At 53.0% G+C, this 57,671-nt stretch carries 41 protein-coding genes and 1 rRNA gene (1 of these 42 running past the window's edge); 18 read left to right on the top strand and 24 right to left on the bottom strand.

The features are described 5' to 3' along the window. Positions 1 to 106 precede the first annotated feature (106 nt). A 5S ribosomal RNA gene (rrf, locus tag L1D43_RS18705) occupies positions 107 to 222 on the top strand. A 585-nt stretch (positions 223 to 807) separates the two neighbouring features. On the opposite strand, the gene mutT is transcribed toward rrf, so the two are convergent. From mutT to nadC, 9 genes are all read right to left on the bottom strand, one after another. Beyond that, entirely contained in the window at positions 808 to 1,197 is a 390-nt protein-coding gene (gene mutT, locus L1D43_RS18710) for an 8-oxo-dGTP diphosphatase MutT (RefSeq protein ID WP_239853966.1), read from the bottom strand. After that, on the bottom strand, positions 1,198 to 1,410 hold the full coding sequence (yacG, locus tag L1D43_RS18715) for a DNA gyrase inhibitor YacG (RefSeq protein WP_239853968.1): 213 nt from the start codon (positions 1,408 to 1,410) through the stop codon (positions 1,198 to 1,200). It lies immediately after the preceding gene. A gap of 48 nt (positions 1,411 to 1,458) precedes the next feature. Continuing rightward, positions 1,459 to 2,193, bottom strand: coding sequence for a cell division protein ZapD (gene zapD, locus L1D43_RS18720; protein WP_239853970.1), 735 nt, complete (start codon positions 2,191 to 2,193; stop codon positions 1,459 to 1,461). Between the two features lie 8 nt (positions 2,194 to 2,201). Beyond that, positions 2,202 to 2,807 (bottom strand): dephospho-CoA kinase, encoded by a 606-nt coding sequence (coaE, locus tag L1D43_RS18725; protein ID WP_239853973.1) that lies wholly within the window; start codon positions 2,805 to 2,807, stop codon positions 2,202 to 2,204. A 20-nt stretch (positions 2,808 to 2,827) separates the two neighbouring features. Next, positions 2,828 to 3,739 carry an A24 family peptidase gene (locus L1D43_RS18730; RefSeq protein WP_239853975.1) on the bottom strand — a complete coding sequence of 304 codons (912 nt, stop codon included), beginning with the start codon at positions 3,737 to 3,739 and terminating at the stop codon, positions 2,828 to 2,830. 36 nt (positions 3,740 to 3,775) lie between these two features. Then, positions 3,776 to 5,041: a type II secretion system F family protein gene (locus tag L1D43_RS18735; protein ID WP_239853977.1), complete on the bottom strand. Its 1,266-nt coding sequence runs from the start codon at positions 5,039 to 5,041 to the stop codon at positions 3,776 to 3,778. A gap of 27 nt (positions 5,042 to 5,068) precedes the next feature. Then, positions 5,069 to 6,778, bottom strand: coding sequence for a type IV-A pilus assembly ATPase PilB (gene pilB / locus L1D43_RS18740; protein WP_239853979.1), 1,710 nt, complete (start codon positions 6,776 to 6,778; stop codon positions 5,069 to 5,071). Positions 6,779 to 6,841: 63 nt separating this feature from the next. Further along, positions 6,842 to 7,303, bottom strand: a complete 462-nt coding sequence (locus L1D43_RS18745; RefSeq protein ID WP_239853982.1) for a prepilin-type N-terminal cleavage/methylation domain-containing protein — start codon at positions 7,301 to 7,303, stop codon at positions 6,842 to 6,844. Positions 7,304 to 8,215: 912 nt separating this feature from the next. Beyond that, positions 8,216 to 9,097, bottom strand: a complete 882-nt coding sequence (gene nadC, locus L1D43_RS18750) for a carboxylating nicotinate-nucleotide diphosphorylase (RefSeq protein ID WP_239853983.1) — start codon at positions 9,095 to 9,097, stop codon at positions 8,216 to 8,218. Between the two features lie 285 nt (positions 9,098 to 9,382). On the opposite strand from nadC, the gene ampD reads away from it, so the two are divergent. From ampD to L1D43_RS18800, 9 genes are all read left to right on the top strand, one after another. Beyond that, positions 9,383 to 9,928, top strand: coding sequence for a 1,6-anhydro-N-acetylmuramyl-L-alanine amidase AmpD (gene ampD, locus L1D43_RS18755; RefSeq protein WP_239854048.1), 546 nt, complete (start codon positions 9,383 to 9,385; stop codon positions 9,926 to 9,928). 63 nt (positions 9,929 to 9,991) lie between these two features. Then, positions 9,992 to 10,843 (top strand): beta-lactamase regulator AmpE, encoded by an 852-nt coding sequence (gene ampE, locus L1D43_RS18760; protein WP_239853984.1) that lies wholly within the window; start codon positions 9,992 to 9,994, stop codon positions 10,841 to 10,843. A gap of 238 nt (positions 10,844 to 11,081) precedes the next feature. Continuing rightward, positions 11,082 to 11,834: a pyruvate dehydrogenase complex transcriptional repressor PdhR gene (gene pdhR / locus L1D43_RS18765; protein ID WP_011867228.1), complete on the top strand. Its 753-nt coding sequence runs from the start codon at positions 11,082 to 11,084 to the stop codon at positions 11,832 to 11,834. A 70-nt stretch (positions 11,835 to 11,904) separates the two neighbouring features. After that, on the top strand, positions 11,905 to 14,571 hold the full coding sequence (aceE, locus tag L1D43_RS18770; protein WP_011867227.1) for a pyruvate dehydrogenase (acetyl-transferring), homodimeric type: 2,667 nt from the start codon (positions 11,905 to 11,907) through the stop codon (positions 14,569 to 14,571). Positions 14,572 to 14,582: 11 nt separating this feature from the next. After that, a complete protein-coding gene (aceF, locus tag L1D43_RS18775) occupies positions 14,583 to 16,529 on the top strand; it encodes a pyruvate dehydrogenase complex dihydrolipoyllysine-residue acetyltransferase (RefSeq protein ID WP_239853985.1) in 1,947 nt (648 codons plus the stop codon). Between the two features lie 153 nt (positions 16,530 to 16,682). Next, on the top strand, positions 16,683 to 18,110 hold the full coding sequence (gene lpdA / locus L1D43_RS18780) for a dihydrolipoyl dehydrogenase (RefSeq protein ID WP_041509825.1): 1,428 nt from the start codon (positions 16,683 to 16,685) through the stop codon (positions 18,108 to 18,110). A gap of 142 nt (positions 18,111 to 18,252) precedes the next feature. Then, on the top strand, positions 18,253 to 22,707 hold the full coding sequence (locus tag L1D43_RS18785; protein WP_239853986.1) for an EAL domain-containing protein: 4,455 nt from the start codon (positions 18,253 to 18,255) through the stop codon (positions 22,705 to 22,707). Between the two features lie 360 nt (positions 22,708 to 23,067). Next, entirely contained in the window at positions 23,068 to 25,281 is a 2,214-nt protein-coding gene (locus L1D43_RS18795) for a patatin-like phospholipase family protein (RefSeq protein ID WP_239853987.1), read from the top strand. Between the two features lie 132 nt (positions 25,282 to 25,413). Beyond that, on the top strand, positions 25,414 to 27,468 hold the full coding sequence (locus tag L1D43_RS18800) for a M13-type metalloendopeptidase (protein ID WP_239853988.1): 2,055 nt from the start codon (positions 25,414 to 25,416) through the stop codon (positions 27,466 to 27,468). Positions 27,469 to 27,712: 244 nt separating this feature from the next. Here L1D43_RS18800 and hxpB read toward each other — a convergent pair whose 3' ends face one another. Continuing rightward, entirely contained in the window at positions 27,713 to 28,372 is a 660-nt protein-coding gene (gene hxpB, locus L1D43_RS18805) for a hexitol phosphatase HxpB (protein ID WP_239853989.1), read from the bottom strand. Between the two features lie 413 nt (positions 28,373 to 28,785). On the opposite strand from hxpB, the gene acnB reads away from it, so the two are divergent. Beyond that, on the top strand, positions 28,786 to 31,383 hold the full coding sequence (acnB, locus tag L1D43_RS18810) for a bifunctional aconitate hydratase 2/2-methylisocitrate dehydratase (protein ID WP_239853990.1): 2,598 nt from the start codon (positions 28,786 to 28,788) through the stop codon (positions 31,381 to 31,383). A gap of 97 nt (positions 31,384 to 31,480) precedes the next feature. On the opposite strand, the gene rsd is transcribed toward acnB, so the two are convergent. Continuing rightward, positions 31,481 to 31,948 (bottom strand): sigma D regulator, encoded by a 468-nt coding sequence (gene rsd / locus L1D43_RS18815; protein ID WP_239853992.1) that lies wholly within the window; start codon positions 31,946 to 31,948, stop codon positions 31,481 to 31,483. 477 nt (positions 31,949 to 32,425) lie between these two features. Between rsd and hemE the strand changes: the two genes are divergently transcribed. Continuing rightward, positions 32,426 to 33,490 (top strand): uroporphyrinogen decarboxylase, encoded by a 1,065-nt coding sequence (gene hemE, locus L1D43_RS18820; protein ID WP_144202521.1) that lies wholly within the window; start codon positions 32,426 to 32,428, stop codon positions 33,488 to 33,490. Between the two features lie 245 nt (positions 33,491 to 33,735). Here hemE and L1D43_RS18825 read toward each other — a convergent pair whose 3' ends face one another. From L1D43_RS18825 to L1D43_RS18840, 4 genes are all read right to left on the bottom strand, one after another. Next, a complete protein-coding gene (locus L1D43_RS18825) occupies positions 33,736 to 35,205 on the bottom strand; it encodes a HAMP domain-containing sensor histidine kinase (protein ID WP_239853994.1) in 1,470 nt (489 codons plus the stop codon). 2 nt (positions 35,206 to 35,207) lie between these two features. Continuing rightward, positions 35,208 to 35,936 (bottom strand): response regulator transcription factor, encoded by a 729-nt coding sequence (locus L1D43_RS18830; RefSeq protein ID WP_239853996.1) that lies wholly within the window; start codon positions 35,934 to 35,936, stop codon positions 35,208 to 35,210. A gap of 97 nt (positions 35,937 to 36,033) precedes the next feature. Then, on the bottom strand, positions 36,034 to 36,762 hold the full coding sequence (locus tag L1D43_RS18835; protein ID WP_239853998.1) for a spondin domain-containing protein: 729 nt from the start codon (positions 36,760 to 36,762) through the stop codon (positions 36,034 to 36,036). A 9-nt stretch (positions 36,763 to 36,771) separates the two neighbouring features. Next, on the bottom strand, positions 36,772 to 37,473 hold the full coding sequence (locus tag L1D43_RS18840) for a spondin domain-containing protein (RefSeq protein ID WP_239854000.1): 702 nt from the start codon (positions 37,471 to 37,473) through the stop codon (positions 36,772 to 36,774). Positions 37,474 to 37,793: 320 nt separating this feature from the next. Here L1D43_RS18840 and L1D43_RS18845 point away from each other — a divergent pair, with 320 nt between their 5' ends. Further along, positions 37,794 to 40,367, top strand: a complete 2,574-nt coding sequence (locus L1D43_RS18845) for an EAL domain-containing protein (protein ID WP_239854002.1) — start codon at positions 37,794 to 37,796, stop codon at positions 40,365 to 40,367. A 102-nt stretch (positions 40,368 to 40,469) separates the two neighbouring features. After that, entirely contained in the window at positions 40,470 to 41,276 is an 807-nt protein-coding gene (locus L1D43_RS18850) for an SDR family oxidoreductase (protein WP_239854003.1), read from the top strand. Positions 41,277 to 41,387: 111 nt separating this feature from the next. On the opposite strand, the gene L1D43_RS18855 is transcribed toward L1D43_RS18850, so the two are convergent. From L1D43_RS18855 to purH, 3 genes are all read right to left on the bottom strand, one after another. Then, positions 41,388 to 44,390: a hypothetical protein gene (locus L1D43_RS18855; protein WP_239854006.1), complete on the bottom strand. Its 3,003-nt coding sequence runs from the start codon at positions 44,388 to 44,390 to the stop codon at positions 41,388 to 41,390. Positions 44,391 to 44,678: 288 nt separating this feature from the next. Beyond that, complete coding sequence (purD, locus tag L1D43_RS18860; RefSeq protein ID WP_239854007.1) at positions 44,679 to 45,980, bottom strand: phosphoribosylamine--glycine ligase; 1,302 nt, start codon at positions 45,978 to 45,980, stop codon at positions 44,679 to 44,681. A 51-nt stretch (positions 45,981 to 46,031) separates the two neighbouring features. Further along, a complete protein-coding gene (purH, locus tag L1D43_RS18865) occupies positions 46,032 to 47,645 on the bottom strand; it encodes a bifunctional phosphoribosylaminoimidazolecarboxamide formyltransferase/IMP cyclohydrolase (RefSeq protein ID WP_239854008.1) in 1,614 nt (537 codons plus the stop codon). A gap of 300 nt (positions 47,646 to 47,945) precedes the next feature. On the opposite strand from purH, the gene zntR reads away from it, so the two are divergent. After that, positions 47,946 to 48,422: a Zn(2+)-responsive transcriptional regulator gene (gene zntR, locus L1D43_RS18870; protein ID WP_239854009.1), complete on the top strand. Its 477-nt coding sequence runs from the start codon at positions 47,946 to 47,948 to the stop codon at positions 48,420 to 48,422. A gap of 3 nt (positions 48,423 to 48,425) precedes the next feature. Then, on the top strand, positions 48,426 to 49,850 hold the full coding sequence (locus L1D43_RS18875; RefSeq protein ID WP_239854010.1) for an SO_0444 family Cu/Zn efflux transporter: 1,425 nt from the start codon (positions 48,426 to 48,428) through the stop codon (positions 49,848 to 49,850). Between the two features lie 75 nt (positions 49,851 to 49,925). Here L1D43_RS18875 and L1D43_RS18880 read toward each other — a convergent pair whose 3' ends face one another. The 3 genes from L1D43_RS18880 to L1D43_RS18890 all read right to left on the bottom strand — a co-directional run bounded on the left by L1D43_RS18880 (position 49,926) and on the right by L1D43_RS18890 (position 53,069). After that, entirely contained in the window at positions 49,926 to 50,960 is a 1,035-nt protein-coding gene (locus L1D43_RS18880; RefSeq protein ID WP_239854011.1) for a DUF4382 domain-containing protein, read from the bottom strand. 339 nt (positions 50,961 to 51,299) lie between these two features. After that, the gene (locus L1D43_RS18885) at positions 51,300 to 52,025 is read right to left on the bottom strand and encodes a YebC/PmpR family DNA-binding transcriptional regulator (protein WP_239854012.1); all 726 of its coding nucleotides are present in this window, start codon (positions 52,023 to 52,025) and stop codon (positions 51,300 to 51,302) included. 108 nt (positions 52,026 to 52,133) lie between these two features. Then, on the bottom strand, positions 52,134 to 53,069 hold the full coding sequence (locus L1D43_RS18890) for a LysR family transcriptional regulator (protein ID WP_239854013.1): 936 nt from the start codon (positions 53,067 to 53,069) through the stop codon (positions 52,134 to 52,136). 110 nt (positions 53,070 to 53,179) lie between these two features. On the opposite strand from L1D43_RS18890, the gene L1D43_RS18895 reads away from it, so the two are divergent. Both L1D43_RS18895 and L1D43_RS18900 read left to right on the top strand, forming a co-directional pair. Continuing rightward, positions 53,180 to 54,256: an HlyD family secretion protein gene (locus L1D43_RS18895; RefSeq protein ID WP_239854014.1), complete on the top strand. Its 1,077-nt coding sequence runs from the start codon at positions 53,180 to 53,182 to the stop codon at positions 54,254 to 54,256. Next, positions 54,253 to 55,893, top strand: coding sequence for a DHA2 family efflux MFS transporter permease subunit (locus L1D43_RS18900; protein ID WP_239854015.1), 1,641 nt, complete (start codon positions 54,253 to 54,255; stop codon positions 55,891 to 55,893). Before L1D43_RS18895 ends, L1D43_RS18900 begins: the two co-directional genes overlap by 4 nt. 24 nt (positions 55,894 to 55,917) lie before the next feature. Here L1D43_RS18900 and L1D43_RS18905 read toward each other — a convergent pair whose 3' ends face one another. The 3 genes in view from L1D43_RS18905 to L1D43_RS18915 are tightly spaced (each overlapping or abutting the next) and all read right to left on the bottom strand, a layout consistent with a single transcriptional unit that may run on beyond the window. Beyond that, positions 55,918 to 56,424 carry a nitrous oxide reductase accessory protein NosL gene (locus L1D43_RS18905; RefSeq protein WP_239854016.1) on the bottom strand — a complete coding sequence of 169 codons (507 nt, stop codon included), beginning with the start codon at positions 56,422 to 56,424 and terminating at the stop codon, positions 55,918 to 55,920. Next, a complete protein-coding gene (locus tag L1D43_RS18910; RefSeq protein WP_239854017.1) occupies positions 56,424 to 57,242 on the bottom strand; it encodes an ABC transporter permease subunit in 819 nt (272 codons plus the stop codon). The genes L1D43_RS18905 and L1D43_RS18910 overlap by 1 nt, the downstream gene beginning before the upstream one ends. Next, a protein-coding gene (locus tag L1D43_RS18915) for an ABC transporter ATP-binding protein (protein ID WP_239854018.1) crosses the window boundary here: on the bottom strand, positions 57,239 to 57,671 show its 3' portion. 521 nt of this gene lie beyond the right edge of the window; 433 of the gene's 954 nt are visible here — the last part of the coding sequence; its start codon lies beyond the right edge, outside the window; its stop codon occupies positions 57,239 to 57,241. The genes L1D43_RS18910 and L1D43_RS18915 overlap by 4 nt, the downstream gene beginning before the upstream one ends.

Consider the following 57,671-nt stretch of genomic DNA (forward strand, 5'->3'; position numbering starts at 1 on the left):
GGCTGACAAAGCCGTAACGAAGCGAAGCGCGGAGTGTACTAGAGTACATGAGCACTGCAGCGAGGAAACAATGCCGTCAGACGAAGAATTAACCAGTAAGAATTTGTCTGGAAACCATAGCATTGTGGCCCCACCTGATCCCATCCCGAACTCAGAAGTGAAACGCAATCGCGCCGATGGTAGTGTGGGGTCTCCCCATGTGAGAGTAGGTCATTTCCAGGCGCCTAATAAACGAGAAATCCCCAGCACGCCGTGCTGGGGATTTTTTCGTTTAACAGTCTTTAAAATATCGACTCGAACATGGGAAATATAAAGAGCCCGAACGCAGTGAGGTGCATTTCTATGTGGAGTAGGGCGAATATCGCGATAGCGATGTGCTTATGAGCGCGAAGCTTTAGCGTAGCTGGCCATGACAGGCGCCTAATAAAACTCTACATGCCGTCCAAATCTGTTGCTGTTAATTATTCCATTTATAAACGGCATTATCGCTACAGACTCACTAATCTGTCATTTAGCCGCTTCGCGCTACAGTCATCCATCAAGCTTCGCTTGATAAGTGGATGTCTTACGCCCCCAAGTGAGATCTGATTGATTGCTGAACTCAATTTAAGCAACCCGAATAGTAAGATTTTTATCAGTCGATAATGTAAATACTTAAGTCTTAAGTCCTAAGGCAGTGATAGGTTGTTCATATCGTTATCAAACATATCTAGTCGATAAGATTTATGTTCGGGAGTTGGGGGAGTGAAAGCGATGGTTATTGGAGGGAGGGAAAGCCCATATTAATTTTCGGGCTTTCAAACTGGCTTATAAAGAAAGTAACTTTTCTACTATGGGGGCGTTTGCAGCTGGAAAGTCATAGCTCTTGAGCTCGTCGAGTCTAGCCCATTTGATCTCTTGCCCTTCAAGCCCCTGAGCTTCTCCTGAGAAAGCGTTTACTGTGTGTATATCAAGATATACTTGTTTGTCCGGATAATCGTGTGAGATCACCATTAGAGGGCTCGTGGAGGTAACCTCTATGGCGACTTCTTCTTTTAACTCTCTTATTAATGCTTCTGATGTCGTTTCACTGGACTCGACTTTTCCGCCTGGAAATTCCCATTTCCCACCTTGGTGCAGATGCACTGGGCGTTTGGCGAGTAAGATCTGACTTTCTTCATTGAATACTATGCCTACCGCGACATGTACACGCTTCATTTAGTGATCCTTAAAAAAGTCTGTTTCTTCATAGCCTAGTGAATCTAGGAGCTCTGGATCAAATTCAGGCTTTACAGGGATGGCATGTTTCTCCGAGGCCCAATCACCCAAGTCGATGAGTTTGCATCTTTCACTGCAGAAGGGTTTAAATTGAGACTCTTTAGACCAAAGCACCTCTTTCTGGCAGGTTGGGCACTTAACTGTGGTTGGCATAATCATTCCCATAGGCCGATTTGTAACAGTCGGCTATGGTAAACCACTTTAGGTACAGGTTGCCAACATAAAGTCTATCGATTTGTCAGAGTGTTTCTGCTGATCAAACAATACGAAATGGATGGCGTAACGATTCCGGTTACCGCTGATAGTTGGATAGCACCCCTGGGCAGGATCGATTTTGACTCGGATAAGCGAGAGGGCTTGGGTGCTAGAGCCTTGATAAAAGCCGGCTACTGCGGTTGCTGGGTTGTACACTGTCGTCTTACGGGTAAGCTCAAGTAACAATTTGATCGGCGTTAACAGACATTCAAAATGTTCCGTCCAAGCCTTATATTCTTGTTGCCTCGTATCCCAGGGTTTAGCTAACCAGTAATGTAGCTGCGGAAGATCGAAGTTGCAGCAAGCACCTGGCATGCCGAATCGTTGACGCAGGGCAGAGAGAAACCTGTCTTGCTTAAGTTTTTGACCTGGCCTTTCACAGCGAACGAGCTTAACTCTCGCCTCTTGCATCTGCTCGATATAACTTTCTACTTGCTGCTCATCTATGTGGGGTAGGTGCTGCCATTTTTTGAGATTTATAAGCTGCTTGTCGATGTCTTTTATAATTTCACTGCGATAATCACAACGCTCGGTGAGTTCACACAGGGAAAATAATGGATAAAAACAGCGGTGTTGATGATCTTGATCTAAATTATTTTGAACTTGATTAGCGAGGTACTCGAGCCTAAGGTAGCTTCGAGTCTTCTCGTTTAACGGTTGTTCGTAGATCAATTCATTCATGACGATTGTTAAGTCTGGGCGGCTAATTTTATATATTTATTATGTAAAGCAGCGACCTTGTCTCTTAATGCCGATATGTCACCTTGATTGTCGATAACATCATCTGCTTTAGATAGCTTTTCGTCTCTGCTTGCCTGGCTAGCGATTATGTTTTTTACTTGCTGCGCATCGACTGCGTCCCTCTCCGTGGTTCGCTTTACTTGTAACTCTGGCGAAATATCAACCACTAAAGTGCAATTGACTAACCTATCTAAACCATTCTCAAATAGCAAGGGGACAACTAAAATTGCGTAGGCTGAGGTCGCATTTTGCAATTGTGTTAACATTTCGGTCCTAATCAACGGGTGAAGAAGACTATTCAACCATTGTCTTTCTACAGGGTCTTTAAAAATCTTATCCCTTAAAACGGATCGATTAAGTTCTCCATTTTTAAGGAGGACGCTTGGACCAAAATGCTTAGCGATTTCTGTTAGTCCTTTGGTTCCTTTGGCAACAACTTCTCTGCTGACAACATCTGCGTCAACAAGATCAACTCCTAGTTCAGCAAACAAGTTGGCGACAGTCGTCTTGCCGCTTCCTATACCGCCTGTGAGGCCTACAACAAATTTTGACATGATGTTTTATGAATAGATGGTTATAAGGTGGATAAATACCAGTTTACTATTTTTTCGCCCCAAATCATGGCGATCCAGCCAGCTAGAGCGATATAAGGGCCAAATGGTATTGGGTTACCCGAATTGATCTTCTTATTGACGATGAGCAGTAGGCCGACGAGAGCGCCAACAATCGAAGAGAGTAGAATGATAAGAGGTAGTAATTGCCAACCGAACCAGGCACCAAAAACGGCGAGCAGCTTAAAGTCGCCATAGCCCATGCCTTCCTTGCCGGTTAGTAGTTTGAACCCCCAGAAGACGCTCCAAAGGCCCATATAACCCGCTGAAGCGCCAATGACCGCATCGGTAATAGAAACGAAGGTACTGTCTAAGTTAATCAGCAGGCCTAGCCATAGCAGTGGAAGTGTGATCTGGTCAGGCAACAGCATCTCATCGAGATCTATCCCGGTTAAAGCTATCAGGCTGAAGGTTAGCAAGGTGGCAAGGACAAATTGCGAGGTCGGGCCAAAATGGTAAGCGAGGTAGGCCACTGCAAATCCTGTTAAGGCTTCTATGATGGGGTACCTTACAGAAATACTTGTCTTACAATGAGCGCACTTACCTCCTAACATCAACCACCCAATTATGGGGAGGTTGTGCCAAGGTTTTATATCGGTTTTACAATTAGGGCAAGATGAGCTTGGAACGATAAGATTGTATTTTTCCGGAAAATCATCGATTGGCTGGGCTAGCTTATCTTTAATTTCCGTAACGGTAGCCTTGTGGTATTCGTCGAGATATTGGTTGCATTCCTCTTGCCATTCTCTTTTCATCATCACCGGAAGGCGATGAATAACAACATTTAAAAAGCTGCCAATCACGGCAGCAAAGACAAAAGAAATTGCGGCAAACAGCAAAGGATACTGAGCCATTAATTGGATAAATTCAGTCATTGAAAAAGCTTAGTGTTATTATTAAAAGGTGTTCGATTAGCCAACCACTTTGCCCATCTGGAAGATAGGTAGATACATACCAACGATCAGCCCGCCTACTAGAGTACCAATTACAACCATCATGATAGGTTCTATGAGGCTAGATAATCCATCAACAGCATCATCCACTTGCATCTCGTAAATGTTGGCTACCTTATTGAGCATTTCATCGAGACCGCCGGATTCTTCGCCAATCATCACCATTTGTATCAGCATGTCAGGGAACAAGCCTGTTGTTCTCATAGCCACGTTCATCTGCATGCCAGACATGACTTCGGTACGTACTTTAGTGAGGGCGCTGCGGTAGACATAATTTCCAGAAGCGCCAGCAGCTGATTCTAAACCATCGATAAGCGGAACACCTGCGGCAAAGGTGGTAGCGAGAGTGCGAGCAAAGCGAGCCATCGCTGCCTTATGCAAAATGCTGCCAACTATCGGAATCCTAAGGATAAATTCATCAACTCGATCTCGAAAAGATTGAGATTGTAGATGTGCCCTCCTAAATCCCCAAATGGTTAATACTATCCCTATTACGAAGATGTACCATGAAGATTGGAGCCAGCGAGAAATTGCAATGATCATTTGCGTGAAGGCCGGAAGTTCTGCACCAAATCCGTTAAATATCTCTTCAAATTGAGGAACAACGAATAGCAATAATAATGTTGTAACGGCAATTGCTACTACAATTACCGCTGCTGGGTAGAACATAGCCTTTTTGATTTTTGATTTTAGTGCCTCAGCTTTTTCTCTGTAGGTTGCAATTCTGTCAAATACGGCATCGAGAGAACCCGAGTGTTCACCTGCGGCAACTAGATCGACGTAAAGATCATCAAAATATTGTCTGTGTGGTCTTAAAGCATCGGATAATGGGATACCGGCTTGTACGTCGTTGACTATCGTGCCTAACAGTTCTCGCATTCTAGGCTTTTCATGGCCGCGACCAAGCATTTCGAGGGTTGTCACAATGGGGACGCCTGCCGCTAACATGGTGGCTATTTGGCGAGTGATCATGGCGATATCCATCGCCTTGATCTTTGGGTCTCTCTTGAACAGAGATTCGGCTTTTTTCTTAACAACCTTAGGGTTAACGCCCTGAGATTTTAATTGTGCCTTAATCTCTGCTGATGAGGTGCCTCTTAATTCTCCCGAGGTTTTTTTGCCGTCACGATTGGTGCCTTTCCATTCGAAGGTGACTACTTTAGGTTGAGCCTTGGCTGCCTTTTGCTTTTTAGTTGTGGTTTTTGTGAGTGATGCGCTAGCCATGGATAATCCTTAATGAGTATCTATTTATTAGAAACTAGTGACGCGGTTTATTTCGGCAATACTGGTCACTCCGGCAATCACTTTTCGAAGGCCAGAGTCTCGAAGATCACGCATGCCTTGTTCTTTCGCCTGATTGGCTATTTGTAGTGAGTTGCCTCCTTCCATGATAGTACGGGCAATCTCATCTGACATCTTCATCACTTCATAAATACCGACACGTCCCTTGTATCCGCCAGAACAAAGATCGCAACCTACGGGCTTATAAACGGTAAATCCTTCATCAATTTGGGCCTGGGTAAAGCCTAAATTGAACAACTCGTGTTCAGGTACCGCTTCAGGTTGTCGACACTCAGTGCAAAGTCTTCTTGCAAGACGCTGGGCAATAATCAGGTTTACCGAACTGGCTATGTTATACCCAGGAACCCCCATGTTGATGAGACGCGTCAGGGTTTCAGCGGCAGAGTTAGTGTGCAGGGTAGATAGCACCAAGTGACCTGTCTGCGCTGCCTTAATGGCAATTTCAGCTGTTTCTAGGTCGCGGATTTCACCTACCATAACCACATCTGGGTCTTGGCGCAGGAATGAACGTAACGCCGAAGCAAAGGTTAAACCTGCTTTTAAGTTAATATGAACCTGGTTAACGCCTTCTAGGTTAATTTCAACAGGGTCTTCTGCGGTTGATATGTTGCGTTCTTCTGTATTGAGGATATTCAGGCCAGTATACAGGGAGACTGTTTTTCCCGAGCCTGTTGGGCCGGTAACTAAAATCATACCTTGGGGTTTAGCTAGCATCTCTTCGTATAGGGCACGCTGATCATCTTCATAACCGAGCTTTTCGATACCTAGTTGGGCCGAAGAGGAGTCCAAGATACGCATCACGATCTTTTCGCCCCAGATGGTGGGCAGGGTACTGACTCGAAAATCGATAGATTTAGTGCGAGACAGCTTCATCTTGATGCGGCCATCTTGAGGGACACGGCGCTCGGCGATATCCAGCTTAGACATCACTTTAAGACGTGCGGATATGCGGCCGGCTAAGTTAACCGGAGGCTCAGAGACTTCATGTAGGATGCCATCGATACGAAATCGAATGCGGTAACGCTTCTCATATGGCTCAAAATGTAAGTCCGACGCGCCTTTACGTATGGCATCAGTTAGAATTTTGTTGATATAGATGACAATAGGGGCATCGTCACTGGCGTCACCAGCCTGCTCTTCTTGGCGCTTGTCAGTATCGGTTATCTCAATACCGGAGAGTGAGTCTTCATCTATACCATCTAAGTCTAGTGCCGAGATATCTTCTTCAAGCACTTTTTCAAGCGCAGCTGTTAACTTGTCATCTTCAACTAGGATCGCTTCTGCATGAAGCCCTGCACTAAATTGAAAATCCTCTAAAGCTGCGATATTGGTCGGATCAGACGTGCCAATATAGAGGCGGTTGCCGCGCTTAAACAGGGGCAAGCACTTATGTTTTTCGATCAGCTTTTTGTTAAGGAAGTCTTCGGGAATGCTGGATATATCGAATTCATTGAGATCGAGTAAAGGGGTGCCGTACTCCTCATAGCAGAGCTCGGCGATTTCTCTCGCGGATATCAGTTTTTCTTGAACTATAGTGGAGACAAGAGACTGTTTTGATTGACGTGACTTAGCAATTGCTGACGCTACTTGCTCTTCGCCTAATATTTGTTTGCGAATGAATAGAGTTGATAATCCGAGATGGAGACCTGTTGTTGGCATGTGGGAACCAAATAAAGTGCATCGCCTTAATATTTAAGGCGATGCAGAATGCTAAAGTTTAGCCTATGGAGCTGTAGTTTGCATTGATGCAGGAATGTTTGCGCCATCAATACACTGAGCTTGGGTAGCTCCAGTAGCGCCAGATGTTAAGGTTGCAGCATAAGTGACTACGCCAAGATTGCTTACAGTTGCAGTAACAGTACAAGCGCCTTCATTGAAAGCAACAGTTCCGCCAGCGCCTTCATCCCAACCTCCAGCCCCAGCAGTAGTTGGAGAAATCGTTACTTCTGTATATGTACCAGCATCTGTTACAAGAGAAGGACAGCCAACTCCGGATTGTACGCACGCAACAGCTTTTGACGTAATAGAGCTAACTCCTTTCATTGCCGCGCCACCGTGGGCTGCACCAACGTAGTCTCTATAGGCTGGCAGTGCAATTGCGGCGAGAATACCGATGATTGCAACAACGATCATTAATTCAATCAGGGTGAAACCCTTGGCATTAGTCTTTTTGAAACCTTTCATTTTTACTCTCTCCGTTTGACAGAACTCTGATTCGACTCATCCTAATGCTGACTATAGCAGGATGGCAGCACAACTATTCTAGTGTTAGCCTTATAGTAATAGTTAAACTTGTACAAGTAACCAATGCTAAAGCCATTACCTTAGAATGCGGTGCTGAGACCACTATTTCAGCTTGCTCCTGCGTAGCTTTTGACGTCGTCCCTGGTCAAATCGTTATTGCTATCAACTAGTATTTTATGAATTCCTAAAATGAATTCAGTAAGCAGGCAATTTTTACCATGCTTTACCTCTACATTCTTGGCTTTCACTCTAAGTTTGATTAATCTTCATTCGGCAAACTGCACCATTTGGCAATTTAGTCAGTAGAAATCATATCTTTATCGTCAGCATCTTAACCTTTTCCAGCAGGCTTTTAAGCTGTGACTCGTTTAATGCTTGCCCGTATCGCGCTCTCGCAAACACAGAGATTGTTAACGGTATGTTTCATTAAACTTGTCGCTAGTCTAGAAAATCTTCAATTAACGATAATTAATTCTTTCGACTTACTAAGTCGGTTTACCTTCATGGTAAGCTGGCCGAAAGGGCCATCTCGCCTACAGCCAAAGTTAGTACAAAGTTAACAAAAAGGGAACCGTAAATCGCATCAAAGTACTAATTTGATGGTGAATTTGTCTAATAAAAAATTTTTTTGTAAAAAAAGTTATAGCGTAATTATGACTTTGGCTGAAAAATTGGCGATCGTACTAGGAGTGTCAATTTTATAGCGGCTAGAAAGCCGTTTTAGTCCTGGTTGATTTACGTACAATCTTTAGTGTTGGAGCGATTTGTTGTACAAATGTTGCTCAGTCTGATTAGGTTCCTGTACCAGACTGAGCATTTTAAGTCATCGCGAAAATGTCTTATTAAGGAAAATCAATCTTTCAGCCTAAGCGACAAGTCCAACGCCTTGACGTGTTTGGTCAGGGCACCGACCGAGATGTAGTCTATTCCTGTCTTGGCGAAGTCTGAGATGGTATCTAGGGTCACGTTGCCCGATACCTCGAGTTTTACCCGCTGGTTTTCGCTATAGCTATTATTAAGCTCTACCGCTTCTATCATCATGGTGACGTCAAAGTTGTCGAGCATGACAATATCGGCACCGGCATCGAGCGCCTGTTTGAGCTCATCAATACTTTCTACTTCGACTTCCACTAACTTGTCGCTGGCAAGCCTACGGGCGGCTTTGATGGCTGATGCGATCGAGCCACTGGCCATGATGTGATTTTCCTTAATAAGGAAAGCATCAAAAAGACCAATACGATGGTTTTTTCCGCCGCCACAGGTAACGGCATATTTTTGTGCTGTGCGCAGACCCGGTATGGTCTTGCGGGTGTCTAACAGTTTGCAGTGAGTGCCTGCCAGTCTATCGACATAGAGTTTCGTCAAGGTCGCCACGCCGGAGAGTGTCTGGATAAAGTTCATCGCGGTGCGCTCGCCGGTCAGGATGGCGCGAGCAGAACCCGACATTTCGCATAAAACCTGATTCGGCAACACAAGGTCACCATCGTCCACATGCCAATGCAGAGCGACTTCACCGCCTAACTGGTTGAAGACCTGTTCAGCCCATGCTTTACCGCAAAAGACGCCTTCTTCGCGGGTGATCAGTGTGGCCTGCGCATACTTGTCGCCAGGAATAAGCTGAGCAGTGATGTCCAGACTCAATTTTTCTAGTGGAGTTAGATTCGAGTCAGCCTGAAAACCTAAATCTTCTTCTAGTGCGACTTTGACGGCTAATCTAATGTCATTTTCCAGCATCTTTCTATCCTCATGGCGGCTCGCCGCACTCCCTGAGCGCATCACTTGTGGCTCGAATGGGTTATCTCTGTTGATTCAATGGCTGCGAGCACTTAGCTATATGCCGTTAATAGTAACAAATCCCAGATTGAAAAAGCAGGGATATTTAGCGCTACGCGGTGAAGATAGACGCAATTTGTGCCGATTTGTAATCGTTGGTCTCGTGTGACTGGCGGCTATCATCCGAATTGGGTTAAAGTGCTAACGGCTTGATATTGTTTGGAGGTAGATTGGCCTGTGGCTAACATGACGTTGCAAAAAGGGTGGATTCAAGAGTGTCGACAGTGTGTCTCGCCACATTTTAATGCCCGTCCAGATGGAGAGGTGAGCCTCTTGGTGATCCATAATATCAGCCTGCCTGCTGGCCGGTTTGGCTTGCCCTATATTGACCAGCTTTTTCAAGGTTGTTTGGATACTCAAGCCGATGAGAGTTTTTGTGAGCTCGAAGGCTTAGAGGTGTCGGCGCATTTTTTGATCCGGCGAGACGGCGAGTTGGTGCAGTATGTCAGCTGTGATGATCGCGCCTGGCATGCTGGCGTCTCTGAGTTTGCCGGGCGTACCGGTTGTAATGACTTTGCCATAGGTATAGAGCTTGAAGGCACTGATAGCCAGGCCTATACCGATGCTCAGTATGATCGGCTCACGCAATTAACCTTGGTCTTGTTTGACGCATATCCTATGCTCAATAGAAATCTTATCGTCGGGCATAGCGACATAGCACCAGGACGGAAGACTGATCCCGGTGAGAGTTTCGACTGGGACAGATATCGCGCGAGTTTGGATGAAGCGTAACTTACCTAAAAGCTTGGTTTACCATTAAACACAACAATTAGATGGAAGGGAGAGGGGAGTAAGATGGCACTGTTTTCTTTATTGCTGGCGATCATGATAGAACGTCTCAAGCTATTACCCCAGGCCTGGCAGCTAGAAACCCTATTAGCCTTATATGCCAAGAGTTTCTTTGGCCGTAAGCAGCTCACCAATGATCTTATGATGGCGATCGCGCTGATTCTCCCTGCGATAGCCGTGCAGGTGCTGGCTTGGTTCGTGGCCGGCATGTTTTGGGGGCTGTTGAGCCTCGGGCTCTGGGTCGGGGTGTCGATTCTCTGTTTCAGTCATCTCAAACAGCGTCAGGTCTTCAAACAGTATATACAGGCGGCTTGTCGTGGCGACGCACAGGCTTGTTACCATTTTGCCGATGAGCTTGACCCTTATGTGTCGCTCGATGCCGTATCAGAGCAAGATCTCGGTGAGAAAGTCGGTCAGACGGTTGCCTGGCTCAATTATCGTTTCTATGGCGCCGTGGCGTTATATCTTATCTTCTTCGGACCTGCCGGGGCCGTACTCTACTGTACCGTGCGTTATTTCTCGGACGATGCCAAGAGCCGGGGAATCGATCTTCCTTTAGTGGACACTGCCTTATTGTTGCTGGATTGGCTGCCGAGCCGATTGATCGCGCTAGGCTATGTGCTCAGTGGGCACTTTTCGCTGGCATTTGCTCGCTGGCGACAACAGGCGCTGTGCTGGCGTTGCCCGGCGCGAGATGTCATATCTGAGGTCGCTTTAGCGGCAGAGACCATTGAATTTAATTCACCTACACCAATTTGCGTCCAATCTACCATCTCTTTGCTACAGTTGAGTAAGCGTAACTTTATCTTACTCGTGATCGGCCTCTCTTTGCTGACGATCTTTGGGGTGGTAGTGTAGCTGCCGGGCGAGGCGGACGCTTGTATTGCGGCTTGTTCGCCTCGTTATTGCTGTTCAAGGCGAGCCCTAAGCTCTTGGGGCAATGGTCAGACCCCTTTATCTTAAATATAAGCTATTCTCACAAATCGTGAGTTTACATGAAGCAGATCACGAACTGGACATCTGAAATGTGATTTGATAAAGTGCGCTCAGTCAATTAAATTGGTAAGACCAATTTACAATAGGAGCTGAGGGCCATATGGCTTATAGCAAAATCAACCAGCCAAAAATTTCTGATGTGATCATGAATCAGCTGGAGCAGATGATCCTAGAGGGGAGTCTGCAACCGGGTCAGAAGTTACCACCAGAGCGTGAATTGGCACTGCAATTCGAAGTCTCTCGACCATCTCTTCGTGAAGCAATTCAAAAGTTAGAAGCAAAAGGCTTGCTGCTGCGTCGTCAAGGCGGTGGAACCTATGTCAAAGAGCAACTTTGGCAGAGTCTTGCTGATCCTATTGTGGAGCTGATGCACAGCGATTCCGAGAGTCAGTACGATCTTCTCGAGTTTCGTCACGCCACTGAAGGCATGATGGCTTACTTTGCGGCACTTCGGGGTACCGATGCCGACATGCAAAACATCAAAGAAAAAATCCAAGCGGTAGAAGCTGCGTCTGACATCGAGGCGAAGGCAGAGGCGATCGTGTGTTTTTATCGCGCCATTGCCGAGGCCTCACACAACGTGGCTATGCTGCACTTAGTACTGAGTTTATCTCCCGTGCTGCATAAGAATGTGGCGCAAAACCTAGAGTTGCTAAAGCGCAGAGCTGATGCCTCTAAAATGGCGAACGAGCATAGGCAAGATCTTCTTGCCGCCATCGTGCGTCGTGACCCTGAAGCAGCAAGAGAAGCCTCAAACGAGCATCTAAGCTACATTGAGGAAGTGATGTTGTCTGTGAGGGAAGAAGATAGCCGGTTGCAGCGTAGTCTGCGCCGTTTGAAGAGTGGCGCGTAGGCAGTCTGTCTAACCGCCACTTTTTATTATTCAATTCATACAATTAATGTATATAGGGAAGGACTGCGAAATGTCTGAACATATGCTGCAAGATTTAGATCCGTTAGAGACTCAAGAGTGGGTCGATTCATTACAAGCCGTATTAGAGCAAGAAGGTCCGGAACGTGCTCATTTTCTTCTTGAGAAGCTAATCGACAAGGCTCGTCGCAACGGTACTCATCTGCCTTATAAGGCAACCACCGCCTATCTGAACACGATTCCAGCGGGTCAGGAACCTCATATGCCTGGTAACCAGGAGATGGAACGTCGCATTCGCGCCATCATTCGTTGGAACGCCCTGGCCATGGTATTGCGCGGTTCGAAGAAAGATCTTGAGCTGGGTGGCCACATTTCCAGTTTCGCCTCTAGTGCAACCATTTACGATGTTTGCTTCAACCACTTCTTCCGTGCACCAAACGAGAAGGATGGCGGTGATCTGGTTTACTTCCAAGGACACATCGCACCAGGTATCTATGCGCGCTCTTTCCTCGAAGGTCGCCTGACCGAAGATCAACTGGCTAACTTCCGTCAGGAAGTGGACGGCAAGGGTCTATCATCTTACCCACACCCTAAGTTGATGCCTGACTACTGGCAGTTCCCAACGGTTTCTATGGGTCTGGGTCCAATTCAGGCGATTTATCAGGCTCGTTTCCTGAAATACCTGACCGACCGTGGTCTGAAAGATTGTTCTGAGCAAACCGTATACTGCTTCCTGGGTGATGGTGAGTGTGACGAGCCAGAAACGCTAGGTGCTATCGGTCTGGCCGCTCGTGAAGAGCTGGACAACCTGGTCTTCATCGTTAACTGTAACCTGCAACGTCTAGATGGTCCTGTACGTGGTAACGGCAAGATCATTCAAGAGCTTGAAGGCGAATTCCGCGGCGCAGGCTGGGAAGTGGCTAAGGTGATCTGGGGTCGTTACTGGGATCCGCTATTGGCTCGCGACACCAGCGGTAAGCTGCTGCAGCTGATGGAAGAGACCGTCGACGGCGAATACCAAAACTGTAAGGCTAAAGGTGGCGCTTATACCCGTGAGCACTTCTTCGGTAAGTACCCTGAAACTGCCGAGATGGTTGCTAACATGTCTGACGATGACATCTGGCGCCTCAACCGTGGTGGTCACGATCCTGTGAAGATCTATGCCGCGCTGCAACACGCTAAGAACACCAAGGGCCGTCCAACCGTAATCCTGGCGAAAACTGTTAAAGGTTATGGTCTTGGTGATGCAGGTGAAGGTAAGAACATCGCGCACAACGTTAAGAAGATGGATATCAGCGCCGTACGTTACTTCCGCGATCGCTTCAATATCCCTATCCCTGACGACAAGCTAGAAGAGATCCCTTTCTATCACCCAGGTCCAGATTCGGAAGAGGTGAAGTACCTTCAGGAACGTCGCGCCGCGCTGCACGGTTCTATGCCGGCTCGCCGTCAGAAGTTCAGTGAAGACCTCGAAGTGCCTTCACTGAAGATTTTCGACTCTATACTCAAGGGCTCTAACGGTCGTGAGATCTCAAGCACCATGGCGTTCGTCCGTATTCTGACTGCGCTGCTGAAAGATAAGAAGATAGGTAAGAACATTGTCCCTATCATCCCGGATGAGGCGCGTACCTTCGGTATGGAAGGTCTGTTCCGTCAGGTGGGTATCTATGCTCACGAAGGACAAAAGTACGTACCACAAGACTCGGATCAGGTGGCTTACTACCGCGAAGACAAGTCAGGCCAGGTACTTCAAGAGGGTATCAACGAGCTTGGCGCCATGTCTTCTTGGGTGTCTGCGGCGACCAGCTACTCGGTTAACGATACGCCAATGATTCCGTTTTACATCTACTACTCTATGTTCGGTTTCCAACGTATCGGCGACATGGCATGGGCGGCAGGTGATATGCGTGCTCGCGGCTTCATGGTTGGTGGTACGTCAGGTCGTACTACCCTGAACGGCGAAGGTCTGCAGCATCAGGACGGTCACAGCCACGTATTGGCTAACACTATTCCTAACTGTATCTCTTACGACCCGACCTATGGTTATGAGATCGCGGTTATCGTTCAAGACGGTATCCGTCGCATGTATGGCGAAAACCAGGAAGATATCTTCTACTACCTGACCACGATGAACGAAAACTATGTTCAGCCTGAGATGCCAGAGGGTGCCGAGGAAGGTATCGTCAAGGGTATCTACAAGCTGGAATCAGTGTCTGGTAGCGGCAAGGGTAAGGTACAGCTAATGGGCTGTGGCACCATCCTTGAACAAGTTCGTAAGGCGGCGCAGGCGCTGGCGAAAGACTTCGGTATCTCGTCAGACGTATTCAGCGTGACCAGCTTCAACGAGCTGACTCGCGACGGTCAGGCGGCAGAGCGTTACAACATGCTGCACCCAACCGAGACACCTAAGCAGGCTTATATAAGCCAGGTGCTGTCTAGCGATTCACCAGCCGTTGTTGCCACCGACTATATGAAGATATATGGCGAGCAGCTACGCGCCTATGTTCCTACCGACTACAAGGTGCTGGGTACCGACGGTTTCGGCCGCAGTGACAGCCGCGAGAACCTGCGTCACCACTTCGAAGTGGATGCCAAGTTCATCGTGATCGCCGCACTGAAGTCGCTGGTTGACCGCAACGAGTTGCCAGTTGAAGTACTCTCGCAAGCAATTGCCGAGTACGGCATCGATGTTGACAAGATCAACCCACAGTTCGCGTAAGGGGATAGAGCATGGCTGAATTAAAAGAAGTTTTAGTCCCCGATATCGGTGGGGATGAAGTACAGGTTATCGAGATCTGTGCTGCGGTGGGCGATACCCTCGCCGCCGAAGAATCGATCATTACCGTTGAAAGCGACAAGGCGACCATGGATATTCCTGCGCCTTTCGCCGGTAAACTGGCCGAGATCAAGGTCGCCGTGGGCGATACCGTCTCTGAAGGTACACTTATCGCTATGATGGAAGCGGGTGAGGCGCAGGCCGCGGAGCCAGCACCTGCAGAATCTGCTCCTGCAGTAACACCGGTTACGCCTGCTCCGGCAGCGCCTGTTGCTGCGGCGCCAGCCTCTGCACAAGTGATTGAAGTGACAGTGCCGGATATCGGCGATGCTTCAGATGTCGACGTGATTGAAGTGCTGGTGGCCGTGGGCGACAGCATCGATGTCGACACTGGGCTTATCACCCTGGAAACTGACAAGGCGACCATGGAAGTACCAGCGCCTGCAGCCGGTGTCGTGAAAGAGATGAAAGTGGCCGTTGGTGACAAGGTCTCTCAAGGCTCTCTGGTTCTGATGCTTGAGGTGAGCGGCGGTGAAGCTGCGGCTCCTGCTGTGAGCGCGGCTCCAGCACCAAGTGCAGCACCAGCGGCAGCTGCCAGCATCGAAGTGAAAGAGATTAGCGTGCCCGATATCGGCGACGCGTCTGACGTCGATGTTATCGAGGTATTGGTTGCTGCCGGTGATGTGATTGAGGCCGACCAAGGCCTGATCACCCTGGAAACCGACAAGGCGACCATGGAAGTACCAGCACCGTTCGCCGGTAAGCTGGTTTCTGTGACCGTTAAGGTGGGCGACAAGGTTTCTCAGGGTAGCGTCATCGCGACCATAGAAACACAGTCGAGTGCACCGGCTGCCGCGTCAGCCCCAGCTGCCGCCGCGTCTGCGCCGGCTCCACAAGCCAGTGCGCCAGCGCCTGCGGCGAGCAAGCCGCCTGTGCCGCATCACCCAAGTGCCGGTAGCAAGCCTGCAACGGGTGCCGTGCACGCCTCGCCAGCGGTTCGTCGTCTGGCCCGCGAGTTCGGTGCAGACCTGACTCAGGTAACTGGTACTGGTCCTAAGGGACGTATTCTGAAGGAAGACGTTCAGGCCTTTATCAAGTATGAGCTGTCTCGTCCTAAAGCCTCTGCAGCAACCAGTGTGGGTGCCGGTGAGGGTGGTCTGCAGGTGATTGCCGCGCCTAAGGTTGATTTCGCTAAGTTTGGTGAAGTGGAAGAAGTGCCGCTGAGCCGTATCCAGAAGATCTCTGGACCTAACCTGCACCGTAACTGGGTCACTATTCCACACGTGACTCAGTTTGACGAAGCCGACATCACAGAGATGGAAGCCTTCCGTAAGCAGCAAAACGAGATCGCCGCCAAGCAGAAAACTGGCGTCAAGATCACCCCGCTGGTCTTCATGATGAAGGCGGTTGCCAAGACACTGCAGCAGTTCCCAGTGTTTAACGCCAGCCTGAGCGCCGATGGTGAGTCGCTGATCAAGAAGAAGTACTACCACATTGGTGTGGCGGTCGATACGCCAAACGGCCTGGTCGTTCCTGTGGTGCGTGATGTCGACAAGAAAGGCATTATCGAGCTGTCAGCCGAACTGATGGAGATCTCGGTTAAGGCCCGAGATGGCAAGCTTAAGGCTGCAGACATGCAGGGCAGCTGTTTCACCATCTCTAGCCTGGGTGGCATCGGTGGTACCGCGTTTACGCCTATCGTCAACTATCCTGATGTGGCGATCTTAGGGGTTTCTAAGTCTGAAATTAAACCTAAGTGGAATGGTAAAGATTTCGAGCCTAAGTTAATGTTGCCGCTCTCTTTATCATACGACCACCGTGTGATCGATGGCGCGATGGCGGCACGCTTTAGCGTGACCCTGTCAAGTATGCTGTCCGACATACGCACACTTATTTTGTAATGATGAAGGCTACTCACCATGAGTAGCCTTTTGTTTAACTCCTTGAAAGGTTAAAATGCGGCCACCTTACAAGAACTAACGTTCAAAAAGCTGGCGTCATAATGGGTTGGGCCGGAATTCCTCCCAACACAATGAGAAAGAATAGAGGAAAACATGAGTAACGAAATCAAAACTCAGGTAGTGGTTTTAGGTGCAGGCCCTGCAGGTTATTCAGCAGCATTCCGTGCTGCCGACTTAGGTCTGGAGACTGTTATTGTAGAGCGTTTCAGTACCCTAGGTGGTGTGTGTCTGAACGTGGGTTGTATCCCATCTAAGGCGCTACTGCACGTTTCTAAAGTGATCGAAGAAGCGAAAGCCATTTCTAACCACGGCGTGGTATTTGGTGAGCCGCAGATCGATCTCGATAAGCTACGTGAGTTTAAGCAGAGTGTTATCAGCCAGCTGACTGGCGGTCTGGGCGGCATGTCTAAGATGCGTAAAGTCAACGTGGTTAACGGTCTGGGTAAGTTTACCGGTCCTAACACCATCGAAGTTGCTGGTGAAGATGGCGTGAAAGTGGTGCACTTCGAGCAAGCAATCATCGCTGCGGGTTCTCGCCCAATTCAACTGCCTTTCATTCCTCATGAAGATCCACGTATCTGGGATTCTACCGATGCGCTTGAGCTGAAAGAAGTTCCTGGCAAGCTGCTGGTGATGGGCGGCGGTATTATCGGTCTGGAGATGGGTACAGTCTACTCTTCACTGGGCAGTGAGATCGACGTGGTTGAGATGTTCGACCAGGTTATCCCAGCAGCCGATAAAGATATCGTTCGTGTCTACACCAAGAAGATCAAGAACAAGTTCAACCTGATCCTAGAGACCAAAGTGACTGCCGTTGAAGCGAAAGAAGACGGTATCTATGTTTCTATGGAAGGTAAGAAGGCGCCAACTGAGCCAGTACGCTACGATGCGGTATTGGTGGCTATCGGTCGTACACCAAACGGTAAGCTGATCGATGCTGACAAGGCTGGCGTGAATATCGATGAGCGCGGCTTCATCAATGTCGACAAGCAGATGCGCACCAACGTGCCACACATCTATGCTATCGGCGACATTGTGGGTCAGCCAATGCTGGCACACAAAGGTGTGCATGAAGGCCACGTCGCTGCCGAGGTTATTGCTGGCATGAAGCACTACTTCGATCCTAAGGTTATCCCTTCAATCGCGTACACAGATCCTGAAGTGGCTTGGGTTGGTCTGACCGAGAAAGAAGCCAAAGAGCAAGGCATCGCTTACGAGACGGCAAGCTTCCCATGGGCGGCAAGTGGTCGTGCGATCGCTTCTGACTGCTCAGACGGTATGACTAAGCTGATCTTCGATAAGGAAACGCATCGTGTGATCGGTGGTGCTATCGTGGGTGTGAACGGTGGCGAACTACTGGGTGAAATCGGCCTGGCTATCGAGATGGGTTGTGATGCCGAAGATCTGGCGCTGACCATCCACGCTCACCCGACACTGCACGAGTCTGTCGGTCTGGCGGCTGAGATCTACGAAGGTTCAATTACCGATTTGCCAAACCCTAAGGCAAAGAAGAAGAAATAATTGCTTCTGAAATCCGAAAAAGCGCTCATTGAGCGCTTTTTTTTTGGCTGGCTAACTTATATATTATATTTTTGTAACAATTATAAGTTTATCGCGCTATGTCCCAACCCCGCCGTGCTGTTTGTCTGAAATGGGATCTTCTATGAGTTTTACCCAGGCGTTTCGCTTACTAGGCTTTTTGGTATTCATGATTGGCTTTACCACGCCGAGTTTGGCGGGCGATCTGGTACAGAGGGTCTTTAGCGCTCGCGACGGCCTCAACAATGCCACGGTAAACGACATCAGCTTCGATGAGTACGGTTACACCTGGCTCTCCACTGAGCAGGGCCTGTACCGCGTCAGCGACACTAAGGCGCGGCGCATCGACAAAGACGCCAACCATATTCGCCTCTCAGATGAGTATATCTATCTCGTCGAATCCTTGGGTAAACAGCATCTGCTGGTTAGCAGCTATGCCAATACCTACCTGTACGACATAGTTCAAGATGAGTTTGTCCAGCTGGGAAGTAGCGAGCTGTTTCCCAAGTTCAATCCCAGTGGGCTACAGGCAATCACCCGCCAGAAAGATGGCAGCTATGTGCTGCTCAGCTATGTCGGCGAGCTCTACCGTCTGGACTACCAGGCGATGTCGCTCACCTTCATCAGCGCTCTGCCAAGCGATCCCGATATGCCCTGGTTTGTGTTGTCGCAATTTGGCGACTCTCAGCTGATTGTGGGTAAGACTTATGAGCTGCAACTCAGGGACAGCCTGGGGATGCTCAGGGGGATCTTCCCCTGGACAGAGGAGCAGGGCCAGATCAAGAGCCTGTTTGAAGACAGGGCGGGGCGTCTGTGGTTGGGCTCGAGCAATGGTTTATATCGCGTCTATCCCGACTCGTTAACCCTCGAGAAGGTGGAGCAGATCCCCTTCTATGTGACCCAGATGGCTCAGGATAAGCTGGGCTTTCTCTGGCTGTCTGGCCGAGAGGGGCTGATCAAGTGGCACCCCGACACCCTGGAGATAAAGCACTTTAGCAATGAACTGAAGCTGGCGGCCGATCTCGATTATATCTACGACTTGGCGGTGGATGATAATGACCTGGTCTGGGTGGGCGGTTCGGGCGATGGCCTAGCGATTGTCGCCGACGATCCCGACTTCGTACTGGATAACTTTACGCGCAATGCCCCTTATCACCTGAGTGATGAGATGGTTTGGGGTATTTTTGCCGAGCAAACTAAGCTGTGGTTGGGCACAGACAAGGGGCTTATTGAAGTCGATCTCGACGCCAAGAAGAGTGAGACCTACCTGCCCGACGAGATGGAGGTCAACGACAGCGTCTATACGGTGAACGAGTTCGACGAGCAGCGTCTGTTATTAGGCACAACCAATGGTCTGTTTGTCTATGACAAGCAGGCGCATCAAATCAAGCGTTTTGCCGAGATCTCTGGTGGGCGTACCTCGCTCGAAAATAAGATGGTCTATTTCACCTACAAGGATCCATTGATCCCGTCCCGCTGGTGGTTTGTGACAGCTACTGGATTGTTTTATTGGGATAAGGGAAGCTTGGAGCCGAACCGTATGCAGGTCAAGGGGGTTGATGGCATCCAGCATCAGATCCCATTGCGCTCTATCTACAGGGCGGCCGATGGCAAGCTATGGATTGGGGGTGAGAACCTATTTGGCTATATAGATAACAAGGGTCTCTTTTATTCCCGTATCGATATTTTTGCCGACGACAATATCTCAATCGATGTTAGCTATATAAAAGAGATGGATTCCGGCGTGCTTTGGTTAGGTACGTCCCCTAAGGGGTTAGTAGAATATCATCCTAAGACGGGGCTGACCTATTTCCTCACCGATAACTGGCAAGTGCAGTGTAGCTCAGTCTATTTCATCGAGCAGCTTCCCGGTTATCGGGTAGTGGGCTGTCCCAACTCTCTGGTGAGACAGGATCTCACCACTGGGGAGATAACGGTATTCGAGAAGCAGGACGGGCTTATCAGTCATGAACTTAACGATGGTGCTGCCTATTTTGAATCTGGTGTAGGCTTATTCGTTGGTAGCCCAGATGGGGTTACCCTTATTGATGCTCCCCAGATGCGTAACCGCCTCGCGGAAGATGGCATCATGATGGAGTCTGTTTCGGTATTCTATGAAGACAGTACTGACATTAGGTTGGTGCCTGAGGTAGGCATGCTGATAAAACCCGGCGCACGCCTTATCAGCTTTCAGCTTACCAGTCTCGATTATCTGACCGATATTCCGTTTCAGCTACAGTATCGTCTGCGCCGCGGCAAGGGTTCTGAGGAGAGCAACTACTTACAGTTGATGGGCCAGTCGCAGATCAACGTCTCAGGCCTCAAGGATGGCCACTACACCTTAGACATTCTTAGCGAGCAAAATGGCGTCTGGTCACAGACCCCCTATTCGTTCAGCTTTGTGGTTGAAGATTACTGGTGGAACTATGACTGGTTTAGAGGCTTATTGCTTATCTCACTTTTGCTGGTTGGACTCTACTTCCTGCTGTTGCGTCAAAAACAGATAAGCGCCTTCAGGCGAGTGAACAAGAAACTCAAGGAAAGTGAAGACAGGCTGCGTCAGTCTCTGCGGGGCAGTGATTCCGAGCTATGGGAGTGGCACAGCGAGAACGAAACTTTCTCGCTTGAAAACCGGGGGCGCTACTTCCCCGACAGGGGCGATGCCTTCGAGCTTAAGATGGAGGAGTTTCCCATCCACGCCGAAGACCAAGAAAAGGTATTTACCGCATGGAAACGCCTGCTCTCCAAGCTGGATGACAGATTAGATGTGGACTATCGTTACCGCCGTCCCGACGAGTCTTGGGGGTGGACAAGGGTGCGTGGCCGGGCACTGGAGTTTGACCCGGTAAGCGGTCGGGTGAAGAAAGTTGCCGGTATCTATACCGACATCACTACCCAGCGCCGACTGGAAGATGACGTTAAACTCTTGGCCCAGGCCTTTGCTAACACCTCGGAAGGAGTATTGATATTAGATGCCAATGAGCGAGTAAAGGTGTCTAATAAGGCCGCTCAGACGATCTTAGGTATGACGGCCGATGAGCTTATCGACAGATACTTTGCCCAGCTAGTTCATAGCAGTGAAGACAGAAGTGACGAGATCAATATTTTGCTGGAGCAGGGGATTAACTGGACAGGAGAACATGAGTTTCAGTGTTCCGAGGGGCTAATCTGTCCCGTGTGGTTAAACCTGTCGACCATGAAAGATGACCGAGGGGTCATCAGCCATTATGTGGCGGTATTCTCCGATATCACAGAGCGCAAACAGACGGAGGCCGACCTGCGACGTCTGGCTAACTACGATGTGCTAACCGGCCTGCCGAACCGATCCCTGTTCGCCTCGCGCCTGGCTAAGTGTATCCACCGCGCCGAGCAGACCGAAGATAAGCTGGCATTGATCTTCCTTGACCTAGATCGCTTCAAGAACGTCAACGACTCCTATGGCCATAGCATGGGCGATGCCTTGCTGGTGGAAGCCGCCAGTCGCTTGCAATCTTGTGTGAGTGAAAGCCATACCCTCTGCCGTTTCGGTGGCGACGAGTTCGTGATCCTGATGCGTGACATGGTCGATATCGATGAGGTCAACCATCTGTGCGAGGCCTTGATCCGCCAGATAGAGAAACCCTTCGAGCTCTACGGCCGCGAGTTCTTTATCTCCACCAGTATCGGGGTCAGCCTGTGGCCGGATGATGCCAAGCAGCCCGAGGTGTTGATCAAGAACGCCGATCAGGCCATGTATCACGCCAAGGAAGAGGGGCGTGGCAACTTCCAGTACTTCTCGGCCGAGCGCAATGCCGAGGCGCTCTATCACCTCAAACTGGAGGCCGAACTGCGTAAGGCGATGGACAGGCAGGAGTTTGAGCTCTACTTCCAGCCGCAGATCGATATTCTCAAAGACGACAAGGTGGTTGGGATGGAGGCGCTACTGCGCTGGCATCATCCCAAGGAGGGCTACATTCGCCCAGATATCTTCATCAAGGTGGCCGAGTCCTGTGGCCTGATCATCGACATCGACCGCTGGGTGATCAAGCAGGCCTGTATTCAAGGGGCTAAGTGGGCCGAACATTTTGGCGATGAGCTAAAGCTGTCGGTTAACGTCTCTGCGGTGCATTTCAGGCAACCCGACTTTATTCAAGATGTGCAGCAGGCGCTCAAGGAGTCGGGCATGCCGGCCAAGATGCTGGGGCTGGAGATCACCGAAGGTGTCTTGATGAAAGAGCTGCATGTGGCCAAGGATCACCTCAAGGCACTGCGGGAGATCGGCATAGAGGTCGCTATCGATGACTTCGGCACCGGCTATTCGTCGCTCGCCTATCTGCGCAGCTTCGATGTCAGCACGCTTAAGATTGACCGCTCCTTCCTGATCGATATCGCCAATAACGAGGCGGATCAGGCGATCGCCAGCAGTATCATAGAGCTGGCCCGTAACCTCAAGCTGAAGGTGGTGGCCGAAGGGGTTGAGACCCAGGAGCAGTTAGAACAGGTCTTTAGCCGCGGCTGTTACGTTATACAGGGCTACTACTTTGCCAAGCCGATGACTATCGATGAGTTCGAGAAATACCTCTACATCAAGTCAAAATAACGGCTTCGTCATCGCGTCGATAGGGCAAACTTTCTTGTTTGCTAGGGCCTGTTTATCTTTCAGGTATTATTTTTGTTCAATCTAAACGCGTTATGCACTACGCGTGGGCATTGAAGCATAGTGCTCTATGTGAGTTGTGAACAACATAGGGCTGGGCGCGTTTAGATGAACCCTTTGGGCTGCGTTTGTAGGCCATTTCTACTGCGTTATCGCCAGTTTGTGTAGAATCACTACACGACACAGGCTCTGCCTTGTATAAATCACCTGCAAACTGCTGCAAAAACAAACAGGAAAGGTCAACAGGCCCTAGAAGTTTGCTAGAATATTTTGTCCCTCTATTCATAGGAAGATGAATCGCCGATGATCAAGCCTTTTCTACTCTCTTTGCTGCTGGCAAGCCTCACCTTTTCTGCCACGAGCGAGGAACGCCCCAAGATCGGTCTGGCACTCAGCGGGGGCGGCGCGAAAGGGGCGGCTCATATCGCCGTGCTTAAGGCCTTAGAGGCGGAGCATATTCCCGTCGATTACATCGCCGGTACCAGTATTGGCGCCTATGTGGGCGGCATGTATGCCCTGGGCTATAGCGCCGAAGAGATCGAAGATATCATGATGGGTTCCAACTGGAACGCCGGCTATTCAGATACCATTCCCCGTGCGGCCCTCAGCTATCGTGGCAAGCAGCAGCGGGATAGATTCAATATCCCGCTCAACATCGGCTACAGCGATAGCCAAGTCAAAGTTCCTAATGGCGTGTTGCGTGGTCAGTCTATGTCGCTCTTGCTGCAGCACTCGACGGATCTGGTGCATAAGTTTGAACACTTCGATGAACTGCCGATTCCCTATCGCGCCGTGGCCACAGATCTCGAGACCAGTGGCGCCGTGGTGATCGACAGCGGCAGCCTGGTGGATGCGATGCAGGCGTCGGCCACAGTCCCAGGTGCGCTGCAGGCGGCGCAGTATAAGGGGCATATAGTGGTTGACGGCGGAATTGCCAACAATATGCCGGTGGATGTGGTTAAGGCCATGGGCGCCGACATCGTCATCGCCGTGGATATCGGCTCCTCTCTGGTTAAGCGGGACCAGCTAGAGAGCACGATCGCGGTTTTGAACCAACTATCCACCATGCTGACCAATGCCAGCACAGAGCGGCAGAAACAGCTACTGACGACACAAGATATCCTGATCCGTCCAGAGGTTGGCGAGCTCAGCACCACAGACTTTTCCATCATGCCGGAGGCTTATCGCCTCGGTGAGGCGGCGGTTCAGGCCCAGCTGACAAGGCTAAAACAGTTAGCCGTGACCAATGAGCAGTATGCTGCCTATCAGGCTCACAAGGATGCCGCCAGCGTGGGTTGGCTCTACAACCTGTCTCGCCCGGTGATCGAGATCCGCTTCGACAACAACTCTAAGGTGAGCGAGAAACTCTTGGCGGAGACCTTAGGCATAGAGCCGGGTGAGGTGGTCGATAAGACCAAGCTGGAGCAGGGGATCAACAAAGTCTATGCGCTCGACAAATTTGAGCGGGTCAACGCCGAGTTTGTCGACACAGATGAGGGACGGATACTGATTCTGCAGACCCGGGCCAAGTCCTGGGGGCCAAATTATTTCCAACTTGGCTTTAGCTGGGAGGATGACTTCACCCTGGACTCTGTGGTGGCACTGGATGTGGCCTACACCATGACAGATCTGACCGCCTATGGTGGCGAGTGGCGTAACGAGCTGAGGCTAGGTTATGAGAAGATGCTCGCCTCAGAGTTTTATCTGCCCATGGATTCCGATCAGCGCTATTTCTCCCGCGCGGAACTGGGCTATGAGAAGAAAGATTGGACCCTGTATGAAGAGAATAACCGCTTCCTGGATCTCGAGCAGGTCAAGTATCGCGCCGAGTTGGGTATTGGCGTCAACTATATCAAGGAAGGCGTGGTTGAGCTGGGGGTGATGGGGGAGACCGGCTATCTCGATAATGCGGCCTTTGACGGGCGGGCAGATTTTAGCTCCTACGGCGCCTATCTCAAGTTTGGTTTCGATGACTTGGACAGCATCAGCTTCCCGACCTCGGGTAATCGCTTTACCCTGAACATGTACTACCGCCATGAGCAATCTCCCTACATCTTTGACGATGAACCATCGGAGAACTCCTTGCAGATCATGGCCGATTGGCGCGGCGCCCTGAGTGTGGGCAATCATGCCTTTGTGGGCAAGGCTTCGTTGGCGACGGTGGACAAGGAGGAGGGCTTCAGCGTGAATGTCTCCGAGCTTGGTGGCTTCCTCAACTTGTCTGGTTACCATAAGGACGCCTTGGTTGGGCCGCACAAGTTGTTCGGTGCCTTCGTCTATCAATACGATCTGGGCCGGGATATGTTGGGGATGACAGACTACCCTCTCTATCTGGGCGCTAGCCTTGAGGCGGGTAACGTCTGGTCGATCCGCGACAGCGTGAGCCTGAATGATCTCATCTATGGTGGCAGCCTCTATCTGGGCACGGATACCGCCATAGGCCCGGCGGCCATAGGTTACGGCTGGACAGACGATGGCGAAAATACCGTCTTCCTCTTCCTAGGTAAGAACTGGTAGGGCAGCTAAGGCGTCATACAAAGTTACAAAATCACCCTACAGTCCTTGGGGCTGGGGTGTTAGTGTGTCATTCGCAAAGGTCTGTGCAATCAGGCTATAAACAAGATAAAAGTAAGAACCGGGGAATTCGAGATGAAAAAAGTCAGTCATTTAGCATTGGCTGTGGCGTTGGGCTTGGGCCTGGGCGCCTGTGGTAGCCATGACACCACTCAGGTAGAGAGTGTACAAACGACAAAGGTGTCGGGCGTTGAGAAAGAAAACTTCGACCCTCAGGTGCGTCATCAGGACGACTTCTATTACAGCGTCAACGGTCACTGGTTGGCGACCACGCCTATCCCAGCCGACAAGTCTAACTATGGTGCCTTCTCCGTACTCTATGAGCAGAGCCAGAACGCCCTGAAGGAGATTATCGACGAAGTAGCGGCAAAGCCAAACAAGGCCGAAGGCTCTAGCGAGCAGAAAGTGGGCGACTTCTACGCCAGCTACATGAATACCGATCTGGCCGAGCAGCTGGGCGTGACCCCAATCAAGGCGCCAATGGCTGAGATCCAGGGGCTTAAGAGCCATCAGGATGTCGCCAGTCAGATGGGTAAGCTGCTGGTTTCGGGTGTGCAGATGCCATTGGGCTTCTATGTGAATAACGACGCTAAGAAGTCGACTCAGTATGGTGTCTACTTCTATCAGTCTGGCCTGACACTGCCGGATCGCGACTATTACCTCAAAGATGATGCTAAGTTTGTTGCCAACCGCGCCGCGCTGCAAAGCTATGTCACCGACTTGCTAGATAACGCCGGTTATGCCCACGCCAAGCGCGCCGCGAAAAACGTGGCCGAGATCGAGCACTTCCTGGCCGAGAGCCAGTGGACGCGCACCGAGTCACGTGACGCCAACAAGAGCTACAACAAGATGGATATCGCTGGCCTGCAGAAGACGGTCAGCAACTTTGATTATTCACAGTTTGCCAATGGCGCCGACATGAACAAGGTGACCGAGGTGATCGTGCGTCAGCCCTCTTTCTTCGAGAAGTTTGGCAAGCAATTTAACCAGTTCAGCGTCGAGCAGTGGCAAGACTACTTGATGTTCCACCTGGTGGACAGCTATGCCGAGCTGCTGAACAAAGAGATGGTCGATCTTCACTTTGCCTTCCACAGCAAGACCCTGATGGGTATCGAAGAGCAGAAGCCGCGCTGGAAGAAGGCGGTTGATGCGGCGGATCAGGTGATCGGTGAGCTGGTGGGTAAAGAGTACGTCAAACGTCACTTTAAGCCAGAAGCCAAGGCCCGCATGGAGAAGATGATCCAGAACCTGATCAAGGGCTTCGAGGTGAGCATCAACGAGCTAGAGTGGATGACACCTGAGACTAAGGTGGCGGCGCAAGAGAAGTTGTCTAAGTTCAACTACAAGATCGGTTATCCTGACAAGTGGAAAGACTACACAGACCTGAGCATCAAGGCCGATGATCTGGTGGGTAACTATCAGCGTTATGCGCATTTCGAATACAAGACCATGCTGGATAAGCTAGGTAAGCCAATCGATCGCACCGAGTGGCACATGACGCCGCAGACGGTTAACGCCTACTATAGCCCTGTGATGAACGAAATCGTCTTCCCTGCGGCCATTTTGCAGCCTCCATTCTTCAACATGGATGCCGACGATGCGATCAACTATGGCGGTATCGGCGCCGTGATCGGCCACGAGATCAGCCATGGTTTCGACGACCAAGGCGCCAAGTATGATGGTGACGGTAACCTGAGAGACTGGTGGTCAGACAAAGACAGAGAAGAGTTCAAGAAGCGTGGTGCTAAGCTTAGCGCGCAATACTCTAGCTTCGAGGCCTTGCCGGGTAAGTTTGTTAATGGTGACCTCACCCTGGGTGAGAACATTGGTGACCTGGGTGGCCTGACCGTGGCGGCACGCTCTTACAAGTTGAGCCTTGACGGCAAAGAGGCGCCAGTGATCGATGGCCTGACCGGCGAGCAGCGTCTGTTTATCGGCTGGTCGCAGGTGTGGCGTCGTAACTATCGCGACGAAGAGCTGGGACGTCGTCTGCTGACCGACCCACATTCACCAAGCCACTTCCGCGCCATGGGCACGCCGCGTAACATTCCAGCCTTCTACGAGGCGTTCGATGTGAAGGCGGGCGACAAGATGTATCTGAGCGAAGAAGATCGCGTCAAGATCTGGTAGGCCTAGGTTCGCTTTTCAAAGCAGCTTAAAGCAACAAAAGCCCATCATAGGATGGGCTTTTTACTGTCTGAAACCTGTGATACCAATCGTAATAAACAATTGATCATTCTAGCTTGTTAAAACGCTCGATAACTGTATTAGTATTTTTAATTATAGAATAACTACTTATCTAAAAATCCTGCTTTGTTCTCAAGCGTTTTTCCTGCGCTATTTCTGATCACATGTTTACTGTGATTGGTATGAATTATCGGGCGAGATAGTCCGCCAGTTCGTCGAGACTGACCAGCTGCTGGTGGGCGGCGGCCCATCTGGCCTGGCTCGCCTCATGGGGCGCGGGGATCACCACAGTATGCATGTTGGCGGCCCTGGCGGCGATCAAGCCGTTGAAGGAGTCTTCCACCGCCAGGCACAGTGAGGGCGAGACATTCAGGGCCTTGGCACAGTTGAGGTACACCTCTGGGTGTGGCTTGCCCAGAGGCAGCGCCTCGGCGCTTTCGATGGCATCGAATAACTCAGCGATGGCCAGCTTTTGCATCACGGCATCGATTAACTCCTGAGGCGATGAGGTGGCCAGGCCTATCTTGACGCCGCGCCGCTGGCAGGCCTCAAGCGCCCTATGGACGCCTGGCATCGCCTCGCCACTGCGTAGGATCTCGCTTGCGACCTGCTGCACTATGGCATCTGATGTCACCTGATTATCATAGTCTGCCCAGGGATGGCGCTCATACCAGTAGGCCACGACCTGATCGATACGCAGTCCTGTGGTTTGCTCGGTATCGCTGAGGCTGATGGGGAGGCCAAGCTGGCTCAGCACCTTGTACTCTGCGGCCTGCCAACTCGGCTCCGAGTCGATAAGTACGCCATCCATATCGAAGATGACGGCCGATAAATGCATTTGGCTCATGATGTAGGCCCTTACTGGTTCATTTTGGCGAAGGAAGTGGAATATTATGCGAATTCTTCGAGTATTTACGAGTGAGATACGAAAATTTTTAAGATTATTTTTCCCGCGAAAGCCATCAATTCCATCGTTTGGAATGAATTTAGGATAACTCTTTAATCGTTTTAATAACAATGGGTTATCTAGGTATTCAAACTATTGTCTAATTTCATTTGTTTCAGGGCTAGGCTAATTTGCTGGGCACCCTAGGAAATCCCGGTAATTTCTCACTTCTAAGAGTGTGATCTGATTCATACTTTTGCAAAGCTGTAGTATAATGCGGCCGGAAATACGGGTTGAGCCTGCTTGACTGTGAGCTTCAGAATTGAAGACGTGCAGTTTCGCTGTTAGAACGCCAAACAAAGAGGAATGTTGCCGTGCTAGAAGCATATCGTAAACACGTCGCAGAACGTGCTGCAGAGGGCGTAGTCCCTAAGCCACTAGATGCCCATCAAGTGGCCGAATTAATCGAATTAGTGAAGAATCCACCTGCGGGTGAAGAGGCATTTATCCTCGACCTGCTCGAAAACAGAATTCCACCAGGTGTTGACGAAGCGGCCTATGTGAAAGCCGGCTTCCTCGATGCGGTTGCCAAAGGCGAGGCAACGTCTCCTATCCTGTCATCGGCACGTGCCGTTGAGCTACTGGGTACCATGCAGGGCGGTTACAACATCGAGCCGCTGATTGCTCAACTCGACGATGATGCCCAGGCCCCATTGGCGGTTAAGGCACTATCAAACACCCTGCTGATGTTCGATGCCTACCACGATGTGGTTGAGAAGATGCAAGCGGGCAACACCCATGCTAAGCAAGTGGTTGAGTCTTGGGCGAATGCCGAGTGGTTCCTCAGCCGTCCTAAGCTGGCCGACAAGGTTACCCTGACCGTATTCAAGGTGACGGGTGAAACCAACACAGACGATCTGTCACCTGCACCGGATGCCTGGTCTCGTCCAGATATCCCACTGCATGCCCTGGCGATGCTGAAAAACGCGCGCGATGGCATAGTGCCAGACGAAGCGGGCGTAAAAGGCCCAATCAATGAGATCGAATCTCTGAAAGAGAAGGGTCATCCACTGGTTTACGTGGGCGACGTTGTGGGTACAGGTTCTTCACGTAAGTCTGCGACCAACTCTGTGCTGTGGTTCATGGGCGACGACATCCCATACGTGCCTAACAAGCGTGCCGGTGGTTTCTGCCTAGGTGGCAAGATCGCGCCTATCTTCTTCAACACCATGGAAGATGCCGGTGCCCTGCCAATCGAGCTGGACGTGAGCAAGATGAACATGGGCGATGTGATCGACATCTACCCATACGAAGGTGTGGTTAAGCTGCACGGCAGCGACGAAGTGATCTCTGAGTTCAAGCTTAAGACAGACGTGCTGCTGGACGAAGTCCGTGCCGGCGGTCGTATTCCGCTGATCATCGGTCGTGGTCTAACTGACCGCGCTCGCGAGACCTTAGGTCTGCCAGCCTCTGACGTATTCGTACGTCCACAAGATGTGGCCGATTCTGGCAAGGGTTACACCCTGGCGCAGAAGATGGTGGGTAAGGCATGCGGCGTAACCGGTGTGCGTCCTGGCCAATACTGCGAGCCTAAGATGACCTCTGTGGGTTCACAAGACACCACGGGTCCTATGACTCGTGACGAGTTGAAAGACTTGGCATGTCTTGGCTTCAGTGCCGACCTGACCATGCAGTCATTCTGTCACACAGCCGCTTATCCTAAGCCTGTGGACGTGAATACTCACCACACACTACCTGACTTCATCATGAACCGTGGCGGTGTGTCGCTACGTCCAGGTGACGGTGTTATCCACTCATGGCTGAACCGTATGCTACTGCCTGATACCGTCGGTACGGGTGGTGACTCGCATACTCGTTTCCCAATCGGTATCTCTTTCCCTGCGGGTTCAGGCCTAGTGGCCTTCGCCGCCGCGACCGGTGTTATGCCGCTGGATATGCCTGAATCTGTACTGGTTCGCTTCAAGGGCGAGATGCAGCCTGGTATCACACTGCGTGACCTGGTACATGCTATCCCACACAAGGCGATCGAAATGGGTCTGCTGACCGTTGAGAAGAAGGGCAAGATCAACGCCTTCTCTGGTCGTATCCTGGAGATCGAAGGTCTAGAGAAGCTGAAGGTTGAGCAGGCATTCGAACTGTCTGATGCATCAGCCGAGCGTAGTGCCGCCGGTTGTACCATCAAGCTGGACAAAGAGCCTATCATCGAATACCTCAACTCTAACATAGTGATGTTGAAGTGGATGATTGCCGAAGGTTACGGTGACCGTCGTACCATCGAGCGTCGTATCGCTGCGATGGAAGAGTGGCTGGCGAATCCAGAGCTGATGGAAGCCGATGCTGACGCAGAATACGCCGAAGTGATCGAGATCGATCTGAACGAGATCAAAGAGCCTATCCTGTGTGCGCCTAACGATCCAGATGATGCCGTTCTCCTGTCTCAGGTGAAAGACACCCAGATCGACGAGGTTTTCGTTGGTTCTTGTATGACTAACATCGGCCACTTCCGTGCAACCGGTAAGATGCTGGACAAGTTTGCCAAGACGCTGCCAACTCGTCTGTGGATCGCTCCACCAACTAAGATGGATCGTGATCAGCTGACAGAAGAAGGTTACTACGCCATCTTTGGTCGTGTCGGTGCGCGCATCGAGATCCCAGGTTGTTCTCTGTGTATGGGTAACCAGGCTCGTGTTGCCGAGGGCGCGACGGTTGTATCGACCTCTACCCGTAACTTCCCGAACCGTCTGGGTACTGGCGCTAACGTCTACCTGGCGTCTGCCGAGCTGGCCGCGGTTGCCGCACTGCTGGGTCGTCTGCCAAGTGTTGAAGAGTATCAGGAGTACGCCAAAGAGATCGATGCGACAGCAGCCGATACTTACCGTTACCTGAACTTCGACCAGATCGATTCATACACACAAAAAGCGGGCGAAGTGATCTTCCAGTCTGCCGTGTAATCAAGATTGATGATGTAAAAAGGCCAGCTGATTAGCTGGCCTTTTTTATGTCTGCTCTTCGGTGAGATTCACATAGGCATCCGGACAGATACTGCTATTAGGAGTACTTGCTGTGCAGCACTTCAAGCAGCTGATCTTCTAGCTGGAAACGTGTCTCCATGGCATCGCCGAGAGAGGAGAGATCTTTGTCCAGCTGATAGAGGATCTTGTCGTCGCTGGCGCTGGTGTATTTGTCGTTGAAGTCCAGGGCGAGATCCGTCGTCTCGCTGATCTTAGGGACTATGGTCTGTGCCAATGTCTGACTGGATTCGCCATTCTTCTCACAGGCGGTGACCACGCGATCATAGACCTCGAAGTGCCCCTCGGACACATAATCGACCAGGAGATCACAGAATTCTTTGACCGCTTTGAAGGCGGGAAGTGATTTGTCTATCGCCTCGTAGGGCGGCAGCCCGGCAATTTGGCAATAGTTAATCAGCAGCTTACGACGGTGATTCAGCCATTGATCAATCAGTGTATTGGAGCCACCCCATTTCTGTTCGGCCCGTTCCAATTGCTTTAGCATAATGGTCCCCATCGCATTGTTCTTCTATGACTTCTAATGTAGGTGAGAACCACCGCTTTGATCAACCATTTTTTAGTCTATCCTGGCGATCTTTCAGCTGGTCGAATCTGCTTGTTTTGTATACAAAATGACGTGGAAGTGGCCGCTGAGAGGGGTAGAAATAAAATGCCCAGCGATAGAAATCTATCGCTGGGCGAGTAAAGTTTTGCGGGCTCGATGCGACGAGCTTCTTGATTGTTCTTGCTAGCGCAGACTTTTTATACCAAAGGCAAAGAGGGGGTGCAACTTTTTTCTAACGAATTGCGGGGTGAGGCGGGCAATTTGCGGCCCAAGCCAAACCCTGAGAGAAGGGATGCGGGGGTAAAAAAATAATCAAGCGGCGTTTGTCACATAAATGTGCTGATGGAGGTTACTTTACTCGCGTAAATGCTAAACTACTGTCCCAGCGAAAATCAATAAGCGTAGGAATAGAGCCTTATGGCAGAACTAAAAAATGATCGTTATTTACGTGCCTTACTAAAACAGCCTGTTGATGTGACTCCTGTGTGGATGATGCGTCAGGCGGGTCGTTACCTTCCTGAATACAAAGCAACCCGTGCACAAGCCGGTGACTTCATGTCTCTGTGCCGCAATGCCGAGTTGGCGTGTGAGGTGACGTTGCAACCGCTTCGTCGTTACGATCTCGATGCTGCGATCTTATTCTCTGATATTTTGACCGTGCCAGATGCCATGGGCCTGGGTCTCTATTTCGAAACCGGTGAGGGTCCTCGTTTCGAGCGTCCAACCGATACCCTTGATGCCATCAAGAAGCTGGCCGTACCGGATCCAGAAGATGAGCTTGGCTATGTGATGAAGGCCGTTAGCACCATTCGCCGCGAGCTGAAAGGCGAAGTGCCGCTGATCGGTTTCTCTGGTTCACCATGGACACTGGCGACCTACATGGTCGAGGGCGGTTCGAGCAAGACCTTCGAAAAGATCAAGAAGATGGCCTACGCCGAACCTGCGGCGCTGCACATGCTGCTAGACAAGCTGGCCGATTCGGTAACCCTGTACCTGAACGCTCAGGTGGCAAATGGTGCTCAGTCGCTGATGATTTTCGACTCATGGGGCGGCGCCCTGTCTCATACCGCTTATCGCGAGTTCTCGCTGCGTTACATGCAGAAGATCGTCGATGGTCTGACGCGTCATGCCGACGGTCGTCAGGTGCCTGTCACCCTGTTCACTAAGGGTGGCGGACTATGGCTAGAGGCGATGGCCGAGACTGGCTGTGATGCACTGGGTCTGGACTGGACCGTGGACATTGCCGATGCGCGTCGCCGCGTGGGTCACAAGGTTGCCCTGCAGGGTAACATGGACCCATCTATGCTTTATGCCTCTCCAGAGCGCATCCACGAAGAAGTGCGTCAGATCCTGGCCGGTTACGGCGAAGGTTCGGGCCATGTATTCAACCTGGGTCATGGTATTCACCAGCATGTGGATCCAGAGCATGCCGGCGCCTTCATCAAGTCAGTTCACGAACTGTCGGCGCAATACCACAAGTAAGCGGCATTAAGCTTGACAGCTAGCCAGTCGGGGCAACTCGACTGGCTATTTTTTTGTCTTAATGGTTAATACCAATCGTAATAAATAATTAATCATTCTAGCTTGTTAAAAAGCTCGATAACTGTATTAGTATTTTTAATTGTAGAATAACTACTTATCTAAAAATCCTGCTTTGTTCTCAAGCGTTTTTCCTGCGCTATTTCTGATCACATATTTACTGTGATTGGTATAAGCTGCCGCTCGTCTTATTGATAGTGGCGCAGTGCGATCATGAACCGGCTACCCCTGTCAACTGTGCTTTGCACCTCGATACGACAACCCAGTTTGGCCAGTAATTGTCTGACGATCGCTAGGCCGACACCTAGCTGTGGCAGCGCGTCGCCTTGGCAATAGTAGAGCTCGGGCTGGGTTTGGCTGGGGGGCTGCTCCAGGGTGGCGATGGCTTGCGCCTGCATGCCGCTGCCCGTGTCTTGTATGACGAGATAAGATCCCGAAGGCAGGGTCTGAGCATAGACGTTTATCTCGCCGCCGGCTGGCGTGTGGCGCAGGGCGTTGTCCAGCAGGTTGTTGAGCACTCGCCCCATCAGCTGGGGATCTGTGTAAAGCATCAACCCCTCGTCCCGACTGATGTTCAGGCTAATTCCGGCCTGTTTGGCTTTGGGGGCGAAGGTCTGGTTGACCTCATCGAGGAGCGCCTGCAGCGGCGTTTTACGCAGGTTCGCCTTTATCTGACCATTCTCCAGCGCCGCCAACTCCAGCATCTGCGCCAGCAGCTGTTGCAGCCTCTGCCCAGAAGCTCTGGCATATTCGAGCAGGCTATCGTCGCGCTCATCGACCGGGCTGATTAGCCAGGTGTCTAGATAGCCTAGCAGCGTGGTGAGCGGTGTCTTGAGATCGTGTGACAGGTGCAGCAGAAACTCCTGCTTAGCCGCCTGTTGCTGAGTCACCAGGCGCTGCTTCTGGGCAACCTCCTGCAGCAGCCGGTTGATCTGGGCGTTAAGCTGGGCCATCTCCTGGCTGCGGCTCGGTGCCAGGGGAAGGGCGAGAGGCTGGTTGATCGGTTTCTGCTCTAGCTCGCCCAGTGCCTGGGTGAGACGCTTGAGTGGCCGCGTCAGGTAGCGCAGCAGCAGTGAAAACAGGATCAGGGTAAACAGCGCCCAGCCGCCCAAGGCGACGCCCCAGCGCTGGGGCAGGTCTTTGGCCTGGATAAGCGACTGCCAACTATCGAAGGCTTCGCCGCCTATGATCACATAAAGGTAGCCGCTGAGGGTGCCATTTGGGCCAATGAGTGGGCTGGCGGAGAAGATCTTCTGCTGGCCATCACTCCTGGGATCTGTGCCCAGGATTGGCAGGGTGTCACCCTTGAGGAAGGAATGTATCTTGGTTGTGTCTACCCTGTGGATCTTGATCTGCTCCTCCTTGGCGTCGAAGGCGATCACCTTACCCTGGGGGTCTAAGGTGTAGATCTCGAAGCTGGGGCCCAGCAGCATGAGATCGTGAAGGGCCTCCTTGAGGGCGGCGTTGGAGGTGATCCCCTGGGACAGCAGGGGATTGATCTCGGCCATGTGGGTCGCCAGCTCTCGATGCAGGGATTGCTGCACCAGGCGTTGGCTGTGTTGCTGGTTCAGGCTAAACCACTGCCAGAAACCGATAAACAGCAGCAGGACACAGGCGCTGGCAAGCAGCAGGATGCGGCCAAACAGGCTATTGACCATGGCTAGTGCGCCGCCGGTGGCGCAAATTTATAGCCCACACCCCACACCGTCTGTACCAGCTCGTTGCTGTTGGGGCAGCAGGCCAGCTTGGCCCTGAGGCGATTGATGTGACTGTTGACCGTGTGTTCATAGCCCGCATAGGAGTAGCCCCATACGGCCTCGAGCAGTTGCATGCGGCTGAATACTTGGCGCGGATGTTGGGCTAGGTAGTAGAGCAAGTCGAACTCCCTGGCGGTGAGGGCCAGCGGTTGGTTGGCGGCGGTGACCTCCCTCGTCTTGCTGTCGATCACTAACTCGTCGAACGTCAGGGCGTACTGGTCGGCGGCCTGCTGGTCGGCGCGTCTGAGGAGCGCCTTTACCCTGGCCCTGAGTTCCAGCACGCTGAAGGGTTTGACCAGATAGTCGTCGGCGCCGGATTCAAGGCCGAGGACAATATCTGACTCGCTGTCCCGGGCGGTGATCATCATGCAGGGCAGGCGCTTGCCCTCCTGGCGCAGCTGTTGGCACAGGGTCAGGCCATCGCCGTCGCTCAGCATGCGATCCAGTAGCAGGAGATCGAAACACTTGCTGCGCAGCTGTTGCCTGGCTTGGTTCAGAGTGCTGACCTGGGTCACCTCATGTTGCAGAGATTCCAGGTTGAGACGGATCAGACGGGCGAGATCGGGCTCATCCTCGACCAGCAAGATGCGTCGCCCTTCACCTAGCGTCCTGTCACCGTTTAACACAGACATAGCAAACTCCCTCTAGTTGGCCTACATCCAGTAGACCCAGCCCAGAGGGAATTTATTTCGTCGATGCTAAATATAGCTTGTCGGTTAGTCTGGTGTATTAGCGGGTGCGCTTAATGGTCACCTTGAGAACAGGGTTGTCAAACCTGTGACTGGCCTGCAGCACAGAGTCACTAAGGCCATCGTTCTGGCTGATCAACCCAGGATGCAGATGCACACGATCTACATCGTCACGGTCGGCATTAAAGCCTTCGCCGCCATCGGCCGGCCCGGGTATTGATCCTTTGATCTCGCTATTGGCCTCGGTGCCGGCATCATAGGCGGGCGTGTAGAAACTCTGGGTCTGTGCCACCGCCATCTGACTCAGATCTATGGCATCCAGGCCGCTGAAGGCGTCGTTGGTGTTGACCAGCATGGTGAGCAAGGAAAGCGATGAGACGTCCGTCTCGACCTGGGTCAGGGTCAGGCTCTCACTCGCGCCGGGAGGGAGTATGCCCGCGCCGCTTACCACCATGTCGACGCCGTCCATCTCGGCGCTATATCCTGACTGATCGCCCCCTTCGGCCAGTTGCTCAAGTGCCAGGCTGGCGGGCTCACCACTTTGCCAGGCGTGATAGCCGTTTGAGGTGGCCAGCAGTGCCAGGGGAGACATAGGTTGGTTGGCGGTGAGGTTTGTCACCGTCAGGGTAAAGCTACGCTCTACGGGCGGTGCCGGCGGCTTTGGCATATTGTTGTCATGGTCGTTGTCTGAGCAGGCACTGAGCAGCAGCCCCACACTCAATGCCACTATCGACAGCGGTAGGCTGCCCTTGAACTCTTGCAGTTTCATCTTGGCCTCCTATTTCACTGTGATGCTGACGTGGGCGACCGGGTTGAGCCAGCGGTGTACTCGGCTGTCGAGATCGCTCATGCCGCCTGCCGGATCTGTATCGCCTAAGACGCCGGGATGGATATGCACCTTGTCGTTGGCGCTGGTGTCGGCCACACCGCTACCATTGCTGCCGCCATCGCCACCCGGCGCAGCGGGGATCCCTGGAGTGCCTGGCATGCCGCCGCCATTGATGATCTCATCGTTTGCCTCTGTTCCGGCGTCATAGGCGTTGAGAGTCAGGCTATAGGTGCCGGGAGTGGTCGGAATTTCCCAGCCATCTAAACCGACGAAGGCGTCGTTGGTGGGGAGTATCATGGCAACCAGAGACAGATGGGTCATAGCCTGAGTGTCTAAGGTGATGCTTTCGACCTTTTGTCCCGGCGCCATCAGGCCGGCCGCCGGATTAGACAGGGTGACACCATTGGCTGCATCGACCATGGCGGCGAGATCGGCGATGTCGCCTCCTTCCGCCATCTTCTGTAGTGCACTCGTGGCAGGCTCGCCCGCCTGGAACAGTTGCATCTGCGCATCGTGGGCGGCAATTAGGACCGGAGTGAAGTGGTTGCCATGGGTGAGGTTGCTGATGCTGATGGTGAGTTCGGCGGCACCGACAGGTGTGGCGACTAAGCCAGCTAATAGTAGGCCGGCGGTGACTTTGCGTAGGGTCATGAGGTTTCTCCTGATGGACATTAAGACTTGTATTTCAAGCATGGCCTCAGGAGATCACTTAAGTATCGCCAAATTATCACAAAAGTTTCACAACTGCTCTCGGGCGGTGAACTGGCTCTCAATTTACGCTTTGATTTACGTCTCAATCGCCAATTCCTGCGCTAAGTCAATGCGGCGGCCGTTCGCCGCAGGCAGGCTATTGGCTAGTTTTGCAACGGGCAGTCGCCAGGCGGTTTAAACCTTAGGACAAATAGGGTATTTTCCTCGCCGATTCGAACATAGCCCTAAAAGCGACCCCGATAGGATGGCTCAGAGACAAGATGCGCATTAGCAAGAAAATTGTGGTTTTTGTGGCCGGCTTCTGCCTGCCCGCCATCATGGCCATCTCCTATGGGTTAAATGCCTGGTATGAGCTTCGCCTGAGCGAACTGCACCAGGACGTGAGTCAGCGTGCGCAGCAGAATATCGCCCACCATCTCGAGGAAGATCTCGCGCAGTTTGAGATGTTGGCCCAGCTCTACGGCGTCCCTATGGCACTCTTGCCCGCCGAGCAGCGCCAGAGCCTGTCGGCGACCTGGCAAGCCATGTCCTTATCTGCCCATGTCAGCCTCTACACAGTGCAAGAGACGGGTATCACGCCCTTTGGTGATCTCAGCCCGGAAACCCAGGCATTGGACCTCGCCTCACTGCGCCGCGAGCTCCTGATGCTCGATGGCGTTCGTACCGGTTTTCTGCTTCAGGGGAAGCAAGGCTTTCTGGCCTGCGTGCTCCCGCTATCCGATAGTCGACGCCTGTTGATGGTCCGTCGGGTTGATAATCAACTGTTCGAATATTATGAGGCCGACTCCTCGATGGCGGGGCTGAGACTGGCGAGCGTGGCGCCGACGCTGCTGGGGCAGCCCTCGCCGCAGCGTGTGACCCTGGAGGTGCCAAGCCTGCTTGGTCAGCACTCCTTGCTGCTGGATATCGAGCTTAAACTGCCTGTCAGTCAGTTAGATAGTGCTCCGGCAACTCTGGTGTACCTTATCGGCGGCATCAGCCTGCTGCTTCTTTTGATGGGCTACCTCTGGCTGCGTCATGGGGTGGTCGATCCCCTCAAGCAGCTATTGCGTCAGCTCTCGCGGGTAGATCCGACGGCGAAGACCTATCAACCGATCCGGGCTAAAGGCACCTCGGAATTTATGGTGATCTCCGAACAGGTCAACAGTTTGCTGGCGCGTATCTTCCAGCAGAAGGAGCGCTCCAAGATCACCCTGGAGGCGATTGCCGAGGCGGTGATCTTGACCGATAGCTGGGCCAAGGTGATCTACCTCAATCCCCAGGCGGAGCGTCTGCTCAAGGTGAAGGCCGAGTCTGCGGTGGGGATGAACCTGGATAAGGTGTTTCGCAGCGAACCCGAGCTAAATCAGTCGCTGTTTGCCTTCATGGCGAGTGGCACGGCGACGCCCCTGCTGAGCAAGGTCAAGTTTACCAGTCATACCCCCAGGCTGATGGAGCGTAGCATAAGTAACCTCAAGGGGCCGAATAACAAGATCATCGGCACTGTGATCGTGCTGCGGGATATCACCCAGGAGGAGCTGCTCAAGCATCAGCTCAGACGCAGGGCCAACTATGATAATGTCACCGGACTGCTCAACCGCTGCGCCTTCGAGGAGCGCCTACAGGCGTTTGCCGAGGATGCCCAGACTCTGGCGATCTGCTATTTCGACCTGGAGCAGTTTAAGCTTATCAACGACTCCTGCGGCCACAACGCCGGCGATGCCATGTTGAAGATGGTATCCAAGGCGATTCAGGCCAGCCTGAGTGGACAGGGTCTGTTGGCCCGATTGGGGGGCGACGAATTTGGTCTGGCGCTGAAAGATCTGGGGGTGGTGGCACTGGCACAGCAGGTGAAACAGATCATCGACGCCGTCGGCAAACAGGTGATGGAGCATCACGGCTGCCATTATCATGTGGGGATCAGTGCCGGAGTGGCACTGGCCAGGGCGCCCTATATCAATCCGCTTGAGCTACTCAAAGATGCCGATATCGCCTGTATCGCCGCCAAGCGCAAGGGCAGCAATCAAGTGCATTTCTATGATGACAAGGACAAGGAGCTCACCTATCAGCGTAACGCCCCCAAATGGGCGGTGCGTATCGCCCAGGCGATCGAACACAACGAGCTGCTGCTTTACTATCAGCCCATCAAGGCCCTCGGGCCTCAGGGTAAGAAGCGTATGGAGGTGTTGCTGCGTATCCAGGAGCCCTGTGGGCGTATCCTGGCCCCGGCGCAGTTTATCGCTGCGGCCGAGCGCTTCAAGCTGATGACAGATGTCGATAAAGAGGTGATACGTAAGACCTTCCTCTGGTTATCCTTGCACGAGGAGCTGTGGGGAGATCACTGTCTGTCGATCAACCTGTCGGCCAACAGCCTGGGGGCCGAGGGCATGGTGGACTATATCATCGCCCAACTGGAGCGTTTCGCCATCCCCAGCCAGTGTATCTGTTTCGAGATCACCGAGACCAGTGCGATTCAGAATCGTAACCGGGCGATGGAGATGCTCAATCAGCTGAAGAAACAGGGCTTCTCCTTCGCCCTGGACGATTTCGGTACCGGCTTTGCGTCATACGGCTATCTGCGGGAGCTGCCGGTGAACTATGTGAAGATCGACGGCTGCTTCATCAAGTCGCTGGCCAGCAATGCCAAGGACTATGCCATCGTCAAATCGATACACGATGTCTGCCGCGTGATGGGCATAGAGACGGTGGCCGAGTTTGTGGAGAATCAGGAGATCATCGACAGGCTAGAGTCGATCGGCATCAACTATGCCCAAGGCTATGCCATAGGTCGCCCCAAGAGCCTAGATCAATACCTCACAGCGCCGCTGGACAATGTGCATCGGCTGATGGCCTAGTCCTATAGCCACCTAGCCTAGCCGCCTGGCCTTAAGGCTTGTGCTTTCGGGCTAAGTGTGTGAATTTGGAGCCTATCCATTTATTCATACCTTAGGTCTTAGATGCAAACTTTAGCCAACAAGGTCGTGATCATCACCGGGGCCTCCGAGGGAATTGGCCGAGCCTTGGCCAAGGCGATGGCGCCCCTGGGTTGTCGCCTGGTGCTCACCGCTCGCAGCCAGGCACGTCTTCATTCCCTGCAACAAGAGCTTTCAAGCATTGCCAGCGTGCCGCCCCTGGTCGTTCCCGCCGATGTGACAGATGCCGATGCCTGCCAAGGCCTCATCGATACCTGTGTGGCTCATTTCGGCCGCTTGGATATCCTGGTCAACAATGCCGGCATGACCATGTGGTCGCGTTTCGAAGACCTCGAAGATCTCGCCATCTTAGAGCGGGTGATGCGAGTCAACTACCTGGCCCCCGCCATGCTGACCCATTATTCCTTGCCATATCTCAAGGCCAGTCGTGGCCAAATCGTGGTGGTGGCCTCGGTGGCGGGATTAACCGGCGTGCCGACTCGCAGTGGTTACAGCGCCTCTAAACATGCGGTGATGGGCTTCTTCGACTCGCTGCGTATCGAGCTGGCCGAGCATGATGTGGCCGTGACCCATATCTGCCCCGATTTCGTGGTGTCTGAGATCCATAAACGGGCGCTGGACGGTAAGGGGAAGCCGCTGGGCAAGAGCCCTATGCAGGAGGCTAAGATCATCACCGCCGAGCAGTGTGCCCAGATGATGTTGCCTGCGATTGTCGGGCGCAAGCGGCTGCTAATCACCTCGCTGCGGGGACGATTAGGTCGTTGGTTTAAGATAGTCGCACCTGGGCTTATCGATAAGATCGCCCGCAAGGCGATCGCCTCAGGACATTGATTAGATTCGCTAAGGACTGTCTTAGCTCCTAATATCTCAGGTAAAAGCAGAAGAGCAATAAAAAAAGCCCAGTCTAAACTGGGCTTTTTTGTGTAAGGAGTAAAGTCGAGCTTATTCCTTGGTGATATCCAGGTTGATCAGCCACCAGGCTCTGGCCTGAACGTCGCCTGCCTCTACCATGTCGCCGCTGCGATATGGCTTGGCAAAATGAGTCACTACGATAGGCTTGAGGGTCTTAAAACGTCCTGGATTAACGAACCAGGCGTTGTAAGGATCCTCGCTATGCATACTGACGCTGACCTCTGAACTGACCGGCTGGCTCAGGCCTGGGCAGGTGTAGCGACTGCTGGAAGCCAGCGGATAGGCGACTCGACTGCCATCACTGCACAGGCTGGTGTTTTGCAGCCTCAGGGTGATAAAGGTGCAGCCCTTGTAATTGTCAGGGTCGGTACACACCTGAGTCAGCATAGTGGTATAGCCGCCACTCAGTTCATCGTCGCCATCCTTACTTACGGCATCGCTGCGCCCGCCGATGGCGGTGAAGTAGGTGACATCGCCTGCGGCAACCTCTGCCGGAGAGACTAGCTGCAGCTCGCTGCCATCGAAGGTCAGGCTGGCTTCTTCGCCAAGGCCTGGCTCGATATCCTTGAGGAACAGCTTGTAGTTCAGGCTGGTGCTCTGATAATTGTTGCCGCCATCGTCGGTGACTATGATGTCGAAGTAGTCGTTATCGCCAGAACGTGGATAGGCATGCAGGGTGAGCTCGCCCGTCGAGGTGAGTTCGGCATACTCGGGAGATACCTGCAGACCGAAGGCATAGGTGAGGTTACCAAAGGCGTTGGTAAACTCTGGCGGTAACACCTTGCGGTCCGGGTAGTAGACCACTGATTGAGTGATCTCATCCAGGCTGAGGCCGGGGTGAGCCGCCTTGGCCACGCTGACGTTAAAGTCGCGCCGGGTGCGCTCGTAGTTACGGCTCTGCTCGATAACCGTGACCTTAGCCGTACCGGCCGCCAGCACCGTCATCTCACCTGTCGTGTCGTTCAGGCTAACCACCTTGCTGGATATCGTATCTGCATAGTAGCTGAGCTGACTGTCGATGCCGCGACCGCTGACACCTGGAGCCTTGAGCTTGGTGCCAGCACTGTATACAGCGCTGATCAACTCGCTTGAGAGTACCAGTTCAGGGTTTTCGCTGCCCTTGTCGATCACCACATTCAGCTCGGCGCTTTGTGGAACATGACCGGCGTCGCCGCTGTCTGTCACTAAATAGGTGACGTTACCCGCGTTTTTGACCGTCAGTGTCTTGTTGGCTAGGTCGACACTGACCACATCACTCTGACCGCTATGTAGCTTCAGACTCAGGCTGCCGATGGCGCCCGTTAGTGGAATGGTTAGCGTCTTATTCGGTGCATATTGGCTGCGCACGGACGATATTTGCAGGCTACCGTTTAGCGGCGCCACGTCGACGAAGAATCGGCTGCTGGCCGGATGATAAAACTCATTGCCCGCATCGGTTGCTGTGATCCAGCCGCGGCCGGCACCCACAATAGTGATAGCCTTGGTATAGGCATCCTGGCTGAAGACGCCGTCGCCACCATTGTCTACCTGGTAGCTTACCTGGCCCTGACTATGGCTAGGTTGAGGGACGAAGGGCGCGTTAGCGGCAAAGTCCACACGGCTATTTTCCACGACGAACAGGTCATTGTCTTGTTTGTCTATGGAGACGGTAAATTGCTGCGTTTGGCTCGTCCACAGCTCGCCGCCATCGTCGGTAACAATCACCTCTACAGTGCCTGGCTTCAATACCTGCATCTGGCCGGTTTTGGTGTCCAGTGTGACTACATCTGTGGCACTGGTGGCGGTTAGGCGGTAGCTTAGGGTGCCCTTGGCACCGGCAACTTGTGGCGACAGCGTCTGATTGGCCTGATATTGGCTGTCGATATTGAGCGCCTGCAGCGAGCTGGCGATCATCGCCTCGACCTTGACCTTGAAGGTGCGAGTCGCACTCAGGTAGTTGTGGTTACCGGCGTCGGTTACCTCAACCTCAGTCTCGCCGACGCCCTGGAAGCTAAACTCACCTTGCTCGGCATCTGTGATGCTGATGACATCCTCGGCCGCGCCCGCCTTGATGGCGTAGTGCAGCTTACCCTGGACACCGGTGACATCGAAGCTAGCCGTCTTCTCGGCATCGAAACGTGTGGTCACATCGCTCGCCTTGAAGGTCAGGTTCTGCGCCTTGTCGATTTGCACGCTAAAGCGCTGAACCGGCACCTGTGTATGGTTGGCCGGCGCAACTTGTTGCACCTCAACCTGGGTCTCACCGGCGCCCAGAATGTTCATCGCCCCTGTGGTGGGATGCACCTGAACCACCTGAGTATCGGCACCAGCAACCAGTTGGTAGTGCACCTCTGTGGTGGGCGTGCCGCTGTAGACGGGCAGTAGCTTACCGCCAAAGATCAGCGGCTTGTTAGTAATCGCCTGATAAGTCGCAAAGGCTGTCTCGGCAGGCGAGATGCTGACCTTAAACTCACGGGTATCGGCCTGGTAGTTCCGACCGCCATCGTCCTTAGCGAGAAGGTTAACGCTGCCACTGCCGATAACGGTGAGTTTGCCCTGGGCATCGATAGATACCACGTCAGTAGACTGATTCTCCGCTAGAGAGAGACTGAGGGTGCCTTTGACACCGCCGATGCTAGGTGAGAGCTTTGCACCTGCGACATAGTCCTGGCTGATGTCGTTAGTCAGTAGCGGTGAGCGAGGGGCCTTATCTATGCTGATGCTAAAATGTTGGCTGGCCGGCTTGGTCTGGCTGTTGCCGCTATCGGTAGCGATCAGTTCTGTGGTGCCGGCATTGAGGATGGTGAGATACTGCTTATCGGCAGAGATCTTGACTACATCGGCTGGGGCGCCGTTAACCAATTGATAGCTGATGCTGCCTAACTTGCCCGTGATGGCTGGGGTGAGGCGCTGATCTGGCGCATAGGTTTGCACCAGTTCCTGAATTTGAATGCCAGGGTGCGCTAGTTTTTCGGCTTGCGGTGCAGGACTGTCCGAGTCGCCTCCGCCACAAGCGGTGAGTAAAAGGGTGAACAACAGGATGAAGTATCTCATTAAGCCTCCAGCTTAAAAAACAGAGGCGGCGAGTATACAGATGTGAATATTCTGCTGCAATATGAGGGTAAAATATTGAATTATGCTAATATTGTGGTTTTAATTGTATGGAAATAATGTATTCAGGCTATTTTTAATACATGATTCGGAATTCGCAGTTAACTTATTGAGCCGTATAAAAAAGCACCTAATACCCTTATGGAGTATAGGTGCTTTTATGCGATTTTATTGCATGAAAACTGAGCGTGATGTAGATCTCAACTTTCCATGAATATCCCTTTATGGGTATTAGGCCTGTTCGTTTTCCCGGGCGATAGCGCGATAGGCGATATCGGTACGGAAATAGACGTCATCCCAGTGGATTTCGTTGACCAACTGATAGGCACTCTGTTGCGCCTGGGTGACGTTTTCACCCAAAGCTGTTGCGCACAGAACGCGGCCGCCATTGGTGACCACATGGCCATCCTTCATGCTGGTGCCAGCATGGAATACCTTGGCATCATCGCTGCCCAGGCTCAGTCCCTCGATCACATCATGCTTGCGATAAGCATCTGGGTAGCCACCTGCGGCCATCACCACGCCTACGGCGGCGCGGCTGTCGAACTCGGCGGTCACCTTGTCCAGCTCGCCACGGGTGGCGGCCAGGCAGAGTTCGACCAGATCTGACTGAAGACGCATCATGATAGGCTGAGTCTCAGGGTCGCCGAAGCGGCAGTTGTATTCCAGTACCTTGGCGCTGCCATCTGGCGCAATCATCAGACCGGCGTAGAGGAAACCTGTGTAGACATTACCTTCAGCAGCCATGCCATCTACGGTTGGACGAATGACGTTTTCAACGGTCCAGTCGTGAACAGCTTGTGTCACCACTGGAGCAGGAGAGTAGGCGCCCATGCCGCCCGTGTTTGGGCCGTTGTCGCCATTGTCTCTGGCCTTATGGTCCTGGCTGCTGGCCATGGCCAGAATGTTTTTGCCATCGACCATGACGATGAAGCTGGCTTCTTCGCCCTTGAGGAACTCCTCGATCACCACGCGGGAACCGGCCTCGCCAAACTTGTTACCGGCCAGCATATCTTCGATAGCCGCATCTGCTTCGGCCTGATCCTGAGCGATGATCACCCCTTTACCCGCCGCCAGGCCGTCGGCCTTGATGACGATAGGGAAGCCAGTGTTGGCGGTGACTTCGGTGACGTAAGCCTTGGCAGGTTCGATCTCGGTGAAGTTCGAGTAGGCCGCCGTCGGAATGTTGTGACGGGCCAGGAAGTCCTTGGTGAACGCCTTAGAAGACTCTAGCTGTGCCGCACCTTGGGTTGGACCGAAGATAGGTAGCTTAGCTTCGTTGAAGGCATCGACCACACCGAGAGACAGCGGCACTTCCGGGCCTACAATCGTCAGCTCGATCGCCTGCTCCTTGGCGAAGCTTACCAGCTCAGAGATGGCTTCGACGGCAATCGAAACGTTCTCAAGCTTAGGCTCTAGCGCTGTGCCGGCGTTGCCTGGCGCCACAAAGACTTTCTCGACCAGGGGTGACTTAGCGGCCTTCCAGGCCAGGGCGTGTTCGCGTCCGCCGCTACCTATTACTAATACGTTCATGCTATATCCTTAAAACGGCGCCCGGGCTTGTGGCCCAGGCGCGAAAGCAAATTAATGACGGAAGTGACGCATGCCGGTGAAGACCATGGCCATGCCATGTTCATCGGCGGCTGCGATGATCTCTTCATCGCGAATCGAACCGCCCGGCTGGATGATGCAGCTGATACCGGCGGCCGCCGCGGCGTCTATGCCATCGCGGAACGGGAAGAAGGCATCGGATGCCATGACAGAACCTACGACTTCCAGATTCTCATCGGCAGCCTTGATACCGGCCACCTTGGCGCTGTAGACGCGGCTCATCTGGCCCGCGCCCACGCCGATTGTCATGCTGTCTTTGGCGTAGACGATGGCGTTAGACTTAACGAACTTGGCCACCTTCCAGCAGAACATAAGATCTTTCATCTCGGCTTCGGTAGGCTGACGCTTGGTCACTACCTTGATGTCGCTCATCTCGACCATGCCTTGGTCTCTGTCTTGGATCAGCAGGCCGCCGTTGACGCGCTTGTAGTCCAGGCTGCGGGTCTTGCTAGCCCATTGACCGCACTCCAACAGACGAACGTTGGCCTTGGCCGCCACCACGTCGCGTGCCGCCTGGCTAACGACTGGCGCGATGATCACCTCGACAAACTGACGTTCGACGATGGCGCTGGCGGTCTCTGCATCCAGCTCACCGTTGAAGGCAATGATGCCGCCGAAAGCTGAGGTTGGGTCGGTCTGGTAGGCGCGGTTGTAGGCCTCGAGCAGATCCTTGCCGATGGCTACGCCACAAGGGTTGGCGTGCTTGACGATAACACAGGCTGGCTCGCTGAACTCTTTGACGCATTCCAGCGCCGCATCGGTATCGGCGATGTTGTTGTAAGACAGTGCCTTACCTTGTAGCTGAGTCGCGCTGGCAACCGAGGCTTCGTCGATGTTGAGGTCTACATAGAAGGCGGCGCTCTGGTGGCTGTTCTCGCCGTAACGCAGATCTTGCTTCTTCACCAGCTGAGTGTTGTAGGTGCGCGGGAATTTAGAGTCCTGGTGGCATTCGTCTTGGCTGTGCGCCGGTACCCCATTCACCGCGTGCGGTGGCACTTGGGTGCCGAAGTAGTTGGCGATCATGCCATCATAGGCAGCAGTGTGTTCGAAGGCGGCGATAGCCAGATCGAAACGCGTCTCCAGCGAGGTGCTGCCCTGGTTGGCCTGCATCTCTGCGATCACGCGATCATAGTCTTTGGCGTTAACGATAATGGTGGTGTCTTTGTGGTTCTTAGCGGTAGAGCGCACCATAGTTGGGCCGCCAATGTCGATGTTTTCTACGGCGTCGGCCAGGGTACAGCCTTCTTTGGCCACAGTTTCGGCAAAGGGGTAGAGGTTAACGGCAACCAGATCGATAGGCTTAATGGCGTTCTGTTCCATCACTATCTCATCGATACCGCGACGGCCGAGGATGCCGCCGTGCACTTTAGGGTGCAGGGTCTTTACACGGCCGTCCATGATCTCAGGATGGCCTGTGTAGTCAGAGACTTCAATGACAGGCACACCGTTGTCTGCTAACAGACGGGCTGTGCCGCCGGTAGATAGCAGTTCAACACCTTGAGCATGCAGGGCTTTTGCAAACTCCAGGATTCCGGTTTTATCAGAAACGCTTAACAGCGCGCGACGAATAGGTCTGGCATTATTCATTTTAGGTACAGGGTCCAGTAGTTATTTTAAGGATCTTTCGGAAAACAGAACAGTTAGTCGCTGCTAACCCCAAGCGTATTGCTTTCCAAAAGCCCCTCAATTTTTTAACTCCCCATCGCGGCGCGCGTATTTTACCGTAAAACTGTGTGCCATGCTGTTTTTTTCTGTGCGATTTCACAATACGCCATGGCGAACAAGCAAGAGATTGCAATTTACGGCAGAATAACCCTTGACCTTAGATTTAACTCTAAGGTTTATACTGGCATTAATGTGATGATGAAAGGCGCTATCGGAGGCAAGATGTATCGTATTGGAGAGTTAGCCAAACAGTGTGAAGTGAAGGCCGATACCCTGCGTTTCTATGAGAAACATGGCTTGTTGTCGCCGTCGATGCGCAGCGAGTCGGGTTATCGACTCTATACCGAGCAGGATGCCGAACGCCTGCGCTTTATCCTGCGAGCCAAGGCGGTGGGCTTTACCCTGTCGGAGATCACCGAGCTGTTATCCATCGACCTCGACAAATCCAATTGGGCCTGCGCCGATGTCAAAGGGATGGTGGATATCAAGCTGGCCAATGTGGAAGAGAAGATTGCCGAGCTGAATCATTTCCGTCTGTCGCTTCAACGGCTATCCGATGCCTGTTGTGGCGGGCCGGAAAGCGCCGAACATTGCTCCATCCTGGAGGCGCTCGAGTCCAACGTCGAGGTGAAGTGTGAAAACCACAGTCATGATCACGGCGAAACCGAATATAAAACCAGTTGTAAGCTAAAGGGTTAACCTATGTTGTTATCTAATTTTATCGATCTTTTTCTCGATTCCGCGCCCTGGCTGCTGCTGGGCCTGGTGCTTGCCGGTATGTTGAAGATGTTTGTGCCTATGACCTGGATGCAGAAGCAGTTGGGCGGTCACGGGGTGAAGACCACTATCAAGGCCGCCGTGTTAGGCGCGCCCCTGCCGCTCTGTTCCTGCGGGGTGATCCCTGCCGCCGTCGGCCTGCGCCGCTCAGGCGCCTCTAAGGCCGCCACCACCTCATTCTTGGTATCCACCCCTGAGACGGGTATCGACTCGGTCAGCGTCTCTTATGTGCTGCTCGGTCCCTTCATGGCGGTGGTGAGACCTATCGCCGCGGTGACCAGCGCCATTGTGGCCGGTCTGCTGGTGGGCCGTGACGATGATAAAGGTCAGATCGAGGAGATGGCTCAGGCGAGTTCGAATCAGCACATGACAGAGAAGGCAACCAAAGCAACGGCAAGCTGCTGCAGCGGTAGCAAGCCTGCCGAGAAGCCAGTCGTAAAACAAGCGACATCCGGTTGCTGTGGCGACAAGCCGAGTGCATCTATGAGCATGACGGCAGATGCCTCGCCCATGATGATGCGCCCTGTGAGCTCAGATTCGGTGGTTAAGCCAGTGGCTTTGGTTAAACCTGAGGCGGTTAAGTCCACGAGCGGTTCATGCTGTGCCAGTAAGGCTGCGCCGGAGCCTGTTAGCTCATGTTGTAGCAGTAAGCAAGAGGTGAAGGTGGCTAGCTCATGCTGCTCGAGTACTAGCACAGACAAGCAGAACACCAGCCAGTCTTCGGGTGAGAGCTGCTGCGAGTCCACCAAAGATGTCGCCAGCGAGCTTAAGGGCACCTCGGTGCTAGCGCGCATGGGTAAGGGCCTGAACTATGCGGCGACTGATCTGGTGCGTGACACTACCGTCTGGCTGCTGATCGGCCTCTTCTTTGCGGCACTGGTGCAGACCTATGTGCCGGGGGATTTCATGGCCAAGTGGGGCGATGGCATCTTGGCTATGCTGGTGATGGTGCTTATCTCTGTGCCCATGTATATCTGCGCCACGGCATCCACGCCTATCGCCGCAGGTCTCCTGCTGGCGGGTGTCTCGCCCGGCGCCGTGCTGGTCTTCATGCTGGCGGGTCCGGCAACGAATATCGCCACCCTGGGGGTAGTGACCAAGGAATTGGGTAAGCGCGCCCTCTATGGTTATCTCGGTGGTGTCTTGGGTGTGGCCCTGATCGCCGGAGTCCTGGTGAATTACCTGGTGGCGACCTTCGGTTTTGAGGTGATGCCTCAGGTGGGTGAGCAGCATAACCTGTTGCCTTCCCTGGTGGTAAATGCCTCGGGCATCATACTGGCAATTTTGATGCTTAAGGTATTGCTGGCCAAGCTGCCGAAAAATTGGTGGCGCCGAGATTGCTGCTCATAACATCGAGTTAGCACATTCTAGTTAATAAAAAAGGCACTCTAATGAGTGCCTTTTTGCTGTCTGTTTAAGTCTAACTTAAGGTGCAGGAGTCACTGCGGCGGCCTCGAAGTCACGCTCAGTCGTTGCACCTTGGGTGACGGTGACGTCTTGCTCATCCACATGGATGAAGAAAGGTGCCTCAACATCATCTGCGCCGTTGGCCACTTCTGGATCATCGTTCTGTGCCAGGCAGGTGTAACCTAGGCTGTAGTTAGCCGCGGCAACGAAGCCAAACTCATACTCATAGCCAGTCACCGTCTCGGTTTCGTCGGTAACAGGGTTAACACGTGCCGAGGCGATAGGTGCTACCTGAGGGTCGACAATGTCGGCTTCCAGGCGGAAATCCAGCATGTTTTCCAGTGTGGTTGTCGTTGGGTAGAGATAGACGGCCGGGCTGAACTCAGAGCCACCGGCGGCGGCTTCACAGTCTGCCATCACACTGGCGTCGATCATGCCGTGAATGGCACCGACTTCGGCGTTGTTGACCAACTGTACCGCTGTAGGCTTAAGGGTCCAGTAGTCCTTGTTGCCGTGAGGCGCCTGTAGCCCCTGAGAGAGGTTAAACTCGGCGACGAAGTTGTTCACGCCTGCCGCGATGGTGAAGGCCTTGTTGAAGAAGAGGCGACCCGTACCAGGTTCTTCGGCGCCAACGCCGCCGCAGCTACCATTGCTGTTGGTGACTAGGCCTGCATCCATGTCATCCATGGTCTTAACATAAGAGCTGTTGGTGTCAGCCACTTCGCTGTTCTGCATATAGATACACATCTGGTATTCACCGACCGGGATAGACTGGCCGCTAACCAAAGTTTCGACTTCTTGACCCTGTACCGTCAGTAGATCAACGTGTTTCAGCTCACCGTCTTCGGATACGTCGAATGACAGAGACTCGCCGTTACCCTTAAGCACTACTTGTTTGAAGGCGATATTCACCACTTTGGCATCGGCTGGGTTATCCGAAACACCTAGGCTGAAAACACCTGTCTCTGGTGTTTCTGGCGCATCATCGCTGCCACCACAGGCGGCAAGCAGGCTGGTGAGTGTGATGGCGATAATCGATTTTGAATACTTCATAGGTTACCCGTTCGTCATGTTGGTTTATCAAGTATGCCCGGCCCGCCATCCCGGAGAGTAGATGGTGAGCCAGGCAGCTTGATGGGGTTATTTATTTTAATCAGTGCAGCTATAAGGATAGGTGAACAGACGCCTAAGTCCACCGAAAGTTATACAAAAGAGGCAAGTATTAATAAAGTTTAATAGGTCTGGCAGTGAGTACTCACTCTTTGCGCCAAGCCCTTGGCACAAGTCAAAAAAATAACAATGGATAGGAATAAAAAAGCGATTCGTGCGCAAGTGCTACGAATCGCTTTTATAACAGAACAAGCTAATAGCGTTAGCCTGTTAAACTTTTATTTATGCCTTGATATCGGCGTTGTGGTAGACGTTTTGTACGTCGTCACAGTCTTCCAGGGCGGCCTGGAATTTCTCGAACTGGGCGATCACTTCAGGGTCGCTGATCTCTGTCATGGTCTGAGGCACGAAGGCGATCTCTTCTACTTCCAGCTCTGTCTCTGGGAAGGCTTCGTTGAGGGCCGTCTTCGCCTTGTAGAACTCTGTATTTGGAGCAAATACGCTGATGATGCCATCTTCTACTTCGATGTCGGCGACGTCGACGTCGGCCATCATCAGGGCCTCAAGTACGGCCTCTTCATCTTCGCCCTTGAAGGCAAATACCGCTTGATGATCGAACATATGGCCAACAGTGCCAGGGCTGCCCAGCTTGGCATCGTTTTTCACGAACGCCTGACGCACCTCGGTAAAGGTACGCTTACCGTTGTCGGTCAGACAGTCGACGATTACCATGGTGCCGCCGGGACCAAAGCCTTCGTAACGCGCGGTTTCATAGTCTTCACCGCCGCCACCCTTGGCTTTCTCCAGGGCGCGTTCGATGACATGAGCAGGAACCTGATCTTTCTTAGCCTTGGTGATCATATGGCGCAGTGCCAGGTTGCCGTCAGGATCGAAGCCACCGTTCTTTGCGCAAACATAGAGTTCTTTGCCGTAACGAGAGTAGAGTCTCGTCTTCTGCCCAGCCGTTTTGGCCATAGATTCTTTGCGGTTCTGGTATGCTCTTCCCATCTTGCGATATCTCTTTAAGCGAAAAAAATTGGCCCAATGTTAGCAGCTTTGTCGACGATTTTGCAGACTCCGCTGCTTATTTTGTCAAAACTGTGGCGCGGCAACTCCCTAACGCTGGGGCGGGGTGATGAAATCTGGGATCTCCAGTATCTCGCCGGGCCTGCGGTCGAACAGCGACAGATAGATATACTCGATGAAGGCGCGGTACTTGCGAGGCAGGTAGGCCCTATGGGGAAAGCTCAGGGTAATGGCGGTCTGCGCCATGGGGAAGTCGGTCAACAGTGGGATCAATAGCCCTTCCTCTATGGCCGCCTGTGCTACCAGGGTCGGCGCCGTGGCGACTCCCAGTCCTTCGATGGCTGCCTCGCGCGCCAGGGTGACATTGTTAACGGTTAGCTGGGCCTCGGGCTCTATGGTGACCCAATGCTGGCCATCGAACAGGGTCCAGCCGCCGTCGATATGGGTCGACTTGAGGCGAATCGCTTTGTGGCTTATCAGATCTTGCGGTGTGGCAGGTACGCCATAGCGCGCCAGGTAGCTTGGACTGGCCACCAAGGATTTGTCCGTGTTGAGTATCCGGTAGGATTGCAGCCGAGAGTCGTGTACATCTGAGATCTGAAACAGTATATCTATTCCTTCCTCTATCATATCGACCTTACGGTTGGTCAGTTCCGCGTCTAGGGTCATTTCGGGATGCGCTTCGAGGAAGCGGGCGAAGATACGGCCGAAGAACAGCTGTCCCAGCTCTATGGGGCAGACTATCTTCAGGTTGCCCTTGATGGTCTCTTGGCTGGCGCTGAGTTGATCTTCCGCGCTCTGCAGATCCATCAGGATTCTCTGTATCTTGTTGTAATAGATGCTTCCCGCCTCGGTGAGCTTGAGGGCGCGGGTGGTGCGGTACAAGAGCTGCACCCCGGTATCAGTCTCCAGCTCGGCGATCTTACGGCTCACCGTCGCCTTGGTGAGTCCCATCGCCTTGGCTGCGGCGGTGAAGCTGCCTTTGTCCACCACCTGGGCGAACATCTGAATACGATTCAAATCCATCTATTGTTACACCTGTGAAACAGTTGGTAATTTTTTAACTGTCTAATAAACATTATAAGACAGTAGTAAACTATCAAATTCTAATCAAGGTGTTTATTCGTGGGGGTTGGATGTCAAAACGTCGCCAATTTATCGTGCTGCCGCTGCTGTTGCTTGCAGCGGTGGTTGCCGGCTACTACTGGTGGAGTCAGGTGAGGTTCATCGAATCGACCGACAACGCCTATGTCGAGGCCGATATCTCTAATATCAGTGTTAAGGTGCCGGGTTATGTGGTGACCGCTAAGGTGACAGATAACCAGCATGTGGAGCAGGGGCAGTTGCTGGCCGAGCTGGAGTCGAACCAATACCGTGCCAAGGTGAGCCAGAGTCAGGCGAGCCTGCAGAGTCGTCAGGCAGAGCTGCAGACCCTGTCGGCCAAGGTGACGCTGCAACAGGCGATCATACGTCAGGCGGCCGCCGGGGTAGCCAGCGCCGAGGCGGAGAAGATCCGTGCCGAGCAGCAGCTAAAGCGTACCACCAAGTTAAGACACAGAGACTACAGCTCACAAGATGAGGTGGATCAGGCGACGGCGGCCTTCGATTCGGCCGTGGGCCATCTGGATGAGGCCAAGGCGGCCCTGGTGGCCAAACAGGCGGAGCTGGCGGTGCTTAACGCCCAGCTGAACCAGAGTCAGTCCCAGGTGGCGCAGGCCAAGGCGGGTCTGGAGCTGGCCGAGATCCAGCTTGCCGATACCCAGATCAGAGCCCCCTTCTCTGGGGTGATAGGCAAACGTGGCGCCCTGACCGGCCAATATGTGCAGCCGGGGCAGTCGCTCTACAGTTTGGTGCCGGATGGCGCGGTGTGGATCACCGCCAACTTCAAGGAAACCCAGATCCAGCATATGCAGCCTGGGCAGTTGGTACAGGTTCATCTCGACGCGTTTCCCGACCAGGAGTTTACTGGTGTGATCGATAGCCTGGCACCGGCCTCTGGCGCCAAGTTCAGTCTGTTGCCGGCGGAAAACGCCACCGGCAACTTCACCAAGATAGTGCAGCGCATTCCTGTGCGTATCCGTTTGGCGCTGGATGAGAGCACCAACATAGTGCCCGGTCTTAGTGCCGTGGTGAAGGTGGATACGCGGGGGGCGCCGCAAGACACAGTGATCGCCAGCAATCGTAAGCAGGTTTCGGTTAAGGCCACCCAATGAGCAGCGTGAGCGCCACACAGGCACTTCCGCCTCAGGCCGCCGAGTCTGAGGTTCAAGCAGCCAAGCCTCAGGGAAGTGAGCCTCGTGCCGCTAAGCCACTGGGCTATGAGCGCGGCAGTTTTCGCTCCTGGGTCGCCGTATTCGCCGGCCTGCTTGGTGCCTTCATGGCGATTTTAGATATTCAGATCACTAATGCCTCGATGAAGGAGATCCAGGGCAGTCTGGGGGCGACCCTGGAGGAGGGCTCCTGGATCGCTACCGCCTATCTGGTGGCCGAGATGATTGCCATTCCCTTGTCGGGCTGGTTGAGTCAGGGGCTTTCGGTCAGGCGCTATCTGCTGTGGACCACGGCGGCCTTCATCTTAGCCTCTTTCCTCTGCTCGCTCGCCTGGAACCTGGAGGCGATGATCGCCTTTCGCGCCCTGCAGGGCTTCTTCGGCGGCGCGCTGATCCCCCTGGCCTTTCGGCTGATCTTGGAGCTGCTCCCCGAGGAGAAGCGTGCCACTGGCATGGCGCTGTTTGGCGTGACCGCCACTTTCGCGCCATCTATCGGCCCCACCCTGGGTGGCTGGCTGACCGAGCAGTTTAGCTGGCACTATCTCTTCTATATCAATATTCCGCCTGGACTCCTGGTGATGGCCATGCTCGCCTATGGCCTGAGATCTCGCCCCATCGACTGGGACAAGCTGAAGAACGCCGATTATTCCGGCATAGTCACCATGGCACTGGGCATGGGCTGTCTCGAGGTGGTGCTGGAGGAGGGCAATCGTAAGGACTGGTTTGGTTCGGAGCTGATCCAGCATCTGACCATCATCGCGGTCATCAACATCGCCCTGTTTGTCTTCATTCAGCTACGAAAGTCATCGCCGCTGGTGAATCTAAGGCTACTGGGACAGCGTGACTTTGCCCTGTCGACTCTGGCCTATTTTCTGCTGGGGATGGCGCTGTTTTCGGCCATCTATATGATCCCCCTCTATCTGTCGCAGATCCATGACTATAGTCCGCTGGAGATCGGCGAGGTGATCATGTGGATGGGCTTTCCTCAGCTGTTGGTACTGCCGCTGGTGCCGAGATTGCTGCAGAGATTCGACGGGCGATACCTGGCCGCCTTCGGCTTTAGCATGTTTGCCCTCAGCTACTACATGAACAGCCATATGACGCTGGATTTTGCCGGCGATCAGATGATAGCGGCGCAGATCGTCAGGGCCCTGGGTCAACCCTTTATCCTGGTGCCCATCGGTATCATTGCCACCATGCATATCAGCGCCCAGCAGACGCCATCGGCCTCGACCGTGCTCAATGTTATCCGCAACCTGGGGGGCGCCTTCGGCATCGCACTGGTGGCCACCCTGATCGACAATCAGTCGCGCACCCATCTGGCGGAGATGAAACAGACGGTGACGGCTGTGAGTAGCCAGGCCTATCAATATCTGCAGCAGAGCAGTCAGCTGTTTGTGCAGGCGGGATCGGATCCCGTGACCGCGCAGGCACAGGCCAAGGCCATGCTGGCCAAGACCATGACCCAGCAGGCCTATATTCAGGCATACAACGATGTGTTTCTCATCATCTCTGTGCTACTGATGCTGGCCGTGGTGGCCGTGCTGATGATCCGTAAGCCTAAGCCTGACGCCGCCTAGTGGTTAGCACTTTGCCGCCCAGAGCTAGAGCATAGAGAGGCTGATCTGCCCGAAGGGGTAAACCTGGCCGCCAAATTCGGCGGCAAAGGCATTGGCATCTTGCTGCTTGCCAAAGCTGGCCAGCGTCTTACCCATGGCGCCCGTCTGGCTGGAACCCACTACGTACCAGGCCTGTCTGGCGTCGATGAAGTGGCTGTCCAGCGGCGCCTGCCAGGGGCTCTTGGCCATGTCGTGCACATAGATCTCCTTGACCTGCTTCCGGTATTCGGGATCCAGCAGGAAGCTGAACAGATCTCGGGTCGAGCAGAACTTCTTCACCGTCTCTTCTGTCTTGAGATAGAGCTCGCCCTTGGGGCCGGGGAAGTTACCGATCAACATGCCGCACAGGTGACACTCGTCGCCGTGCTCCATGGCCACCGCCTGACGAATTGGACTCGAGTTATCCTCTTGGCCACAGGCACTAAGGCCCAGCAGGAACAGGCAGAATAGGCTAACGAAGAGTGACGAGCTTGAATTTAAGGTTTGGCGCATTAGAGTGTCTTCCTGTTAAAGATGAGGGCGGCTAAAGAGAGCGGAGCGAATACCCAGGCGAGCAGCAAGGAGAATAAACCTCCAGCCGACATGCTGCTGTTGATGGCCACCGCCAGCACACCGTTGATATCCTTGGTATCCAGACTGGCGAGATTCACCAGGCGGAAGAGATCCGCTGGATTGAGCATCATCAGCTGCACCAGCTGCTGCTGACTCAGCCCCTCCTCTATGCCGACCAACACCGCCAGCAGGGCGAGGTCGAACACCAATACGAAGAAGAACCAGAGCATCAGCGCCAGCCCGGCGGCCTTAGACTTCTCACTCACCGACAGGCTGATCACGTAGGCGATGCTGATAAAGCAGAGGCCGAGCAGGATCGCCGTGGCGATGAAGAGGCCGAAGCTCTGCAGCACGGCGCTTGGGTCTGACTGGCTGGCCAGTAGCACAGCGGCGCTACCGAAGCCCAGGCTGGTGGCCAGCGCCATGATGGCGCCCTGGCCGACAAACTTGCCCAACAAGAGCTGGGTGTGGCTGATAGGATAGGTGAGCAGTAAGAGCAGGGTGCCGGCCTCCTGTTCGCCGACGAAACTGTCGTAGGCCAGCAGCAGGGCGATCAGCGGGATCAGAAACACCGCCAGGCTCGATAGGCTGGCGATGGTGGAGGACAGTGAGACGCTGCCCAGCTGCCCAGAGGCGACCGAGCCATAGTAGCTGAGTCCCAGGGAGAGCACGGCGAAGATGAGGGTGATGGAGATCAGCCAGCGATTACGTAGCCCGTCCTGAAACTCCTTGATGGCGACGGCGAGAATGGCATTCATTGTGTTGGCGCTCCTTGGTGGCTGGCATCCGGGCTGCTTGCGCCGACGCCCTGGCCGAGATAATGCTGGTAGACGCGCTCAAGATCGGCGGGTTCGACGCGAATATCCCCCAGCTGATCCAGCTCGACCAGCTGACGTATGATGGCGAGCTTCTGCTGCTCGGGTACCAGTAGTTGATCCGGGGCGATCAGGTATGGTGTGAATCTGGCATCCTGTTTCAGGGCGCCGTTGAGCCCCTGGGTCTTGATGGCCACGGGGAGTTTCGCCTGCAGCCTGAGCTCGCTCAGGCTGCCTTTGGCCAGCAGGCGGCCGCCGGAGATGATCAACGCGCGGTCGATATGCTGCTCGACGCCGGGCAGCACGTGGGAGCAGAGTATGATGCTGGCGCCCTCGCTCTTGAGCTTGTCTACGCTGGCGTAAAACTCCTGG

The organism is Shewanella sp. Isolate8 (assembly GCF_022398495.1).
Lineage (GTDB): Bacteria > Pseudomonadota > Gammaproteobacteria > Enterobacterales > Shewanellaceae > Shewanella > Shewanella aquimarina.

What these genes read in the sequence shown, in the direction of transcription:
- coaE (WP_239853973.1), bottom strand. Translation starts at nt 2,807, where the DNA reads ATGTCAAAATTTGTTGTAGGCCTCACAGGCGGTATAGGAAGCGGCAAG.
- zapD (WP_239853970.1), bottom strand. Translation starts at nt 2,193, where the DNA reads ATGAATGAATTGATCTACGAACAACCGTTAAACGAGAAGACTCGAAGC.
- pilB (WP_239853979.1), bottom strand. Translation starts at nt 6,778, where the DNA reads ATGCCAACAACAGGTCTCCATCTCGGATTATCAACTCTATTCATTCGC.
- nadC (WP_239853983.1), bottom strand. Translation starts at nt 9,097, where the DNA reads ATGCTGGAAAATGACATTAGATTAGCCGTCAAAGTCGCACTAGAAGAA.
- zntR (WP_239854009.1), top strand. Translation starts at nt 47,946, where the DNA reads ATGTATCGTATTGGAGAGTTAGCCAAACAGTGTGAAGTGAAGGCCGAT.
- rsd (WP_239853992.1), bottom strand. Translation starts at nt 31,948, where the DNA reads ATGCTAAAGCAATTGGAACGGGCCGAACAGAAATGGGGTGGCTCCAAT.
- hemE (WP_144202521.1), top strand. Translation starts at nt 32,426, where the DNA reads ATGGCAGAACTAAAAAATGATCGTTATTTACGTGCCTTACTAAAACAG.
- L1D43_RS18880 (WP_239854011.1), bottom strand. Translation starts at nt 50,960, where the DNA reads ATGAAGTATTCAAAATCGATTATCGCCATCACACTCACCAGCCTGCTT.
- L1D43_RS18795 (WP_239853987.1), top strand. Translation starts at nt 23,068, where the DNA reads ATGATCAAGCCTTTTCTACTCTCTTTGCTGCTGGCAAGCCTCACCTTT.
- purH (WP_239854008.1), bottom strand. Translation starts at nt 47,645, where the DNA reads ATGAATAATGCCAGACCTATTCGTCGCGCGCTGTTAAGCGTTTCTGAT.
- L1D43_RS18735 (WP_239853977.1), bottom strand. Translation starts at nt 5,041, where the DNA reads ATGGCTAGCGCATCACTCACAAAAACCACAACTAAAAAGCAAAAGGCA.
- L1D43_RS18855 (WP_239854006.1), bottom strand. Translation starts at nt 44,390, where the DNA reads ATGAGATACTTCATCCTGTTGTTCACCCTTTTACTCACCGCTTGTGGC.
- L1D43_RS18900 (WP_239854015.1), top strand. Translation starts at nt 54,253, where the DNA reads ATGAGCAGCGTGAGCGCCACACAGGCACTTCCGCCTCAGGCCGCCGAG.
- hxpB (WP_239853989.1), bottom strand. Translation starts at nt 28,372, where the DNA reads ATGAGCCAAATGCATTTATCGGCCGTCATCTTCGATATGGATGGCGTA.
- L1D43_RS18845 (WP_239854002.1), top strand. Translation starts at nt 37,794, where the DNA reads ATGCGCATTAGCAAGAAAATTGTGGTTTTTGTGGCCGGCTTCTGCCTG.
- L1D43_RS18905 (WP_239854016.1), bottom strand. Translation starts at nt 56,424, where the DNA reads ATGCGCCAAACCTTAAATTCAAGCTCGTCACTCTTCGTTAGCCTATTC.
- lpdA (WP_041509825.1), top strand. Translation starts at nt 16,683, where the DNA reads ATGAGTAACGAAATCAAAACTCAGGTAGTGGTTTTAGGTGCAGGCCCT.
- ampD (WP_239854048.1), top strand. Translation starts at nt 9,383, where the DNA reads ATGACGTTGCAAAAAGGGTGGATTCAAGAGTGTCGACAGTGTGTCTCG.
- L1D43_RS18895 (WP_239854014.1), top strand. Translation starts at nt 53,180, where the DNA reads ATGTCAAAACGTCGCCAATTTATCGTGCTGCCGCTGCTGTTGCTTGCA.
- L1D43_RS18850 (WP_239854003.1), top strand. Translation starts at nt 40,470, where the DNA reads ATGCAAACTTTAGCCAACAAGGTCGTGATCATCACCGGGGCCTCCGAG.
- purD (WP_239854007.1), bottom strand. Translation starts at nt 45,980, where the DNA reads ATGAACGTATTAGTAATAGGTAGCGGCGGACGCGAACACGCCCTGGCC.
- L1D43_RS18910 (WP_239854017.1), bottom strand. Translation starts at nt 57,242, where the DNA reads ATGAATGCCATTCTCGCCGTCGCCATCAAGGAGTTTCAGGACGGGCTA.
- L1D43_RS18825 (WP_239853994.1), bottom strand. Translation starts at nt 35,205, where the DNA reads ATGGTCAATAGCCTGTTTGGCCGCATCCTGCTGCTTGCCAGCGCCTGT.
- L1D43_RS18745 (WP_239853982.1), bottom strand. Translation starts at nt 7,303, where the DNA reads ATGAAAGGTTTCAAAAAGACTAATGCCAAGGGTTTCACCCTGATTGAA.
- yacG (WP_239853968.1), bottom strand. Translation starts at nt 1,410, where the DNA reads ATGCCAACCACAGTTAAGTGCCCAACCTGCCAGAAAGAGGTGCTTTGG.
- L1D43_RS18830 (WP_239853996.1), bottom strand. Translation starts at nt 35,936, where the DNA reads ATGTCTGTGTTAAACGGTGACAGGACGCTAGGTGAAGGGCGACGCATC.
- L1D43_RS18835 (WP_239853998.1), bottom strand. Translation starts at nt 36,762, where the DNA reads ATGAAACTGCAAGAGTTCAAGGGCAGCCTACCGCTGTCGATAGTGGCA.
- L1D43_RS18890 (WP_239854013.1), bottom strand. Translation starts at nt 53,069, where the DNA reads ATGGATTTGAATCGTATTCAGATGTTCGCCCAGGTGGTGGACAAAGGC.
- ampE (WP_239853984.1), top strand. Translation starts at nt 9,992, where the DNA reads ATGGCACTGTTTTCTTTATTGCTGGCGATCATGATAGAACGTCTCAAG.
- L1D43_RS18840 (WP_239854000.1), bottom strand. Translation starts at nt 37,473, where the DNA reads ATGACCCTACGCAAAGTCACCGCCGGCCTACTATTAGCTGGCTTAGTC.
- aceF (WP_239853985.1), top strand. Translation starts at nt 14,583, where the DNA reads ATGGCTGAATTAAAAGAAGTTTTAGTCCCCGATATCGGTGGGGATGAA.
- L1D43_RS18800 (WP_239853988.1), top strand. Translation starts at nt 25,414, where the DNA reads ATGAAAAAAGTCAGTCATTTAGCATTGGCTGTGGCGTTGGGCTTGGGC.
- L1D43_RS18730 (WP_239853975.1), bottom strand. Translation starts at nt 3,739, where the DNA reads ATGACTGAATTTATCCAATTAATGGCTCAGTATCCTTTGCTGTTTGCC.
- L1D43_RS18785 (WP_239853986.1), top strand. Translation starts at nt 18,253, where the DNA reads ATGAGTTTTACCCAGGCGTTTCGCTTACTAGGCTTTTTGGTATTCATG.
- L1D43_RS18875 (WP_239854010.1), top strand. Translation starts at nt 48,426, where the DNA reads ATGTTGTTATCTAATTTTATCGATCTTTTTCTCGATTCCGCGCCCTGG.
- aceE (WP_011867227.1), top strand. Translation starts at nt 11,905, where the DNA reads ATGTCTGAACATATGCTGCAAGATTTAGATCCGTTAGAGACTCAAGAG.
- pdhR (WP_011867228.1), top strand. Translation starts at nt 11,082, where the DNA reads ATGGCTTATAGCAAAATCAACCAGCCAAAAATTTCTGATGTGATCATG.
- mutT (WP_239853966.1), bottom strand. Translation starts at nt 1,197, where the DNA reads ATGAAGCGTGTACATGTCGCGGTAGGCATAGTATTCAATGAAGAAAGT.
- L1D43_RS18885 (WP_239854012.1), bottom strand. Translation starts at nt 52,025, where the DNA reads ATGGGAAGAGCATACCAGAACCGCAAAGAATCTATGGCCAAAACGGCT.